The organism is Priestia sp. YIM B13489 (assembly GCF_042787645.1).
GTDB lineage: Bacteria > Bacillota > Bacilli > Bacillales > Bacillaceae_H > Priestia > Priestia megaterium.
Genome location: NZ_JBHZOQ010000053.1, coordinates 4,653,001 through 4,710,671, shown reverse-complemented (window position 1 = coordinate 4,710,671; position 57,671 = coordinate 4,653,001). Strand labels below are relative to the sequence as shown.

Below are 57,671 nucleotides of genomic sequence, written 5' to 3'. Positions count from 1 at the left end.
TTGCTGATAAATTACATGATTTACATCTCATTTACGGAGAATTAGAAAAACAGCTGATGACGAAATATGTAGATGGAGAAGACTATTTGAAGCTGCTGAGTGAAAAAGTAGCGTCTTCTGGCTATCTTGCTCAAGCAACGATTTATGTAGATGGATTTCATCACTATACTCCTCAAGAATTAACCGTATTAGTAGAGCTGATGAAAGTTTGTAGAGAAGTAAAAATAGCGGTGACTTCTGATTATTCATATCAAGATTTTATTCCAAATGACTTGCACTTGTTTCGATTAACGAGCGAAACGTACCAAGAAATAATGGGCCTGGCGGCTGAAAACGGTATAGAGATTCAAGAGCCAATCGTATTTAACGAACAAAAAAGGCATCAAAACAGTCCAGAGCTTGCCTATTTAGAACGATATTACGATGAACGGCCAACGCCGGAATTTCAGTCAGAGCCCGAGCACATTCAGCTGCTGCCGGCTGTTAGCCGAAGAGCAGAAGTTGAAGGGATTGCAAGAGAAGTGCTTTCACTTGTGCGCGATCGCGGCTATCGCTACCGTGATATTGCCTTGATTGTTAGAAATGCAGAAGACTACCATGACTTGCTTCAAACCATTTTTCAAGATTATGAAATTCCGTACTTTATTGACCAAAAGCGAGCGATGTTTCACCATCCACTCGTTGAATTTGTTCGCTCAGTCTTAGAGGTGGTAAGCGGGTCATGGCGGTATGAAACCATCTTTCGAGCAGTGAAAACAGATCTTTTATTTCCTTTGTCATCTGATGTGCACCAGCTTCGCGAAGAGATGGATGAATTAGAAAATTATGTACTTGCTTACGGTATTCAAGGATCTAAGTGGACGAGTAAGGAACCATTTACCTACAGAAAATATCGTTCACTTGAAGACATGAACCTTGGGAAAACGGACGAAGAGCTTGCTTTTGAGCAAAAAATAAATGAATTAAAAAATATGATTGTTCCTCCTATTTATTCGCTTCAGCAAAAAATAAAACAAGGGAAAATAGGAAAAGAAAAAGCAGAAGCGCTCTATCGTTTTTTAACGAATTTAGATATTCCACAAAAGATAGAAGCGCTGCGCAATCGATGTGAAGAAGAAGGAAAGCTTCAAGAAGCAAGAGAGCACGAGCAGGTATGGAAAGCAATTCTTCACTTATTTGATCAGTTTGTTGAAATGATGGGAGAAGAGAAAGTATCGATTTCTTTGTTTGCAGATCTATTTGAGACAGGGCTTGACAGCATGCAGTTTGCACTTGTTCCGCCTGCACTGGATCAAGTGGTTGTGGCAAGTTTTGAGCGTTCGCGTTTATCCGATATCAAAGCAAGCTTTGTGTTAGGTGTAAATGACGGTGTGATTCCAGCTAAACCAAAAAGCGATGGCCTGTTATCTGAGAAGGAGAGAGAGCAGCTGCTTGAATCAGGTTTATTACTTGCGCCAACCGGAAGACAAAAGCTGTTTGACGAACAATTTCTCATTTATTTAGCACTTTCCAGCTCTTCGGAAAAACTTTATGTTTCGTATCCTCTTGCCAATGAGGAAGGGAAGACCCTGCTGCCTTCCCTCGTTATTAATCGAGTAAAAGAGCTATTTCCGCTCCTGCAGGAAAAACTGTTAATGACGGAACCTACAGATTTAGAAGAAGAAAAGCAAGTTGATTATATTACAAATCCTTTAACGAGCATCGCGCATTTAGCCAGCCAGCTGCAAGGATGGAAACGCCATTATCCGATGAGTTCCGCTTGGTGGGATGTGTATAATTTTTATGTGGAAAATCCAGATTGGAACTCATACAGTGAGAAAGTACTAAGCAGCTTATTTTATCAAAATGAAGCAAAACGGTTAACAAAGAAAACGAGTCAGCGTCTTTATGGAAGGCATATTCAAGCAAGCGTATCGAGAATGGAAAAATTTGAAGCCTGTCCATATGCGCATTTTGCTTCTCACGGGCTCAAGCTTAAAGAACGAAAAGTTTTCAAATTGGCGGCTCCTGACATAGGCGAGTTATTTCACGCGGCGTTGAAAATGATTTCAGACGAACTTCGCGGCGGTCAAAAAGAATGGAAGAACTTAACGAGAAAAGACTGTCAGCAGCTTTCTACGGCTGCAGTGCATGAGCTTGCTCCGCGCTTGCAAAATGAGATTTTATTGAGCTCGAATCGCCACCACTATTTAACACATAAGCTGCAGCAAATTATTGAACGTGCGTCGCTTGTGTTAAGTGAGCACGCTAAGATGAGCGGCTTTGTTCCCGTTGGATTGGAGCTTGGATTTGGACCTAGTGCAGAGCTGCCTTCTATGCAGTTCACACTGCCAAATGGCCATACGATGGAACTCGTTGGCCGAATTGACAGGGTAGATAAAGCGGAAAGCTCAAAAGGACTTTTACTGCGTATTGTCGACTATAAATCAAGCGATAAAGCATTAAACTTAGTGGAAGTGTACTACGGTTTATCTCTTCAAATTTTAGCTTATTTAGACATAGTCGTGACGTATGCTGAACAGCTTCTTCATGATAATAGAGGAGCATTGCCTGCTGGCGTTCTTTATTTCCACGTTCATAATCCAATGATCAACAGTACTAAAGCATTACAGCCTGATCAAATTGAAGCTGAAATCTTCAAGAAGTTTAAAATGAAGGGACTGCTTGTAGGAGACGAGGAAGCAGTAAGGTTAATGGACGAAACGTTAGAATCAGGGCACTCACAGGTTATATCAGCTGGCATTAAAAAGACAGGGGGCTTTTATTCCAATTCTTCGGTTGCGAGCGAAGAAGATTTTACACATCTCCGTCAGTATGTGCGAGGTAAATTTGTGGAGGCAGGTACAGAGATTACAAATGGGAAAATTGATATTTCGCCTTATAAACTAAAAGATAAAACACCATGTGCGTTTTGTGAATACCGCTCAATTTGTCAGTTCGATGAATCAATGGAAAACAACGAATATCGTCAGCTTAGTACAGAGAGTCAAAGTGTTATTTTAGATAAAATTCGAGAGGAGGCCAAACGAGATGAGTGAAGATATACACGTAAAACCGGCCGACTCCCAGTGGACGGATGATCAGTGGAACGCCATTGTTTCATCCGGTCAAGATATATTAGTAGCCGCGGCGGCTGGCTCAGGAAAAACAGCGGTTTTAGTTGAACGTATTATTAAAAAGATTACGATGGGTGATGAGCCAATCGATGTTGATAGATTACTCGTTGCTACGTTCACAAATGCTTCTGCAGCCGAAATGCGAAATCGAATTGGAGAAGCATTGGAAAAAGAGTTAAAAAAGAATCCATCTTCTTTGCACTTGCGCAGACAGCTTAATTTATTAAACCGTGCGTCGATTTCTACACTCCATTCTTTTTGTTTAGAAGTCATTCGAACGTATTATTATTTGATTGATGTAGACCCTGGTTTTCGGATTGCAGATGATACGGAAGCCGATCTTCTGCGTGAAGAAGTATTAGAAGAATTGTTTGAAGAACAGTACAGTATTGAACAGAACGAGCGATTCTTTGATTTAATTGATCGTTATACAAGTGACAGAAATGACTTAGATATTCAGCTTATGGTAAGAAAGCTGTATGACTTTGCAAGATCTAACCCTGACCCAAACGGCTGGCTTGAAATGATCGTGAGTCAATATGATGTGACAGAAGACTCTTCTATTGATTCACTTCCGTTTCTATCTTTTCTTTTACAAGAAGTAACAACGCAGCTGATGGGCATTGAGTCGATTTTAAAACAGGGCTTAGAGTTAACAAAGCTGCCAGGAGGGCCTGCTCCTCGCGCCGTTAATGCAGAGGAAGACCTGGCTCAAATTCATCGGCTGATCAGTGCTTCTAAGCATTCTTTTGCTGATTTGCATGAGGAAATGCAGAATTTGAATTTTACTCGTTTAAAGCCATGTAAAGGAGAAGCATACGACTCGCAGCTTTTAGATGATTTCGGAGAGCTTCGCAAAAAAGCTAAAACAAGTCTTGAAAAACTTCATGCTGATTTGTTTTCTAGGCCTTTGCACGGCTACATGGCTGATTTTGAGAAAATGAAACCCGTTATTGAAACGCTAATCTTTTTAGTTCAGCGCTTCGGTGAACGATATGAACATATGAAAAAAGAGAAAGGGTTAGTGGACTTTTCTGATTTAGAGCATTATTGCCTGCAAATCTTGAGTGTAAAAGAAGATGGAGTGCTTAAGCCTTCGTCCATTGCCCAAAAATATCGTACTCAGTTTGAAGAGGTGCTTGTTGACGAATATCAAGATACAAATATGGTTCAAGAAACACTGATTAAATTAGTGACGAGAGATAGTGAAGAACAAGGGAATTTATTTATGGTTGGAGATGTAAAACAATCCATTTACCGCTTTCGTTTAGCGGAGCCATTTTTGTTTTTAACAAAGTACAAGCGCTTTACACAAGATGGTCGCCAGTTCGGAAAACGTATCGATTTGAATAAAAACTTCCGCAGTCGTTCTCAAGTGCTTGATGCTACAAACTTTATTTTTAATCAGCTGATGGATGAAGAAGTAGGAGAAATTGCATATGACGATGATGCTTCTTTAAAATTAGGAGCATCGTATCCAAAAGCGGAAGGAATGGAAACGGAGCTTCTGCTCATTGCAAAAGAAAATGTAGAAGAAGGAGGGGAAGAAGAATCGGATTCTTCTCTCGTCGCTTTTTCAGAAGCAGAGCTTGAAACGGCTCAGTTAGAGGCAAGAGCAATGGCGCGTAAAATCAAAGAACTCGTTCAAAACCGCTTTCAAATATATGATCGCAAGCTTGATATCATGAGAAATGTGACGTATCGTGACTTTGTTATTTTGCTTCGTTCTATGCCTTGGGCTGCGCAGATTATGGATGAATTTAAGCAAGAAGGCGTGCCCATTTATGCCGATTTATCGACAGGTTATTTTGATGCTACTGAAGTGATGATTATGATGTCTTTATTAAAAGTAGTAGATAACCCGCATCAAGACATTCCGTTAGCTTCTGTTCTTCGCTCACCGGTAGTAGGGCTTTCAGATGAAGAGTTAGCTACACTGAGAGCAGAGCAAAAGAAAGGAACGTATTACGATGCGTTAAAAACGTACTTAGCGGCTTCAGATGATGAAGAACTTCGCGATAAAGTAAAGTATTTCTATGAGCAGTTAAAAGCATGGAGAACACAAGCTAGACAAAGCTCTTTGTCAGAACTGGTATGGCAAATTTACCGCGATACGGGTTTCTTTGAATTTGTTGGCGGACTTCCTGGCGGGAAACAGCGTCAAGCCAATTTACGTGCTCTTTACGATCGCGCTCGCCAGTACGAGGCAACTTCATTTAGAGGTCTGTTTCGATTTTTACGTTTTATTGAACGCATGCAGGACCGAGGGAACGATTTAGGAGCTGCTCGAGCACTGGGAGAACAAGAAGATGTGGTGCGTTTGATGACGATCCACAGCAGTAAAGGTCTTGAGTTTCCTGTTGTTTTTGTAGCTGGTCTTGCTCGTCAGTTTAACTTAATGGACTTGAATAAAGCATATTTACTCGATAAAGAACTAGGTTTTGGATCTAAATATATTGATCCAAAACTGCGTATTACGTACCCTACTCTTCTTCAGCAGACCATGAAGAAAAAAATGAAAAAAGAAAGCATGGCAGAGGAAATGCGGGTATTATACGTAGCTTTGACGCGTGCGAAAGAAAAACTTATTTTAGTCGGAACAGTAAAAGATGCACCAGAAAAGCTCAGACAATGGAGCTCCGTTATGGCACATGAAGATTGGACGCTTCCAGCTCACGTGAGAAGAGATGCAAAATGTTATTTAGACTGGATTGGACCTTCTTTAATCCGTCACCAAAATGTTAGTCATATGGTTGAAGGAGAGGTCCAGCCGGCCAAGGTGATTCATCAGCATGCTTCAAGCTGGAAACTTTCAACGTTATTAGCAGATGATTTAGCCGAGCAGCCTCTTGAAGAGCAGCAGCATCATGAAGAGCTTTTAAACGCTCTTCAAAAGCATGAGCCAGTTTCAGAATCGAGCGATTATAAAGACGAAGTGTATAGACGCTTAAATTGGTCTTATGATTATCGTGTAGCTTCCGTTCATCGTTCGAAGCAATCTGTTTCTGAACTAAAAAGGCAGCAGCAGCTGACGGACGCAGGTGGAAGCGACGATCTCATTCGGGGATCTAAAGCACCTCTTGAAAATCGTCCGCTGTTTCTTCAAGAGAAATCTCTCACAGGAGCTGAAAGAGGAACAGCTACACATGCCGTTATGCAGCAGCTTCCATTAAATAAAGCTTATACCCTTGAAATGGTTCAAGACTTTATTCAATCAATGGTTACCAAAGAATTATTGACGCAAGAACAAGCGGATGCTGTTGATGCAAATGATGTAGCAGACTTTTTAGACAGTGACATTGCACAAGGTATTCGAACGGCTCGCACGCTTTATAGAGAGATGCCTTTTAGTTTAGGTGTCTCCGCTAAAGAAATCTATGATCATTGGGAGCAGGAAGACGAAACAATTTTAGTGCAAGGTATTATTGATTGTTTGTATGAAACGGAAGAAGGTCTCGTTTTACTTGATTTTAAAACCGATAACATTTCGGATCGTTTTCAAGGGGATTTTGAACGAGCAAAACCATTTCTAATTGACAGATACCGCATTCAGTTAGAGCTTTACGCAAAGGCCATTGAGCGGATTGTAAAACAACCTGTGCAGCATCGCTATCTGTACTTTTTAGATGGTGGACATGCTGTTGAAATATAAAAAAAGAAGAAGGCGATAGTCTTCTTCTTTTTCACCAATAAGGAGAGAGTAACATGCGTTTATTACATACAGCGGATTGGCATTTGGGGCGAACGTTAGAAGGTCGAAGCCGTCTAGCTGAGCAAGCACAGTTTTTAGATGAACTGGCAGACATTGTGGAAGAAGAAAAGATAGATGCTATTCTCATGGCGGGAGATGCCTTTGATACGGTTAACCCTCCAGCAGCGGCAGAGCAGCTTTTTTACGAAAGTATGTCTAGGTTGAGCAACAATGGAAAACGTCCGATTATTGTTATTGCAGGTAATCATGACAACCCAGATCGGCTGTCGGCGGCTTCTCCATTAGCTGTTCATCAAAATATTACGCTTCTTGGTTTGCCTACTACCGATGTAGAAAGCATTCACATTCCTACATCAGATGAAGTGTTAAAGGTTGCGGCTCTTCCTTACCCATCTGAATCAAGGTTAAAGGAACTGTTAGCAGAAGAAAATGATGAGCTGGCTCTTCGAAACTCATATGATGCCAGAGTAAAAGGTATTTTTGATAAAATGAGTGAGCAGTTCACAACAGATACCGTTAATATTGCCATGAGTCATATTTACGTAGCAGGGGGAAGTTCAACGGACTCAGAACGTCCAATTGAAGTAGGAGGAGCTTATACGGTGGCGGCAACTAGTTTACCTGCTAATGCTCAATATGTAGCTCTAGGACATTTGCATCGCCCGCAAATGATCAATCGCGCCAGCACCCTTGCAAGATATTCTGGGTCACCTCTTGCCTATAGCTTTTCAGAGTCAGGCTATGCAAAGTCTGTTACCATTTTAGACGCTCAGCCAGGAAAAGAGGTCGAAATGACCGAAATTCCATTATCCAGCGGAAAGCCTTTGACACGTTGGAAAGCAAAAAACGGACTGCTAGAAGTATATACGTGGCTTGATGAACAGAAAGATGCGCAGGCATGGGTTGATTTAGAAGTTCACGTAGAAGATGCACTTTCATTAGAAGAAATCCATCGTCTTCGCAAGCTTCATCCAGGCTTTATTCATATCCGTCCAGTATTCAAAGCAGAAGAACTAGCACTTGAAACACGTTCACAGCGAGAAGTGCCGATCGAAGAACTGTTTACAAAGTTCTACAGCAGGCAAACCGGCGGAGGGGCACCTGATGATGAATTAGTCAAACTGTTTTTAACCTTGATTAACGATGAAGAAGTATCGGGAAAGGAGGATGAAAAATGAAACCTATTAACTTGACCGTTTCGGGGCTTCACAGTTTTAGAGAAAAACAAACTGTCGACTTTGAAGCGCTGTGTTCAGGCGGTGTTTTCGGAATATTTGGTCCTACAGGAAGCGGGAAATCCTCCATTTTGGATGCCATTACACTAGCTTTATACGGAAAAGTAGAGCGTGCAGCAAATAATACACAAGGAATTTTAAATCACGGGGAAAATGAACTGAAAGTATCGTTTACGTTCGAGCTGGAAAACGCTAGTCATAAAAAACGCTATACTGTTGAACGAAGCTTCAAACGAACGGATGAACTGCGTGTGAAATCAGCTTCAAGTCGATTGATTGAAATCGAAGATGAAACGTACGTATTAGCAGATAAAACGAATGATGTAAATCAGCAGGTACAGGAACTTCTCGGTTTAACTATTGATGATTTTACAAGAGCTGTTGTATTACCACAGGGAAAGTTTGCAGAGTTTTTATCATTAAAAGGGACGGAGCGCCGTCAAATGCTGCAGCGTCTTTTTAATCTCGAGCAGTACGGAGATCAGCTTAGTAAGAAAATACGCTATCAAGTTCAGCAGCTAAAAACAGACCTAGATAAGATTACGGCAGAACAAACGGGATTAGGTGAAGCTTCAACAGAAAAAGTAGCGGAAGCCCAGCAGCTTGTAAGTGATAGCATTGTACTTTTGGAAAAACGAGAAAAAGAAGCGTCTGATTTGCAGGAAAGATACGATCAGCAGGCGTCTCTTTGGAAAGCGCAGCAGGAAAAAACAATGCTAGAAGAAAAACTAGTGCATGCTTCTAAGCAGGAAGAGGAGATTAAACAAAAGCAAGATGTGCTGACGAAAGCTCAGCAGGCAGAACGTCTTTTTCCCTATTTAGAAACATTTGAACAAGCTGAAAAACAGCAGAAGCTTTATGAAGATAAAGTAGAAAAATTAAAAGCACAAATTGTTCAAAAAAGTGAGGAATATAAGCGCTCAAATAACTTATATGAGCAGGCTCGCTTACAAAAAAATGAACAGCAGCCCAAATTGGTTGTTCAAAAAGAACAGCTTCAACAAGCTTCTGATCTTCAAAAACAAATTAAAGAAGGTCAGCAAGAAATAAAAGAAGCGGAAGTTTCTCTTCAGAAAAAGCAGCAGGCAATTCAAACGAAAAATGATGAATTAATGGAAGCGGATCAGCGGTATCAGCAAGGTTTGACTCTTCAAAAAGAGTTAAAGGAAACATTAACAAAAGTGGAGATTCAACCTGATTATCGGCAGGCTGTTCAGCAAGCATTTTACCGTTATCAAGTATGGAATAACGATAAAAAAAACCTAGATGAAGGTCAAAAAACGTATAAAGAAAAAGCCGAACAGCTTAAGCATTTGTACACACAAAAACAAACACACAAAGAGAGAGATCAGCAAACAATAGAACAAAGTAAAGGGTTATTTTCAGATATTCAAGGCTTGTATCACACTGTATGTGAGCGGGAAAAAGAGTTTCAGCAGCTTTTTCAACAAGCAGATCGTTTAATGAGCGATCTAAAAAGACGCAAAGAAAAAGAATGGTCACGCCGTCTGGCTCATCAATTAGCCGAGCAGCTGACCCAAGGAGAGCCTTGTCCGGTTTGTGGCTCTGAGCATCACCCTAACCCCGTGTTACACCAACAAGAAGGTGACGTCACAACTGAATCAGCGGATCAGTTCGAAGATCAAGTTAATCAGTTGCGTGAACAGCGATTTAGCTATTCGTCGCTCAAAATGCAGCTTGAACAGCTAGCTAAACCTCTTGTTGAAAAAATACCTGAGTTAGCTGAGTTTATGAATGAAGCTGGCGAAGTTCCTGCTTTAGGAGAAATGGATACAGATGCCTTTGGGCATTATGCTAAGAAAATAGAAGTTGAAATCAAATCTCTTGAGCAGGATTATTTGCAGGTAAGTGAAAAACAGCAAGCAATTCTTGGGCAGATACAAAAGGTCCAGCAAAGTCTTGAAAAGATTGAATTAGAGCTTGCTCATTATCAAAAAGAACAAGCTGAATTAGAAGGAAAGATAAATCAGCAAAAACAGGCGCTACAAGCAGGAAAAGAAGCTTTTCAACAAGACTATCCTTCCTTTGTATTTGAAGAGATGGAAAAAATTAATGAAAAGCTGACTGAAAGAGAAAAAGAAGAGCAGACAATAAAGGCTCGAATTGAAAAAAGCAGCGTATTTTTTGAAAATCAGCAAAAGAAAATCGAACGTCTAAAAGAAGAGAAATATGCGGGCGAAAAAGAATTTACAGAATTAAAAGCAATGCTGTCTCATAAACAATCTCTTGTTCACTCGCAAATTGAACGCTTGCGTACGCTTACAGATCAAGAAGATATTGAACAGACGCTGCAAAAAACAGTTCTTTTACTTGCGGAGTTAGAGACGAATGAACAGCAGGCATATCAACATTGGCAGACTGTTCAAAAAGCGTATCAAACGCTGCAAATGGATGAAAAAGCGGCGAGCGAGTCCCTAGAAACAGCTCATATCCAGTATAAAAAGGTAGCTGAAAAATGGGAAGAAGCGGTAGGGAATTCTTTATTCAGCGAAGGAAAAGAAGTTCAGCAAGCTTTGTTATCACATGATGAGATGAAATTGTTGGATGAAACTGTTCAGGCTTATTGGGACAATATAAAACAGATGAAGTCATCAATTGAACAGTTAAATATTCAGCTGAATCACCAGTCCATAGAAGAGCACCAATTTGAAGAAACTCAGCAGCTGCTTCATGATATAAAAGCGGCTGTGAAAGAAGCGGTTCAGCTCAAGGGAGCAGCTGAGCAAACGTTAAAAAGCGTCAAAGAACGGCATGAGCGATTTTTAGTGCTTGAACAGGACCGTGAAGAAAAACAAGCGTTATTTGAACAGTATCAAAAGCTTCAAACAGTATTTAAAGGAAATGCTTTCGTGGAATATATTGCTGAAGAACAGCTGATGTCCGTTAGCCGAGATGCTTCAGAGCGTCTGGGTATATTAACACGTCAGCGCTATGCGATTGAAGTTGATTCCCAAGGCGGCTTTATTATGAGAGATGATGCAAATGGAGGCGTAAAACGTCCGGTTTCAACTTTATCTGGTGGAGAGACGTTTTTAACTTCCCTGGCTTTGGCCCTTTCATTATCTGCACAAATTCAGCTAAGAGGAGAGTATCCGCTGCAGTTTTTCTTTTTAGATGAAGGATTTGGAACGCTTGATGGAGAGCTTCTTGATACCGTGGTAACAGCGCTTGAAAAACTTCAGTCCAATAATTTATCAATTGGAGTCATCAGTCACGTGCAAGAACTTCGTGCTCGCCTGCCAAAACGTTTGATTGTTGAGCCGTCCGAGCCTTCTGGCAAAGGAACTAGTGTAAGAGTAGAAACTTTATAGGGAAGGAAATCTATATGAAGAAAAAAGACAGGCGGATAGGAACATGCGAATTATGCGGAAGGCAGGATGTCTTGACGACCGTACATCATTTAACGCCAAAGGAAATGGGCGGAGCATTTGAACCAACAGCAAACTTATGTATTCCGTGTCATAAACAAATTCATGCGTTATACACAAATGATGAATTAGCCATTCGTCTTAATACGATTTCTTTATTACAAGCTGATTCTAAAATTAGCTCTTTTATTAAATGGATTCGTAAACAGCCTTCTTCTAAATTACCTAAAACCAAGAAATCAAACAGCCGAAAATCCAGGTGAATAAAAAACCCCTTATCCGCTTTAATAGCAAAGATAAGGGGTTTTTTTAAGCATTTGCTGCTATATTTTGATCGAATAAATCTGGATCTAACGTATTTGTTCCTGAAATGCCGTTATTAGTATTAACAAAGTTACCTGTATTTAAAGAACCAGAGCCTGACGCTGTTTTAGCGGCACTTTTTGGAGAAACATAAAACGTATCTCCAAACGTTACGACACCGCCTCCGACGCTCATGATACTAACGGGTCCAATTATTGCTGGCATGAGATTCACACCCTTTTTTCATGATATTAATTTAGTATATGAGCATCTTTTTAAAAGGTTCACTCACTGCTGCTAGCTTGTGAAGAAGCACTACTTGATGTTCCTGTTTCAGCTTCCTTTGAAGGTTCATCGTTGATCAGTTCCCGAATATGCTTAATGCGGGCTTCTGCATAAACATTGCACGTTGATCCAATATGAATAACTGATGAGAATGAGCACCCTTTTATATCAATTCTGTTAACGCGGATCAAAGGTATTTCATTCCATGTTTGAACGGGAATAGGTTCATAATCGCCATGAGGAATAGGCTCATTAAAGATAGCGTAATCATCAAAGTTTCCTTCTCGACCGTAGAAAAACGGATACTGTCTCCGATCGGCTAAAGCTTTATTAAGTAGATGAATTTCTGTTGAATCTCCAATTTGGCAAAAGGAGCTCGCCGACAAGGAATTAATTTCTATATAATTAACAGAAGATGTGCGTGAAAGCATACGTAAGCTCCTTTATGATAACGATAGTGGCACATAAGGTCCGATAATCAACGATTCAGCCGGCGTATCAAATGTTGAGGATAGAGAGATGTAATTGGCATCACCAATTAAAAAAAGAGAAGAAGAAGATACGCCTGTAATACTAACGTCTCCAACAAGCAATTCGCGGTTTACAACGTTAAAGTTCATGAAGGAGGTCCACCTTTCTTTAAAGATTCAGGTAAATACGTTAAAAATGCGTCAATTCCTTTTTTCATATCTTCATAAAGTTTACCGATAATTTGAGGTTTGATTTGTTCAAAATTTCGTTCCATTTCTTCCGGCTGAACTTGCTGTATATAAAAAGTAATCCGCTGCTGCAGCTGCTTTTTAATATCTTCTAAAATAAACTCGTAGTACGATTCATCAATCATCATCGAGCGCTCATCAAGCACATGTTGAACCATAGAAAATCCATATTGATTAAGTTCAGCTAAAATCGTTTCGTGGATATCAGAGACCCACTGTTTTTCTAGCTGGCGGTTCAACGGTTTTAAGCTAGGATTTTGCGGTCCAGGACCTCCGGGTTGTCCCGGCTGCTCACCTTGAGGCGGTTGCCCCTGTGGCTGAGCTCCTTGCGAAAACGTTACTTCTGGTTTCTCATTGATAATGATATCTTCTAAATTATCAGGTGTAAGAGGGTTTAATCCAATATTTAATGTTCCATCTAAAGAATCGATTTTTAACTGTTCAAATTTATATTCAATTTTATCAATTTTAATAGGTGGCTGTTCACCTAACTCTTTTATTTTTTTCTGAAGTTCTTGTACGTTTTTTTCAAGCTGAGCAATGCGTCCTTCTTGCTGCTGAATATACGAAGACATTTGCTGAACATACTGATGTACCTGCTGAATATAGTCCATGTTATCCACCTTCAATCACCTCAATTCCCTTATCTTCTGATAAAGAAAATAGTTATATATATACATATGGCGATGAAGGTTGTAACATGTCAGTCGTTGTCTCGAACTGGGGGAGTTAACGACTGTGAGAAAGGAGCTGGGGCAGTGCCCGCACCGGTTCCGGGAGTAAAGGCAGAAGGAGAAACAGATCCAAGAATGCCTTTTTTTGTTTCAGTAGGTGCAGCGCCTGTAAACCCTCCTGTATTAAAGAGATTTGAGTTCGGTTTAATAACACCTACGCTTCCAATTTGAAGTACTGAAGAGTTACTTACGGCACTGATTTTCATACTTTGAATACAGATACTTTGATTCACGTAAAAGTTCATAAGCATCCTCCTGTATGAGCTTCATTTCTATTATAGATTTCCAGCAACATTTTGGTCATTTACATCATTGTCTGACGTATTGGTTGAGCTCTGCTGATTCACAACATATAATCCGTCACCTGTATTAAACGAACCTGCGCCAGCAAATGTTTTAGCAGTGGAAATAGGGGCTATTGTATAAACATCTCCAATATGAAAGACGCTGGCTGAACCAACACTGTTAAGATTAACAACACCAACAATGGCAGGCATAGGCAAACACCCTTTTAATTTAGTCTAGTAACAGCATATGAAGCCTAGACAAAAAGGTGATTAATGCTTTTTCTTTATCTATATGCAGGGAGGAAGCAAAACATTAAAGAGAGGAATGGAAATAGTAAACATTGAAGAAAAACTTTTGCGTTCGATATAATGTGAAAGCAATAATGAAATAATGTAAGGTGTGAAAGAATGAAACGTTTCAAAATGAACGCAGCTGATAAAGAACAGCGCATTGAGGCAGCAGATGTATTAAAAGGAATCGCGCTTATTGGTATTTTGCTCATAAACATGCCGAATTTTTATTCACCTGCTTCCTATTACGACCATAATTTGTTGGACGGTTCAAGAATGAACTATGTTGCTAATGGATTAGTTGATGTAGTTGTAGGGCAGACATGCTACGCGCTGCTCGCTATTTTGTTTGGATTTGGTTTTATGAAAATGTTCCAGCGTACATACGAAAGGCAAGTAAGCTTTACTCCTTTTTATGTACGAAGAATCACGGCTTTGCTTCTCGTTGGGGCTATTCATACTTTATTTATTTGGCACGGTGATATGATTGTGATGTACAGCTTCTTTGCTTTGATCATGCTATTTTTTCAAGAAGCAAAGAAAGAAGTGATATTAGCGTGGGGAACCGGAATATTTAGCATTTATGCTGTGATTATGATTGTTATTTTAACAGTAGCGGCTTTGGTTAACGAAGGAGAGACAGCAGCGGGAATTCACCAGCCTATTATTGACCAAGCGCTTCAAGCATATGGACACGGAAGTTTTGCGTCAATCTTTCATCAGCGCTTGCTTGATTGGTACTACGCGTATAATTTAAATACGGTTCCTTTTCTGTTTTTATCGCTATTTCCACTGTTTTTATTAGGCGGTTTTATGGCAAAAAGCGAGTGGTTCGAAGAAATAGAAGAATATATAGTGGAGACAAAGTGGCTTTGTCTTATTTCATTCATCGTGTATGCAGCATCATCTGTATTGCCCTATGTTTTAGATCACAATGTAGCGACATCGTATATTCACGATACAATTGGAGGAACGGCAGGAGCAATTTTTATTGTAACGTTGGTCACATTAGCTATGCGAAGTGTATCTATTCAAAAAGTCATGCAGCCATTTGCCTTTTTGGGGAGAATGATTTTAACTAATTATATTGTCCAGTCCATTGTATGCACATTTCTTTTTTACTCATATGGGTTAGGATACTACGGACATATTTCAATTGTAGAAGGTTTGGCTATTGCGGGGATTATCATTTTTATTCAACTGCTGGGAAGCCGGATATGGATGAGCCTATTTTCAGATGGACCCCTTGAAAAACTCATTCGGTATGCTACTTATGGACGCGGTCGCTAAAAATCCTTTTTCTTCCTTATATTATTGGTGAAGGAAAGGTTTTCATGATATGATATTTTCAGAAAGGACGTGAGATGAATGGCTCCACTACATATTCATGTAACGCTTTGGACATTATTAATTATCTCGTTTGTGGTTTCGTTGATTTTACATCGAGCAGGTAAAGCTAAAGGTCAAAAAATTCTACATATGGTGGCGAGACTCCTATACTTATTAGTATTAGTATCAGGTCTGCATATGTTAGCAGCTTGGTACCATTTTCAAGGCGCAGCGCTCATTAAAGGAATTGCCGGAGTGTTAGTGCTTGTGGGAATGGAAATGGTACTTGTTCGTACTGAAAAAAGAAAGCGTACAGGCGTTGCTTGGGCAGTTCTTGTAATTGCGCTTATCTTAGTATTCTATTACGGATATGTCGTACTAGGATAAGAAAAAAGCTATCTTGGATAAGATAGCTTTTTTCTTTTGCTTTAATCTAAAAAAAGATTCATTGAACGTTCTCCATCATTAACGGTATATTCAAATCGATCTAGGTGATGCGTGCCTCGTTCGAATAAGTGCTGAACGGCACAAATTTTCTCCTCATTGTCATAAATGATAAAATTAGCACCTTTTGTATCACCGTCTGTCGGTAAAAAACATAATGTGTTGTGACAGTAAATACAATCATAAAGAGAGAATTTTAATGAATTTAAGTGCTGAGTGAATGATAAAAAGGTCTCTTTCGGTAGCGATTGAAGAAGCTGTTCGTATGCATAAGGTAGCTTTTTAGTCAGTCTTAGCTTATCCCCATTTCGCAATAAATACGTTCCATCGTGAAGCTTTATTTGACGGTCATCAACCATAATGGCTTTTTCCCAGCGTGTATCAATAAGAAGTTCTAATGTATCATCCATTACTTCATGGAGCATGGAAGCTTCGTCACTTTCATCTTCAAAGAAAATCCACTGTGAATCAACACATTCAACCGTACCAATCACGAAGGAACGCGGCTGATTGTTCAGAGCTTGTTGTTTAGAATAATGAGTCATAATCAAACCTCCGTGTGAAATTTATCCATATTTTTTTATTGCCTAAAAAAGCTCTCTTTATAACTCGAAAGTGAAAATAAAATATAAGGACAATTCAACTGTAACTATTGCGTGCATACAATGGCATTATTTCATTCATAAACAAGAGCGTGAAAGAAAGGATGATAAACGATGTGTGGTATAACGGGTTGGGTCGACTTAAAGCGATCGCTTTTAAATGAAACAGCAACAATAACAAAAATGGCTGACACTTTATCGAAAAGAGGTCCTGATGACACCAACGTATGGACACAGCAGCATGTTGCTTTTGGGCACAAACGCTTAGTTGTAGTAGATCCTCAAGGCGGAAGACAGCCCATGACAAGAGAAAAAAATGAACAGCTCTATACGCTTTGCTATAATGGAGAGCTTTACAACACGGAAGATATTCGGAAAGAATTACTAAAAAGAGGTTATCAATTTCAGGGACATTCAGATACGGAAGTACTTCTAACATCTTATATAGAATGGAAAGAATCATGCGTAGATCATTTTAACGGTATCTTTGCTTTTTCAATCTGGGATGAAGCCAATGAAAAGTTATTTATAGCACGCGACAGAATGGGAGTGAAGCCCTTATTCTATCGATCTTATGAAGGTGGAATTCAATTTGCATCGGAATTAAAAGCGATATTAGCTCATCCTGAGGTGAAAGCGGAAGTAGGATTAGATGGATTAGCAGAAGTGTTTGGCTTAGGACCTTCTCGTTCTCCCGGCCACGGCGTATTTAAAGAAATAAATGAATTGCGCCCGGCTCACGCGCTCACGCTTACTCGTAACGGGTTGAAAATTTGGCGATACTGGAACGTGAAAAGTGAGCAGCATACAGATGATTTAGGTGAAACTACAGAAAAAGTTAAATTTTTAGTGCAAGACGCGATTGTAAGACAGCTAGTGTCGGATGTCCCGGTTTGTACATTTTTATCAGGTGGAGTAGATTCAAGCGCCATTACAGCAATTGCTGCAAATGCGTTCAAAGAAAGCGGCAAGGGCTCTCTTCATACGTATTCTATCGATTATGAAGACAATGATAAATTTTTTAAAGCAAATGAGTTTCAGCCAAATTCTGATGGAACTTATATCAAGCTCATGTCGGATACGTTTCAAACAAATCATCACCGCTGCATTATTTCAACGGAGGACCTTGTGCAGCATTTAACAGAGGCTGTAGAGGTGAGAGACCTTCCTGGAATGGCTGATGTAGATTCATCGCTGCTTTGGTTTTGCCGTGAAATCAAACAAGATTTTGTCGTGAGCTTATCAGGAGAATGTGCGGATGAAATTTTTGGAGGATATCCGTGGTTTCACCGAAAACATGATTTGTCTTCGGATACCTTCCCGTGGATGCGTTCATTAGATGCTCGAATTGATTTGCTGCAAAGTTCATGGAGAAAGAAATTACAGTTAGAAGATTATGTGCGTGCAAGATATGAAGAAACATTAAAGGAAGTGCCTGAATTAGAGGGTGAATCGTTAGAAGATGCGCAGCGGAGAAAGCTGTTTTATTTAAATCAGATTTGGTTTATGACAACTTTATTAGATCGTAAAGATCGTATGAGCATGGGCGCGAGCTTAGAAGTACGGGTACCTTTTGCAGATCATCGCCTTGTGGAATATGCATGGAATATTCCGTGGGAGATGAAAATGACGGGCAATAAAGAGAAGGGGATTTTACGAAAAGCGCTTGAAGGAATTTTGCCTCATGACGTTCTTTATCGCAAGAAAAGCCCTTATCCTAAAACGCATAACCCAGCTTATACAAAAGCTGTAACTGTATGGCTTCAATCTCTTTTACAAGATAAACAGTCACCTCTTCATGAATTTTTTGATAAGCAACAGTTAAAGCATATTATTGATACAGGCGGAGAAGGATTTAAAGCACCGTGGTTTGGTCAATTAATGACAGGACCTCAGCTGCTAGCTCATCTAGCTCAAATTCACGTCTGGTTTACTCACAATAATATTCAAATTGTGGAATGACAGGACCCTCTCAGTACAGAGGGTTTTTTTTATGAAATAAAGTCATCTGTTTCTCTTTTTTGTACGTTTAACTAGAGAAGAAGACCGCAGTCTATTTTTGTATAACTTTACATAGATATAAAATAAAAGCTTGAAAGCACCGAATAAAGGGAAAGTGTACTGAAACCCTGGAAAAATGGTACAAACGTCATATTTTAATGGTTTAGTTATTGGTAATTTTATGATTCGAATAAAGACAAGCAGTTTATCGTTGTGTTTAATAATAAAGCTTTGTATAATGTTTGTATAACTATTGTATAGGATTAGGAGTGTATGTATGCAAAAAAACGTAATCGTGATTGGAGCAGGTCCAGGAGGACTAGCGGCAGCGATGCTGTTAGCAAGTCATGGCTATAAAGTAGATGTATATGAAAAGCAAGGATACGTGGGCGGGCGAAATTCAGCGATTAAAATGTCGGGTTATACGTTTGATATGGGTCCTACATTTTTGAGCATGCCACAGATTTTTGAAGAATTATTTCAAGCTGCTAATCGCAATGCGCATGATTATATGGACTTAAAACGTCTAAATCTCATGTATGAGCTTATTTTCGATGATGCGCAGATTCAGATGACGGATAACCATAAAAAGATGAAAGAAGAAATCGAACGTTTATACCCAGGAAACGGAGAAGGTTATGAGCGCTTTATGAAAGACACCGAAGCAAAGATGGCGGCTTTGCTGCCTTTATTGCAGGGCGAGATGGATCGTTTTCATCACTATTTAAAGCCTGAAGCAATTCGAGCACTGCCGCACTTATCCTTAGGTAAAACGCTCTATGATGTACTTGGCAAGTATTTCACTGATGAGAAATTGAAATTAGCTTTTACTTTTCAGTCGAAGTACTTGGGAATGTCCCCTTGGGAATGTCCAGGAGCCTTTTCTATTTTATCGTTTATGGAACATGCTTACGGTATCTTCCATCCAATAGGAGGAGTAAACCAACTATCTCAAGCAATGGCAAAAGTAGTGGAAGAACATCAAGGGCACATCCATTTAAACCAAGGTGTCCAAAAACTATGGGTTGAAAATAAGAGAGTAAAAGGAATTATTCTAGAAAATGGAGAGCGAATAGGTGCAGACGACGTCATTATCAATGGAGATTTTGCTCATGCGATGACGAATTTAATAGATGAAGGTACCCTTAAAAAATATGCAGTTAAAAAACTTGAAAAGAAAAAATACTCTTGTTCTACTTTCATGATTTATCTAGGCATAGACAAACAGTACAAAGATCTGCCTCATCACACGATTGTGTTCGCTGAAGATTATAAAAAAAATGTAGAAGAGATCACAAAAACGCTAGCTCTTTCAGAAGACCCTTCTATCTACATTCAAAACCCTGTGGTAACGGACCCAACTTTAGCGCCAGAAGGAAAGTCTGCTCTTTATATTTTAGCGCCGGTTCCAAATAATTTCAGCGGCGTAAACTGGGATGAAAAACAAAAAGATTTCCGGGATGCAGTATTAAGAATTGTAGAAAAGAAAACGGGCTTCAAAGATTTAGAGAGTCATATTGAAGTTGAAAAAATCATTTCACCAAAGCAGTGGGAAGAAGACGTGCTGGTCTATAAAGGAGCGACATTTAATCTTGGACATCAGCTCACTCAAATGATGGTGCTGCGTCCGCATAATAAATTTGAAGAATTAGAAAACTGCTGGCTAGTTGGAGGAGGAACTCATCCAGGAAGCGGTCTACCAACTATTCTGGAATCATCTCGCATTACGACAAAGCTCATCTTAAAAAGAGACGGACAATTACTGAATGAGCCGTTTAAAACCATGAAGGAAATGGAGAGTGCATTATGAGAACCGCAATTGTTGGAGGCGGCATAGGCGGTTTGATTACCGCTTTGTTATTAAGCAAACGAGGATTTTCTGTTGATATTTTCGAAAAAGAAAACAAGCTGGGCGGCCGGTTGGCGTTTGTAGAAAAAGATGGTTATAAAATTGATGAAGGTCCCACGATTGTCTTACTGCCTTTAATGCTTGAACGTATTTTAGATGAAGCAGGCATTTCTGCTTCTCAATATGAACTAATACGCTGTGATCCACTTTATGATATTCATTTTCCAGACGGTACGACCTATACAAAAAAAGCGACTGAAAAAGATCAGTTAGAGGAAATTAGCCGTTTGTTTCCAGGCGAAGAGCAAAACTACCGGCGTTTTATGACTGAATTAAAAAAGCGATTTGAATTAGGAAGTAAGGCATTTTTGGAAAAAGCATTTGTAAATAAACGAGATTTTTGGACATGGCAAAACATCAAGGCATTAAAAAAAATGAATGCAAATAAATCAATGAGAAAATTTGTTTCAACGTATTTCCATGATGAACGTCTAGTAGATGCCTATTCCCTGCAATCTCTCTATATTGGAGGAAATCCTTATTCGGCGCCAGCTATTTATTCCCTTGTTCCTTACAGTGAGCATGCTCATGGCATCTATTACGTAAAAGGCGGATACGCAAGTCTTGTGCCACTTCTTGAAAAGGCGCTGATAGAGCAAGGTGTAAACATTCATTTGAATAAGGCGGTTCAAGAGCTTTCTATATCAGGAGACAAAACGGAAGGGGTTATTGTTGACGAAAAACTTTATCCATTTGATCAAGTTGTTTTAAATGGCGACTTTCCTAATATGGCGAAAATTGCTCAAAAAAAAGAAAAGAAGTATGTGCCTTCGTCCAGCTGTCTGCTGCTTTATCTTGGTTTGAAGAGAAAATATGATCATCACAATGTGCATCAATACTTTATGGGCAATGATTTAGCTAAACATATGGAAGCAGTGTTTAAGCATAAAACGATTCCTGAAGATCCCGCTATTTATACATTTAATCCCTCTGTTATTGATCCATCGTTAGCCCCTGAAGGGAAAAGTGTGCTATATGCACTTATACCGGTTCCATCAGGCGGCCACATTGATTGGAGCAATCAGCAAGATTTTGTTGATGGAATCATTCGAACTTTAGAAGAAAAAGGGTTTGAAGAGCTTCGTAAAGAACTAGAATGGGTAAAAGTACGCACGCCAAATGATGCTCAAGCATTTGGACTTTACGAAGGAGGAAGCTTTGGTATTGCTCCTGAGCTGTTTCAATCAGGCGTATTCAGACCCCAGTACCAGCCGTACGAATATAAAAATGTTTTTGCAGTCGGAGCATCTATTCATCCAGGCGGAGGCGTGCCAATTGTTATGCAAGGAGCAAAAATGTTAGCTGATCATCTTATTGAACAATCATCTGTTCAAACGGTTGCAAAGCTTTCTTAAGATCTTGTAAGCCATAAGGAAATGATGGTTTATCCTTTAATAGAGAAAGGGGTCCTATATGATGAACATTTCGTTAGACAAAGCGTACAATCAGTGTGAAGAAATTATTAAAGAAAACTCAAAAACGTTTTACAAAGCTTTTTCCATGCTGCCGTCAAAACAAAGAAAGGCAGTATGGGCAGTATATGCATTTTGCCGTCAAGTCGATGATATTGTAGATGAAGGATGCAACCCTGAAATAGAGCTGCAGCAATTCGAATCAGAATTTGCTCGATTTAAAAATGGAGAACTATTAAACGAAAGCGCCATGTGGGTAGCTCTGCGCAATGTATTTGAACAATATGAGATGAGTGTTCAAGCGTTTGATGATATGATTACCGGCCAGAGAATGGATTTAGTAAAAAAAGAATACGATACGCTTGATGAAGTGAAAACATATTCTTATCATGTAGCGAGTACGGTAGGGTTAATGCTTTTACCGATTTTAGCTCCAACTACTCATAAAGAATTAGAAGAAGAAGCAGTTGCATTAGGCATTGCGATGCAGCTGACCAACATTTTAAGAGACGTTGGGGAAGACTTAGAGCGAGGGCGCATTTATTTACCGAAAGACCTTATGAGTTCTTACGGATATACGCGCATGCTATTAGAGAACCGGTGGGTCACTTCTGAATTTATAGAGATGTGGGAGCACCTGGCTAAAGAAGCGGAGATGTATTATATAAAAGGACTTCAGTCGATTCATAAATATCCGGTCGCTTCTCGTTTGCCTCTCACAGGAGCGGCGCATTTATACCGAGCGATTCTTGATAAAATTCGAAAAGAAAATTATGACGTATTTACAGAAAAGCACTTTGTCACAAGTCAAGTGAAAAAGAAAATTATGACATCTATTTCTACGGGGTAACGCAAAGGAATTACTTTTCCTTTGCGTTACTTTTTTTTGAAAAGATATGAAAGCGTTAACTATTATGTAAATAAGAAAAAAGTCTCAGCCAAGAAGAAATTGCTGGTTTAGATTTTGCTGAACACGGTTCATCCGCATACGAATTTCGTGAAAGTTTCGTAGCGACAGCAGATGGTAACCTTCATCCTGAATTTGGTGTTGGATTGATTGATCGATTAAATAAAGTTGGTAAAGTATCGGATAAACCTCATATCTCGAACGTAAATGAGACGGTATAGCAGCATATAGATGGAAAAAAGTGATTAAAAGTAAAAACTTTTAATCACTTTTTTTGTTTTTATCAACTTATTTAACAATAATGTAAGCGTTAACGTTATAATGGAAACAAAAGTGAGTTTGAAACAGTTCGTCTATAGGAGGGGAATAGATGAAATGGAAAAGGACAAGTATGCTGCTTATACTACTATTGCTTTTTGGAAGCAGTGCCTCAGCGCAAGATCATAAAGATATACGTGATGAGGTAATATACTCATTGATGATCAACCGTTTTTATAACGGAAGTGAACAGAATGATCGAAATGTTAACTATGAACGTTCAGATGCCTATTATGGAGGCGATTTACAGGGAATAGCACAAAAGTTAGACTATATTCAAGAGATGGGATTTACCGCTGTTTTATTAACTCCTTTTATGGAAAATGATGAGACAGGCTATCATGGATATGCGGTGACCAACCATTATAAAATAGACGATCATTTTGGAACGTTAAAAGACTTACAAAATCTTGTGAAGAAAGCACATGAGCGCAATATAAAAATTATGGTCGAATTTCCTTTGACAATCAGTAACAATCATCCCTGGGTAGCAGATAAAGAAAAACAAACATGGATAAGTAATAAATCCGGTACAGATAACGAAGTAATTAAAGCATTGCCTCACCTTAATTTAAACGAAAGCGCTGTGCAGAAATACCTTATTAAAAATGCTGCTTGGTGGGGCAAACAAGCAGATATTGACGGATATTACGTTAAAGATATCGATCAAGCCCCTTCTGCATTTATTTCATCCTTTTCTAAGACGCTAAAAAGCATGGATCCTTCTTTTCTATTAATAGGAGAAATAAACGGGGAACCATTTAAAAAAAATGAGCAGGCTGATTCGTTAGGAGTAGATTTGCTTGTAGATAGAACGCTAGCCGAAGCCACTGCTGCTACGTTTAGCGGTACTAATCGTCCGCAGAAAATGTTGTATGACAAGTGGGGAAAAGGAAGTAATCAGCCTTTAGCCAATTTTTTAGATGATGTTCATAGCACGCGTTTTACAGCACAAGCATTAAAGAGTGAAAATCATCCTGGAGCCCGAACAAAGCAAGGGCTTTCGTATCTTTATACTTCGCCGAGTGTACCAATCGTTTTTTATGGAACGGAAATTGCGCTGAATGGGGGAAAAGGAGCAGAAAATTATGGCATGATGAATTTTTTAGCTAATCCCGATATTATAGATCATTTAAAAAAACTGGCTGAACTTAGAGCAAAGTCGCCTTCTCTTCGAAAAGGAAGCTTTACCCTTGTGTCTGAGCAACAAGGTGTGGCTGTATACAAGAGAAGGTATAAGGACGAAACGACGTTTGTTGTGATTAATAATACAAAGGAAACGTCGGCCATTAATGTCCCGCTTAAAAAAGTTGGAAAAGAAAATGAACTAAGAGGGTTAATAACGGAAGGAATTATACGACCCGTTGACGATGTATACAACATTTCATTGGAGCCTGAGACCACAAATGTATATAAAGTAGTGAAAAAGTCAGGGGTTAATATTGGATATATCGCAGCGGTTGCTGCTGTTTATACGGGATTTGGCATTTTTTTGTACAAAGCATCTTCAAAAAGAAGAAAAGAAAAGAAAATTTCTCAATCTCGTAAAAAGGACAGCGCGTCGTAGTTGTCAAATTATATTGGATAAGTATTATAAGTATTAATGAAGAAAACATAATTAAGAGGTGGAATTATGGGTGTAACAATAAAAGATGTGGCAAATTTAGCAAATGTAGCCCCTTCGACGGTATCTCGCGTCATTGCAGACAGCTCAAGAATTAGTGAAAAAACAAAACAGCGCGTGCGATCGGCTATGAAAGAACTTGGTTATCACCCAAATATTATTGCGCGAAGTCTAGCAAATCAAACGACAGAGGCAGTCGGCCTAGTGATGCCGAGCTCAGCAGACAAGGTGTTTCAAAATCCGTTCTTTCCCGAAGTGCTAAGAGGAATCAGCACCGGAGCTCACGAAAACAAAAGAGCGATTTATATGTCCACTGGAGAAACAGAAGAAGAGATTTTTGCAGAAGTTGTTCAAATGGTACAGGGAAGACGAGTGGATGGATTAATTTTGCTGTACTCCAAAGTTGATGATCAAGTACTTTCTTATTTGCAAGAACAGAGCGTGCCGTTTGTAGTTATTGGAAAGCCGTTTAAACATAGTGAAAGCATCACGTTTGTTGATAATGATAATTTTAAAGCTGGAAAAGAAGCGACGGAATATTTAATTGAATCTGGACATGAGCGTATTGCTTTTATTGGCGGAAGTCTTGAATTAGTCGTTACCATTGACCGTTTAACAGGCTATGATAAAGCGATTCAAAAAGCAAACATTCCTTACCGGGACGAGTATGTAATTCATGAAGAATTTCTACAAAAGGGAGGAAAAGAAGCTGTTTGCGAACTTTTATCTCTAAAAGAACGTCCAACAGCTCTGGTAGTAGCAGACGATCTAATGGCATTAGGCGTTTTAAATACATTGGATGAAATGGGGATTTCGGTTCCTGAAGACATTTCGATTGTCAGTTTTAATAATGTTCTGATCGCCGAAATGGCTAGACCTGCTCTCACATCTATTGATATTAATATTTTTGAACTTGGTTATCAGGCTGTACGCTGCTTGATTAAGCAGATTGAAACGCCATATGCTGTTGCAGAACAAGTGCGCGTTCCCCACAAAATGATTGAAAGACAATCCTGTAAAACCATTCAAATGACGAAGAGATAACTTTATATACAAAGAGAAAAGAGGCTGGGACAAAAGTATTGTAGTTGAAGGAAGATCCGAACGAGTTTGATTCTTGATGGAGAATCAAACTTGTTCGGATTTTTTCGTTTTTAGATTGGATTGATTTTGGTATGTCTCAATATATTTTCTGTGCCAAAGATATTGGCGTTTAAAGTGCAAAAAAAATATACACGTGCCAATTATTTTTTTCTTTATCAAAAAGAAAGAATGATATAAGTGGTGAAAACCTTGATGACAAATAGGCTGTAAAGTTTTATTAAAAGTTGGCACGCTATTTGCATAACTATAAAGTAAACAAAGATTTGCATACTAGGAGGTATATATCATGGTAGTTTCTTATTCTCATGAACCATTTACAAATTTTAAGGACGAAAACAATAAAAAGGCATTTCAAGAAGCATTAACATATGTAAATACACAGCTTGGCAAAACGTACCCGCTTGTGATCGACGGTGAAAAAGTGGAAACTGAAGAAAAAATTACGTCTGTTAACCCAGCGAATATAAAAGAAGTGATTGGATATGTCTCTACAGTAAATAAAGACTTAGCAGAACAAGCGATGCAGTCAGCTTTAAAAGCTTTTGAAACGTGGAAAAAATGGAAAGTAGAACATCGCGCGGATATTCTTTTCCGTGCAGCGGCCATCATCCGTCGCAGAAAGCATGAATTTTCTAGTTATCTTGTAAAAGAAGCAGGAAAGCCTTGGAACGAAGCAGATGCTGATACAGCAGAAGCAATTGATTTTTTAGAGTACTATGCACGTCAAGTCCTGACGTTAAAAGATGGTTCTCCAGTACAGAGTCGAGACGGTGAGTATAATCAGTACAATTATATTCCACTTGGCGTAGGTATTATTATTTCACCCTTTAACTTCCCGTTAGCTATCATGGCTGGAACAGCAGTAGCAGCTATCGTAACAGGCAACACGATTTTATTAAAGCCAGCTGATGCCACTCCTGTAGTAGCAGCGAAATTTGTAGAAGTAATGGAAGAAGCAGGTTTACCGAAAGGCGTATTAAACTTTATTCCTGGTGCTACACCTGAAATCGGTGACTACTTAGTTGAACATCCAAAAACACGTTTTGTTTCATTTACCGGCTCGCGCGCAGTAGGTTGCCGCATTTACGAAAGAGCAGCAAAAGTACAGCCGGGCCAAAAATGGCTAAAACGCGTTATTGCTGAAATGGGCGGAAAAGATACGGTGGTTGTAGACAAAGATGCGGATCTTGATTTAGCTGCTTCTTCAATTGTATACTCTGCATTTGGTTTTGCAGGGCAAAAGTGCTCCGCTGGTTCTCGTGCTGTTGTGCATCAAGATGTGTATGATGAAGTGCTTGAAAAAGCAGTTGCGCTAACAAAAACATTAACCGTTGGAAACCCGGAAGAAGTTTCAACTTATATGGGACCTGTTATTCATGAGGCGTCGTATAACAAAGTATTATCGTATATTGAAATTGGAAAAGAAGAAGGACGGCTTGTTGCGGGAGGAGAAGCAGACAATTCAACTGGATACTTTATTCAGCCAACTATTTTTGCGGATGTAGATGAAAAAGCTCGTCTCATGCAAGAAGAAATTTTTGGTCCGGTAGTAGCATTCTCTAAAGCGCGAGATTTTGATCATATGATGGAGATTGCAAACAATACAGAATATGCATTAACAGGCGCTTTATTATCAAACAACCGCGAGCATATTGAGCGCGCTCGTGAAGAGTTCCATGTTGGAAATCTGTATTTTAACAGAGGATGTACAGGAGCGATTGTGGGTTACCAGCCTTTTGGCGGATTTAATATGTCAGGAACGGATTCAAAAGCAGGCGGACCGGATTATCTTGTTCTTCACATGCAAGCAAAAACAACATCTGAAACATTCTAATTAGAAAATAAGGAGGAGTAAATATGACAACTGAAACACAAAAAACGGTGAAAATCATTGAGCAAACAGAAAAATTTGGGGCACACAACTATCATCCGCTGCCGATTGTAATTGAAAAGGCAGAAGGCGTATGGGTACACGATCCAGAAAATAATAAATATATGGATATGCTAAGTGCTTATTCCGCTGTTAACCAAGGACATCGTCATCCAAAAATTATTGAAGCATTAAAACGTCAAGCTGATAAAGTAACGTTAACGTCACGAGCTTTTCATAATGATCAGCTTGGTCCATGGTATGAAAAGATTTGTAAATTAACAAATAAAAATATGGCTCTTCCAATGAATACGGGAGCAGAAGCGGTGGAAACAGCCATTAAAGCTGCACGCCGCTGGGCTTACGATGTGAAAGGCGTTGCTGAAAATCAAGCACAAATCATCGCATGTGTGGGCAACTTCCACGGTCGTACAATGACAGCTGTTTCCTTATCGTCTGAAGCAGAATATCAACGTGGTTTTGGACCGATGCTTCCAGGGCTTCAAACCATTACTTATGGTGATTTAGAAGCGTTAAAAGCTGCTATTACACCAAATACAGCCGCATTTTTAATTGAGCCAATTCAAGGTGAAGCAGGTATCGTTTTACCTCCAGAAGGCTTCTTAAAAGCTGCAGCTGATTTATGTAAAGAACATAATGTGCTATTTATTGCTGATGAAATACAAGTTGGCTTAGCGCGTACAGGCAAAATGTTTGCTTGTGATTGGGAAGGCGTAGAACCAGATATGCTGATTTTAGGTAAAGCGCTTGGAGGAGGAGTTTTCCCTATTTCTTGCGTAGTCGCTAATGAAGACATTTTAAGTGTCTTTAACCCTGGCTCTCATGGTTCAACATTTGGAGGAAACCCGCTTGCTTGCGCCGTATCATTAGCTGCTTTGGAAGTAATTGAAGATGAAGAACTTCCAGCGCGTTCATTAGAATTAGGTTCTTATTTCAAGCAGAAGCTCCAAAGCTTAAGCAATCCAGTTATTAAAGAAGTGCGCGGCCGAGGTCTATTCATTGGGGTAGAATTACACGAAGAAGCTCGTCCTTATTGTGAAAAATTAAAAGACCAAGGTTTGCTTTGTAAAGAAACGCACAGTACGGTTATTCGTTTTGCTCCGCCGCTAACGATTTCAAAAGAAGAGTTAGACTGGGCAATTGAACGAATTGAAAAAGTATTTGCTGAGTAATCGGTTTAAAATAAATAAAAATAGTACGATATGTATATATCGTACTATTTTTATTCATATGCAGCTAAATAACGTTTTTATTTGATAGGCAGGAGGAATAGAAGTGTATATCCAACTCTCACAGCTAAGCATGGAAGAGCAAGTTGAATGTTTAACAAAAGCGTTAGTGAAAATCAAAAGTATCAATGGGACAAGCGGCGAAGTAAAGATTGCTGATTTCATTAAAAACACGCTTCAAAGTTTTCCTTATTTCAAAGAAAATCCCCTCCACGTTTGGGAACAGAAAATTAATGGCGATACGCTAGGTAGAAAAAATGTATTTGCTTTTATTCAAGGCAGCAAAAAAAATGCTCAAACAATGATTTATCACGCTCACTTAGATACGGTTGGCATTGAAGATTTTGGTCCATTAAAAGACATAGCATTAGATCCAGAAGAACTTCAGCGCTATTTCTCTACGCATAACATTAATGAAGATGTACAGCGAGATGCTCGCTCAGGTGAATGGATGTTTGGAAGAGGAGCCGTTGATATGCAAAGTGGAATTGCTGTACATTTAGCCAATGTGCTGCATTTTACTAAGCATCTAAATAAACTAGAAGGAAACGTCCTTTTTATGGTCAACCCAGATGAGGAAAGTCAGCATGCTGGAATTATTTCTGCCGTTTCTGAACTGAACCGTTTGAAAAAAGAAAAAAATCTTTCATATGTAGCAGCGATTAATACCGACTTTATTACACCTCTTTACGATGGAGATTCCACGCGCTATATTTATACAGGAGCCGCTGGGAAACTGCTTCCATGTTTTTATATTTACGGAAGGGAGGTACACGTAGGAGATACGCTTGCTGGTATAGATCCTAATTTGATTGCATCTGAGATTACAGGAAGCATCCATAACAATATTAATCTAGCTGAAAATATTGAAGGAGAGCTGGTACTGCCACCTTCCTGTCTGTATCAACGAGATAATAAAGAGGCTTATAATGTGCAAACTGCTGTAAGCAGTCATTTGTATTTTAACTATTTCATCTATGAACGAACGGCAAAAGAAGTGATGAGTCAATTAATTGGATTATCAATCGAAGCATGTGAAAAAGTGGAGAAAAAACTTTCTGATTATTACGAACTTTTTGTTTGGAGAACGAATTTACCAAAGCGAAACTTGTCTTGGAAAGTGGATGTTGTGAGTTTGGAAGATTACCTGGAAGAATTGGATCAAAAAGGGATAAATGCTCAGGCTTGTATTGAACGAGCTTTCGAACAGTATGGGCATTTAGAACTTAGAACAAGGTGCTTTAAAGTAATTGAAGAACTTCAAAAGTTAGATCCGCATCAAAGTCCGCGCGTAATTGTCTTTTTTGCACCGCCTTACTTGCCTCATAATCACTTGAAGAAAGACGAAAGCAGAGATCAGCAGCTTCTTTATCCCTTGCAAGCAGCTGTGGAGAAGGTTGGAAAACAGACGGGAGAGACGTTTCAGTTTAAAAAATTTTTTCCCTACCTAGCGGATGGCAGCTTTTTATCTCTTCATGAGACAGATGAGGAAATCGATGCTTTTACACGTAACTTTCCGGGGTGGGGGATTGCAGGGGCGATTCCTTTCCGTGAAATTCGAGAGTTAAATATTCCGTCCATCAATATAGGAGTATATGGGAAAGACGGACATAAGTGGACAGAGCGAGTGTATAAGCCTTATTCGTTCGGAGTTCTTCCTAAGTTGATTCAAGAAACAACTGTTCAGATGCTAAAAAGTAGGCATGCTTGTACAAACCACATATAAGAAAATGAAGAACGGAGGTACCGATGAATAGACATACAGAACAAAACCAATTACAGAGAACAATGAAAAGCAGACATTTATTTATGATTGCGTTAGGAGGCGTGATTGGAACAGGCCTATTTTTAGGTTCGGGTTTTACTATTAGCCAGGCAGGGCCGGGAGGAGCCATTCTTGCATATGTAATAGGCGGCTTCCTCATGTACTTAGTTATGCTTTGTTTAGGAGAGCTAGCGGTAGCAATGCCGGTTTCAGGTTCCTTTCAAGAATACGCTACAAGGTTTTTAGGGCCTTCTACAGGCTTTATGATTGGATGGCTGTACTGGTTCAGCTGGGCAAATACGACGGGGCTTGAATTTACGTCAGCAGGAATTTTAATGCAGAGGTGGTTTCCTGATGTACCTATATGGTCATGGTGCTTGATTTTTGGCGTCATTACATTTTTAATTAACGCTCTTTCTGCTCGAAGCTATGCTGAAACTGAGTTTTGGTTTTCGAGTATTAAAGTTACGGCTATTATTCTATTTATTTTAATTGGAGGAGCTGCTGTTTTTGGTTTTATCGATTTCAAGGGAGGAGAACCCGCACCGTTTCTTTCACATTTCACCCAAGGCGCAGGTCTTTTTCCAAATGGAATACTGGCAGTTTTATTGACTTTAGTAACGGTTAACTTTTCGTTTCAAGGAACGGAGCTTGTCGGCATTGCAGCAGGAGAAAGTGAAAGTCCTGAGAAAACGTTGCCGAGATCTATTCGAAACGTCATTTGGAGAACGCTGTTTTTCTTTGTGTTAGCTATGTTTGTTTTAGTCTCTATTCTGCCATACAAAACAGCAGGCGTCATTGAAAGTCCGTTTGTTGCCGTATTAGATCAAATTGGCATTCCATACGCAGCGGATATCATGAACTTTGTCATTTTAACAGCCGTTCTATCAGTGGCGAACTCCGGCGTTTATGCTGCTTCTCGTATGCTTTGGTCACTGTCAAACAGCAATATGGGGCCAAAACCTTTGAAGAAATTATCTTCAAAAGGTGTTCCAATTAACGCATTAATTGTGACAATGATTATTTCAGGGTGCTCGTTGATTACAAGCGTCGTGGCTGCTGAAACCGTATATCTTTGGTTTATTTCGATTTCAGGAATGGTGACCATTATTGTTTGGATGTCCATTTGTGCCTCTCAATTTATGTTCCGCCGTCGTTTTTTAGCGGAAGGAGGAGACATAAAGGAATTGAAATTTAAAACGCCGCTTTATCCGTTCGTTCCTATTCTAGGTTTTTGTTTGTATGGACTTGTATTAATCAGCTTAATTTTTATTCCGGATCAACGAATTGGTCTTTACTGTGGTGTCCCTTTAATCATTGTGCTCTACGTGTATTATCACGTAGGAATCAAGAAAAATATTGATCAAAAACAATCGGATTCACCGGTTTATAAAGCAAAATAAAAAAGAAGTGCACTGTGCACTTCTTTTTTATTTAGAGCGGATGTTTAATCGTTTCATACGATACTGCAAGCTTTGTCTAGTCAGCCCTAGTATCTTAGCACTTTTTGAGATGTTGTGGCTGTGTTGTTCAAGCGTTTGTTTAATACATTCTGCTTCGAACGCTAACAGCTGTTCCTTTAAAGGAAGAGAAGGGTGAAAAGCGCTTGGATAAGAAGGTGCGTCACTGCTTGCTTTATTTTCAAAATGTTCATGCTGCTTTAGCTGGAACTTCGTTCTGTATTGGAAAGGAAGGTGAGAATAGTGAATAACATCTTCGTCCATTACTAAGTTCATTGCACCTTCAATAATGTGTTCTAATTCCCGTACGTTCCCTGGCCAGTCATAAGAGAGAAAAGAAGACATGACTTGGTGATCTACGGTTTTTACATTCATCTGAAATAAATCATTGTATTTTTTGATGAAAAACTTTGTTAATTCAATAATATCTTCTTTTCGTTCACGAAGAGGAGGAATAAAAAGCGTCACGACGCCAAGTCGATAATATAAGTCTTTGCGTAATCGGTTTTCTGCAATTGCATCGATTGGATCTTCATTCATGTTCGCGATCACTCGAACGTTAACCGGTTTGTCCACTGTATCCCCAATTCTTCGTACGGTTTTTTCCTGCAGCACTCGAAGAAGCTTAGCCTGAAGATTTGGGTTTAACGAGTTGATTTCATCTAGCAGTAATGTGCCTCCTTGCGCTTGTTCGAAAAGGCCAGGATTATCCATTGCACCTGTAAAAGCTCCGCGCTTCGTACCGAACAAAAGACTTTCAATTAAATTATCCGGTAGCGCAGCACAGTTTTGTGAAATAAAAGGAGCAGAAGAGCGGCTGCTGCCATTATGTATGCTTTGAGCAAACAGTTCTTTTCCCGTGCCTGTTTCTCCAATGATTAAGACATAAGAAGGAGTTCTAGTAGCGCGCTTGGCGTCTTCAATCACATCATGAACCGCTTGACTGTTTCCAATGATGCTATCAAACGTAAAGCGTGTGTTTCCTTTTTGCCTAATGTTTTGCCGGATTAGACGCTCTAGTTTCGTCACGTCCTGAGCAATTTCAACCGCTCCTTGAATGACCCCGTCTTTTAAAATAGGGAAGGTATTATTAATCGTCGTAATTTCTTGTCCTTGATTGTTGAAATACGTTTGCTTGACGTTAACCGTTTCTTTTCCTTTTTGCAGCGCCTGTACAAGCGTGCTTTGCTGATTTTCTTTGAACATAAACACATCTAACAAGTTTTTATGTAAAACGTCTTGTTCATCCATCAGCTCCATCTTTGTCATCTTTTCATTATAAATAATAGTTTTTCCTGTTTCATCGACCGCATGGATACCGGCATCGACTTTATTTAAAATGGTTTCGTATATATGTTTAAGAGTGCTTAATGTATCGGTCATTCAAATACTCTCCTTTAGCGGTGTTCATATCTCTATTTAAACAAAAATAGCTGAATTCTGATAGTGTTTCCACATAAAAATAAATGAATGACCGAAGAGAAATGTTATCCGTTTACAATAGATCCCCCATTAATGTGCAGAACTTGCCCGGACATATAAGAAGAATCAGAGCTTGCCAAGTATACATAGGCCGGTCCGAGCTCAGAAGGCTGTCCTGCCCGTTTCATAGGTGTATTAGACCCAAATGTCGCAACTTGCTGTTCGTCGAACGTAGACGGAATAAGAGGTGTCCAAATGGGTCCCGGAGCTACGCCGTTTACGCGAATGCCTTTTGTTGCGAGCGAAGCTGATAAAGAACGTGTAAAAGCAACGATAGCACCTTTGGTTGAAGAGTAATCAATCAGCTGATCATGCCCATGGTAAGCTGTCACAGACGTTGTATTAATAATAGCGCTTCCTTGTTTTAAATGAGGCAATGCAGCTTTGGTCAGATGAAAAATTGAAAAAATATTCGTTTGAAACGTACGAGTAAGCTGTTCAGTCGTAATATCCGTAATACTTTTTTGAGGATGCTGTTCAGCTGCATTATTGACTAAGATGTCTATTTTTCCGAAAGTCTGAATCGCCTTTGAGACGACTTCTTGACAAAAATGCTCATCTCCTATATCGCCAGCAAGCAATAAACAAGAAGCTTCCATTCGTTCAACTTGTTTTTTGGTTTCATTTGCATCATCGTGTTCATTAAGGTAGGTTATGACAACATTTGCGCCTTCTTTAGCGTAATGATAAGCGACAGAACGTCCGATACCGCTGTCTCCTCCGGTGATAACAGCTACTTTGTTCTGTAATTTTCCGCTTGCCTTATAGTCTGGAGCGATAGAGGTAGGGATTGGATGCATATCTTTCTCAATACCTGGCTGAGTTTGCTGATGCTGAGGAGGGAAGTTTTGTTTTTGATTTTGATTCATTGGTATACACTCCTTAATTAATATGAGTATGTAAGCGTATACTAGTATTTGTTAAGAAAGTGTATCTATGCATAGGAATAAGCCTGAACGAATAAAAAAAGGCTTTAAAAGAAAAAATGAATGCCGGAGCATCCATTTTTTTAGCGGTAATTAATAAATTGTACGTCAATAGGTAAATCAGCGCTGCGAATAGCTGAAATAATTTGCTGCAGGTCATCACGATTTTTACCGCTTACGCGAAGCTGATCATCTTGAATCTGGCTTTTTACTTTTAAACCGGTATTTTTAATAATTGTATTTAGCTTTTTAGCGTTGTCTTTGTCGATACCTTGAATTAGCTTGGCGCGTTGTCTAACCGTTCCTCCAGAGGCGTTCTCAATTTTTCCATATGAGATATTGCGTGTAGGTACGCCGCGTTTAATAAGCTTGGAGATCAGTACGTCTTTTAACTGTTCAAGCTTAAATTCATCATCAGAAATAAGAACAAGCTCTTCGTTTTCAAGCGAGATTTCGCTTTTACTACCTTTAAAATCGTAGCGGGTTTTAATTTCTTTTGTTGCCATGGTAATGCCGTTTGTTACTTCTGATAAATCGACTTGTGACACAATGTCAAATGAACTATCTTTAGCCATAATAACCTCCATATGTAAAGAGTTTGTTCTTTTATTATAAATAAAACACAAACTGTATACAACTGATATTGAATAGAGAGCCGGTAATTGATACAATACAAGTTATGCTTTTTGTTGTAAGCTATAGAAGCAGCTTTTTTAAACAATGCATGCATTTAAGTTGATTTGAAAGTTAAAATGCTGTTCGATGCAAAGTGAGAAGGTATGTGGTGACGGAATAGTCACTACTAATTTATATAAAGGATGGATAGAACGATGAATGTAGAAGCTGGGATGAAAGCGTATTTAACAGTAAACCGGGAAACGCCGATTGGTTATATGTTAGCAGAAGGTGAAGAAGAAATTTTGCTACATAAAAATGAAACAACAAGAGAACTTGCTGAAGGAGAAGAAGTAGAAGTTTTTCTATACCTTGATCAGCATGACCGTTTAACGGCAACGATGCACTTACCTCTTGTTGAAGAAGGTGTCTATGAGTGGGTCGAGGTCGTAGATGTTAATCCAGGTTTGGGCGTGTTTGTAAATATCGGCATGAACAAAGATATGTTAATTGGTTCAACAGACTTACCTGCCCTAGAAGATCTGTGGCCAGAAGTCGGAAACAAGGTTTACTGTACAATGAAGATTTCAAAGCGCGGTAAGATGTACGGAAAAATTGCTACAGACGATGTGATGAAAGCAATGGCATTAGATGCTCCGCCCGAACTTTTTAATCGTGAAGTGAGCGGATACATCTATCGCGTACTGCGCGTAGGTTCATTTATTATGACAGATGAAGGATATGTTGGATTTATTCATGAAAGCGAGAGACGCAAAGAACCAAAGCTTGGTACGTATGTAACAGGCCGCGTAATTAATGTAAAAGAAGACGGAACGCTAAACGTATCGCTTCTTCCGCGCAAGCAAGAAAGCATGGATGAAGATGCACAAGTACTATACGATTACATGGAAAGCCGCGGTGGCGTTATGCCATTTTGGGATAAAAGCTATCCGGAAGATATTCGCGAGCGCTTTAATATGAGTAAAGCTGCGTTCAAACGTGCGCTTGGTAAACTGATGAAAGAAGGAAAAGTTTATCAAGAAGAAGGATGGACATATTTTAAAAAAGAAGAAAACTAAAAGGAGAAGCCGCTGAAAATTCAGCGGCTTCTTTTTATAAGTGATCAGTTTTTTTAGAAAATGAATGTTTTCCAAGCTCACGGTTATGCTTAGCTTGCAGATTCTTTTCGTGAAGCTTTGCGTTATTATCTTTTGCTTTTTTATCGTTATCGCTCGTTTTTGGCATTGTGATACACCCCTTTTTGGTCGTATCTTTAGAATGCCCTGACCTCTTTAAATTATTCGATGGTTTCATTCAAAAAGAAGACTGCAATCGTCCCTGGGCCAGAGTGAGAACCTATGGCTGCACCAATAATATTAATAATAAAATGTTTGGTTCCAAAACGTTCTTGAATCATCTCTTTCAGCTGAAGAGCTGTTTCTAAATCATCTCCATGGCTAATTCCAATGGTTTGAGAAGAGAGGTTTTTTCCTCGCTCTTCCATGACATCAAGCATGCGCTTAAATACTTTTTTACGGCCGCGGATTTTTTCGATTGGAATCAATTTTCCATCTTCCACATGAAGCAGCGGCTTAATATTAAGCAGACCTCCTACAAAAGCAGAAGCTTTGCTCACGCGTCCTCCTTGAGCAAGAAAATCTAAGTCATTGACCGTAAAAATATGTTCCATATGCAGCGCGTATTGCTTTATTTTTTCTGTCATCTCTACTAGTGAGAGGTTCTGTTGTAGTAATTGTGCTGCATAATAAGTAACTACTCCCTGGCCAAGAGATGCACATTTCGTATCGATTATCTCTAATTGAAAATCGGGATACTTTTCTAGGAGTTCTTCTCGAATCATCATTGCTGTTTGATATGTACCGGATAATTCTGAAGAAAAAGCTAAATAAACGCACGAATCACCTGATTTAGCTATGTCTTCAAAGACTTCATACATAGTAGTTGGAGCCGCTTGAGATGTTTTTGGCATCTTGCCTTTACGGATGGCTTCGTAGACAGAAGCTGGCTCAATCGTTTGTAGATCTAAAAATTCTTGATTATCCAGGCTTACGCGAAGTGGTAAAAAGCCAACGTTATTTTCTTGAAAAAAGGATAAAGGCAAATCGCTTGCACTATCGGTTAAAAGTTTAATTGACATAAATGTCACCTTCCTAATTGCATTTATAAAATATTAAATGAATTTGATGTATAAACATTGAGAAGCGTTATATACGACATAGTATTAGTGTATAAGCACTTTGAGGAAAATACAATTTTTGAATAAGTTTTTTTAATTCTGCCAAATCGTACATACTATATGTACTAACTATTTTAAAGATGCTGACTTTATTCATTTTATAAATGGGTATAGGAGAGTAAAAAGTTTTAAAAAAGCGGAGGTCGGTCATTTGAATATGTGGCTTGAAACAAAAAAAGCGATAGTCGTCTTGGTAGGAGCATTATTGAATGCGCTTGCGCTCAACTTGTTTTTGATACCTGCTAATGTATATTCGAGCGGCTTTACAGGAGTAGCGCAGCTTGTTTCGAGTATCGTGACAGATTACACCCCTTTTACTATTTCCACTGGAGTGCTGCTGTTGTTGTTAAATATTCCTGTAACTATTTTAGGGTGGAAAAAAGTTGGGAAGTCATTTACTGTTTACAGCTTTATCAGCGTTGCTGCAACAACTTTGTTTCTTGGAATTATTCCTATTCAAGCACTTTCTAAAGACATCATCCTTAACGCAGTTTTTGGAGGCGTTATTTTAGCGGTAGGGGTAGGAATTACGTTGAAATTTGGAGCTTCAACTGGTGGGCTCGATATTATTGCCCTGATTTTATCTCGAGTAAAGGACCGACCAATTGGCACTTATATGTTCATATTAAACGCAATTATTATCGTGCTAGCAGGTCTTTTATATGGTGCTGAGAAGTCACTCTATACGCTTGTGACGCTTTATACAACTACTCGCGTCATTGATGTTATTCATACGCGTCATGTCAAACTCACAGCAATGATCGTAACGAAAAAAGGAGTGGAGCTAAGAAAGGCGATTCACGCCAAACTTGTGCGAGGGATTACGGCGGTACCGGCTAAAGGCGGCTTTACAAACGAAGATAAAGAAATGCTGATGATTGTTTTGACTAGATACGAATTATTTGACTTGGAGCGAGTGATTAAAGAGGTAGATCCTAAAGCATTTACCAATATCGTTCAGACAACGGGAATCTTTGGTTTGTTTCGTAAGGATTAAAAAAGGTCCAGGTATTCATTACCTGGACTCTTTTTTATTAATGTGTGCCTTTTAAGTCATTAGAAAGCTCTTGAAGCTGAGCTTGTTCTTCAGGAGAAGCATTTTGCTGCGCATGAGACAGCATATCAGCTGCAATGTTTTCATCAGAACCTGCAGACGTATGAGCCTGAGACGTTTGATGATTTTGACCAGCAGCTCCCAATGTATTCTGAAGCTGCTGAAGCTGAGCTTGTTCTTCAGGAGAAGCGCTTTGCTGTGCATGAGACAGCATATCAGCTGCTACGTTTTCACTAGACGTGTGAGCTTCACCATGAGCGTGAGACTGCCCGCCCTCTAAAGTGCTTTGAAGCTGTTCAAGCTGGCTCTTTTCTTCAGGAGAAGCATTTTGCTGTGCATGAGATAATATATCAGCTGCCACGCTTTCACTGGACGTGTGAGCTTTACCGTGAGCGTGAGATTGCCCGCCTTCTAAAGTGTTTTGAAGCTGTTCAAGCTGTGCCTTCTCTTCAGGAGAAGCATTCTGAACGATATGAGACAGCGTATCAGACGTAATGTCTGCGCTTTTCTCTTGTGAATGTGATTCTCCATCTGTATCATACGCTTGATGCAATGAGTTTTGGAATTGCTTCAGCTGCTCTTGCTCCTCAGGAGAAGCGTTAGAAGCAATACTATTTAATACGCCTTCTGAAATATCAAGCTCACCGTTGCCGTGCTTTTGACGGTGAAGCTGATCTTCTGAATGGCCGGATACTGCATTTCGAATCGCATCTTTTACTTGACCAAAAAGTGAATTTTTCATAAGTTATTGTCCTCCATGAGGAGTTTGGCGCTGCTGAGCTTGAAATGCTTCTGCCTCTGCCATAGTCATATGATAAGGAATTCGTTCATCATGTTTTTGAACTGCGTCTGCACCTTGTTTCACAAAACGTTTTGATCGATTGCCTCTGCCCATCATAAATTCCTCCTCGTAATATAAATAAAACCGACACCTTAAGAAGTGTCGGTTATAGTGTGTGCTAAATAAAAAAAATGATAGCGATAAAAATTTACCTTGCTTTTCAAAAAAAGCTAAGTTATAAATTTAACGTTTTTTCCAAATAATAAGCAATACCATCATTTTCATTCGATTTTGTTACTTCACGCGCTAGCTGTTTTAATTCGCTAATACCATTTTCCATGGCGATACCGTGTCCTGCAAATTTAATCATTTCAAAATCATTGTCTTCATCTCCAAACGCAATAATTCGTTCGCGTGGAATTTGATAATGATTAGCTACGCGCTCAAGACCTACAGCTTTATTAAGTCCTTTTTTTACAATTTCAACGACATGCCAAGGTGCTCCCCAGCGTCTATGTTCTAGTACTTCTGCATGAACATCTGAAAGGTGAGAGCGTATATCTTGTACATGTTCTTCATCTGCGTGAATTAAAATAGACGTTGGATCGTGCTGCAGCGTATGACGCAAATCACCCGTTTGTAATTTAGGATCCCCTAGGCTAAGTACATCCATTAATTTTCGATCTTCAAAATGAAGATACACATCATCTTGTACTTCTGCCATGATATTGTTGATGCGATAGTCTTGCATAGCTGTCACAATGTCATGGACAGTGCGGCGGTTTAAAGGTTCGTGATGCGTGCCGAAATCAGGCTGAAGGGGGTGATGGACAAGCGCTCCGTTAAAGTTTACGATAGGCGTGGATAAATCTAATTCGCTGTAATACATAGCACTGGAACGATAAGGTCTACCAGTTGCAATCATTACAATATGTCCTTCTTGTTTTACTTTTTCTAATACCCGTTTCGTTGTAGGTGAAATGGTTTTTTCATTCGTTAACAATGTTCCATCCAGATCTAAGGCGATTAAGTGTTGATCGTTTCTCATATAGGGCTCCTTTTAAATTGAAGTAGTTATACGATTATATTGAATTCTACTAATACTCATGCTTGTATTCCCATATTTTACACAACTTTTCCTTAGGAGCAAAGCAGAACGATTGACATGCAAAAGCTGTCTTGTTACGGTGTAAGACATAGTTATTGATTGCTTACGATAAATTGTTTAAGGGTATATTTAATACGTGAAGATAATTACGGAAGTAAAAGAAAGGAGAATGAATATGGATAAACAGTTAGAAGATAAAATCATGGAATCACTAGAAGAAGTAATTGATCCAGAGCTTGGCGTTGATATCGTAAATTTAGGCTTAGTGTACGGTGTAGAAATGGAAGAAAACAACACTGTTATCGTGACGATGACGTTAACTTCTATCGGCTGCCCGCTGGCTGGTGTGATTGGCGAACAAGTGAAAAAACAATTAATTTCGCTTGAAGAAGTAGAAAATGTAGAAGTGAATATCACATTTAATCCGCCATGGGATAAAGATCGCATGACGCGCTACGCTAAAATTGCATTAGGTGTTCAATAAGAAAAAAGCCATCAACGATGGCTTTTTTTCTTATTCAATTCTGCACAATTCCACAGGGCAGTCCTCACAGTCTATTTCTTTCTTTAAAAAAGAAAGCTTATGAATGATGATTTTTCCATCTGCCATTGAAATCACTTCGTTTTTTCGCAACTCAGCGAGCATGCGATTGACTACTTCTCGAGATGTCCCGCATAGATTGGCGATTTCTTGATTGGTTAACGTTACGTTTAATAAAATACCATTTGGCTTCATTACTCCAAAGCTATTAGACATGCGGATCAGAGTAGAATAAAGAGCACCTTTTTTTCCATTTAGAATTAAGTCTCTAAATTTTGTCTGCATTCGCTTAATTTGTAGTCCCATCCACTTCATGTACTCCATAGAAAGAGCAGGGTATTGTGCTAGTTCGTTTTCTAACAACCGTTTTTGAATACTGATTGCCGTACAAGGTTCAATAGCTTTTGCTTGAAGCATATGGGGAGTAGATCCGCAAAACAGCATGACTTCCCCGATTAAGTCTCCGGAACTCGCCAGCTGAAGCGTCAGCTCGCGTCCTTCCGGCGTCACTTTACCTACTTGCACGGCCCCTGACGTAATAAAAAATAAATGAGTTGAAGGTGAACCTTCTTGAAAGAGAAAGTCACCTTTTTTAAACGAAAGTTTATGATCAAAGTTCATAAAAAATTGCTGCAGCTCATTTGAAAAAGAATCCGTTGTGATGTTCATCATGTTATCACCTTTTAATTAAAATTTTTGCGACTGCTACTTATTAATCTATTAAGTTAGAACAGTCTGTATATGCTGTACGTCCACTGGCCGTATAAAAAATATCATACGGATGATTTTTATCGATATTCTTATTATACACAAAAACAACCAGTGTTTTCCAAAAATATCTGTGAACAATTTCTAAACAAAAATAGAAAGTTAGTTATAAAAATAAAAACTTATGAATAAATAAAAATGTTTAAAAATATAGAATAAAGTGTTGGATTTTTTAAATATTCATTTGATTTTATTTTTATACGGTATTATAATGATAAATAATTCAAATAGATACGTGGAAAAAGGAGTTTTAAAATGAAAGAATACAAGGTAGGAATTGTTGGAGCAACAGGGTATGGAGGAGTAGAACTGATTCGTTTGTTAGCGAATCACCCACATTTTTATGTTTATGCAGTTTATTCATCCTCTCAGGATGGGATGGAACTAGCAGAAGTTTATCCTCACCTTTCTAATACTGTATATACGCTGCAAGATATAAACCCTAAGAAGATGGCTGAAGAATTAGATTTAGTGTTTACAGCAACTCCGTCCGGTGTTTCTAGCAAACTTGTACCTCAATTAATAGAAGAAGGAATAAAAGTGGTAGATCTATCTGGAGATTTTAGATTAAAAACAGAAGCGCTTTATGAAAAATGGTACAAAAAGCCTGCTGCAGCTGAAGCATTTTTACAGCAGTCTGTGTATGGATTATCAGAATGGTTTGCAGACGAAGTCGAAAGCAGTACGTTCGTTGCGAACCCGGGTTGTTATCCAACAGCTACACTGCTTGGGCTAGCTCCCCTCGTTAGTAAACAAATGGTAAAATCAAACTCTATTATCATTGATGCAAAGTCCGGGATCTCAGGAGCAGGACGCGGTCTTTCGCAAATGGCTCATTATGCTGAAATCAATGAAAATATGAAAATATACAAAGTTAATCAACATCAGCATATCCCAGAAATCGAATCTATTTTAGAAAAGTGGGATGAAGAAATTGGCCACGTTACGTTCAATACGCACTTAGTTCCAATGACGCGAGGGATTATGAGTACAATATACGCTGAACTTTCTAAAGAAAGCTCAGTACAAGAGCTTCATCAGCTATATGTAGATACATATCAAAACTCCCCGTTCGTTCGCGTTCGAAAAGCTGGTGAATTTCCGTCTACTAAAGAAGTAAGTGCATCAAATTATTGCGATATCGGTGTTGCATTTGACGAACGAACAAAGCGTGTCACGATTGTTTCTGTCATTGATAACTTAGTTAAAGGGGCAGCCGGTCAGGCCATTCAAAATGCCAATATCATGATGGGGTTTGAACAGCAAGCGGGTATCGGGCTACTGCCTGTCTTCCCATAAAGACACAGCATCACTAATCACGATAAAAGCAGGAGGGAACGTATAGTGATTACGGTTAAACAAACGAAAGAAAAGATAAAGAAAATAGAGAACGGTACAATTGTAACGCCGCTAGGGTTTTCAGCAGATGGCGTTCACGCTGGTTTACGTTATGCTAAAAAAGATTTAGGAGTTATTGTAAGCGACGTGCCAGCTAATTGCGCGGCTGTTTACACGCTTAATACCTTTCAAGCAGCGCCTTTAGCTGTTACAAAAGAAAGTGTAGCGGTGGAGCAGAAGCTGCAAGCGATCGTTGTGAACAGCGCATGTGCAAATGCATGTACTGGAGAACAAGGATTAAAAGATGCATACCAAATGCGAAATACATGTGCAGAAAAGCTTAATATCCTACCTCATCATGTAGCGGTAGCTTCTACAGGCGTAATTGGAGAGCTTCTAGATATGAAAAAAATTGTTAAAGGTATTGGGTTATTAAGTCCTTCATCGAACAAAGAAAAAGCAGAAGAATTTCAAACGGCTATTTTAACAACAGATACAGTGATGAAGTCAGCTTGCTATGAAACAAAAATTGACGGCAAAGTAGTTACCATTGGAGGCACAGCGAAAGGATCAGGCATGATTCACCCAAATATGGCTACGATGCTTAGCTTTATCACAACAGATGCTAAGGTTGAAGCTTCAGTGCTACAAGATGCGCTAAGTTCTATTACAAATAAAAGCTTTAATCAAATTACAGTGGATGGTGATACGTCCACCAACGATATGGTTGTTGTTTTAGCAAATGGAAAAGCTGATCACCAGTCGCTTACACCAGATCATCCTGAATGGAATTCGTTTTATGAAGCACTGCGCTTGACGTGTGAAGATTTAGCCAAACAAATTGCACGCGACGGTGAAGGAGCAACAAAACTAATTGAAGTAAACGTATCTGGTGCTCATACAAACGAAGAAGCAAATGTGATTGCTAAACAAATTGTGGGCTCGAACCTAGTGAAAACGGCCATGTATGGAGCCGATGCTAATTGGGGACGAATTATTTGTTCAGTTGGATACAGCGGAGTAGCGCTTAATCCAGAAACAGTGAATGTTTCGTTAGGCAATATCCAGATGTTAGAAAACAGTCAGCCTGTTTCATTTAGTGAAGAAGAAGCAAAGGCTTATTTAGAAAATGATACGGTCGAAGTCTATGTGGACTTACAGCAGGGAAGTGGGATCGGCAAAGCGTGGGGCTGCGATTTGACTTACGATTATGTCAAAATCAATGCCAGTTATCGAACGTAAGGAGAGAGTGAAATGAGCAATGAAAAAATCGTCGTTGTAAAATGCGGAGGCAGCATTGTCAACCAGTTAACAAGCGCTTTTTTTGAAAGCATTCAGCAGCTAAAAGCAAATGGATATCAGATCATTGTTGTGCACGGAGGCGGACCTGATATTCAAGATACGCTTACCAAACTTCGCATTGAAACGGAATTTGTAGATGGGCTTCGAAAAACGTCCAAAGAAGCATTAGAAGTTGTGACGATGGTATTAGCAGGCAAGGTTAATAAGCAGCTTGTAAAAGATCTACAAAAAGCGAACTTAAAAGCGGTAGGACTATCAGGAATTGATGGATTATTGCTTAAAGCAGAGGCAATTGATGTGGAACGTCTAGGTTACGTTGGAGAAGTAAAAGGCGTAAACGATACATTATTAAAACAACTAACTGACAGTAAGTATATTCCAGTTGTTTCTTCCATTGGAGCAGATGAAGAAGGTAATAGCTATAATATTAATGCTGACGTGGCAGCCGGAGCCGTTGCACAAGCAGTAAATGCTGAAAAGCTGATGTTTGTAACGGATGTAAAAGGTGTGTTAAAGGATGGAGCATTGCTTCCTGAGCTTACAAAGTCAGAGATTGATGCACTTATTGAAGAAAAAGTAATTTATGGCGGAATGATTCCGAAAGTAACATCAGCGGTAAATGCGTTATCTCCTTTGCTTGAAGAAGTTCATATTATTAGCGGAACTGATGGATTTTTAGATAAGGAAGGGAATCTGATTGGTACAGCAATTAAATATAGTGGAAAAGGTGGAGAAGATAGCGATGAGTTCATTGTTTCCAACATATCAACGGTTTGATATCCATGTGGAAGAGGCGCAAGGAACAAAATTAATAGATAACAAAGGAAATGAGTATTTAGATTTTATTTCAGGTATCGCTGTTTGTAACGTAGGTCATCGTCATCCTGATGTTCAAAAAGCGGTCGAAGAGCAGTTAAATAAAGTGTGGCACGTGTCAAATTTATTTCATCAATCGATTCAAGAAGACGTAGCAGGTAAGCTTGTGGAACACTCAAACGGTGATGCAGTATTTTTCTGTAACAGCGGTGCAGAAGCCAACGAAGCGGCGATTAAATTAGCGCGCAAGTACACACAAAAACACAAAATTATTACGTTTACAAAATCATTTCATGGACGTACATTTGCTACAATGACAGCTACAGGGCAGGCAAAAATTCATGATGGCTTCGGTCCTCTTGTTAATGAGTTTGTTTACGTGCCATACAATGATGAAGAAGCATTAAAACAAGAAGTGGACGACAGCGTAGCAGCCATTATGGTTGAAGTCATTCAAGGAGAAGGCGGAGTGGTTCCAGGAACCGAAGCATTTTTATTAACCATTCAAGAGCTGTGTAAAAAGCACGAAGCACTGTTTATAGTCGATGAAGTGCAAACTGGAATCGGCAGAACAGGAAAACCATTTGCTTATCAGCATTTTAACGTTTCACCAGATATTATTACAGCAGCTAAAGGATTAGGAAGCGGAATGCCGGTTGGTGCGATGATTGGAAAAGGATATCTCAAAGAAGCATTTGGACCTGGTACTCACGGAACAACCTTTGGAGGAAACCCAATTGCATTAGCTTCAGCCAAAGCAACCTTAAACATTATTTTTAATGAAGCATTTTTGGCAGAGGTTACAGAAAAAAGCCTTTATTTTACCAATGCTTTGAAAAATAGCTTAGCAGCTTATTCATTTGTAACCGATGTTCGCGGAAAAGGTTTTATGATTGGAATTGAATGCGGGGAACATCAGTCAGCATTGCTTGCAGCTATGCGTGAAAAAGGATTGCTAGCACTGGGAGCAGGACCGCATGTAGTACGATTGCTGCCGCCTTTAACTGTAACAAAAAAAGAGTTGGACCAAGCGATTCATATCATTGAAGAAGCGTTTAGCCAAACAAAAATTACTTCATAATACAAATTTTTTTGAATATGTTTGTATAAAAATTCTGTTTTATAAATAATTATTCGAAGAGGGATGCACAATGAACGGATATTTACACTTAGCAAACGGCGATTCGTTCGCCGGACACATTGAACATACAGCAACGCACCAGGCAAAAGGAGAAATTGTTTTCTTTACTGGAATGACTGGTTATCAAGAAGTTGTGACTGATCCATCTTACAAAGATCAAATTATCGTCTTTACGTACCCTTTGATTGGGAACTATGGTATCAATGAAAAAGATTATGAAAGCAAAAAGCCTCACGTAGCAGGCGTTGTCGTATACGAATGTTCAGATGAAGGGTTCCATTACGAAGCGATGTACAGCTTTAAACAATATTTAAAGAAATGGAACATTCCGCTTATTACACATGTGGATACGAGAGCGGTCGTAAAACGAATTCGAAAAGAAGGTACGATGCAATCTGCCTTTTCGACATCTGCTGAATCGCCAGCATTTACTGCTGAATGCGATGGATATGTAGTAAAAGAAGTATCAACAAAAGAGCCTGTTACTTACGGAAACGGTGAAAAACACGTTGTATTAATGGACTTTGGGTATAAAAAATCAATTTTACAAGAGCTGTTAAATCGAGAGTGCAAAGTAACAGTTGTTCCTTATTCTACAAGCTCTTCAAAAGTAAAAGAGCTGCAGCCGGATGGCATTGTCTTATCAAACGGACCTGGAGATCCAACTCAAGTGAGCAGTCAGCTGGATGAATTAAAAGAAATTATTTCATCGTATCCAACTTTGGGAATTTGCTTTGGACATCAGTTAATTGGGCTCGCTTTTGGGGCGCAAACCAAAAAGCTGGCGTTCGGTCACCGAGGAGCTAATCAGCCTGTAATTGATTTAACGACTAACAAAGTGTGTATGACTTCTCAAAATCACAGCTATGTCGTAGACGAACAGACGATTACGTCTACGCCATTAAACGTTCGATTTAAAAATGTGAATGACGGATCGGTTGAAGGTTTAATGCATAAAGACCTTCCTGTTATGTCGGTTCAATATCATCCAGAAGCACACCCTGGACCAAGTGACAGCACGTATATCTTTGATGAATTTATGACGAAAGTACAGCAAGTAGGGAGCGGAAAAGTATATGCCTAAAGACCAAACGTTAAAAAAGATTTTAGTAATCGGATCAGGACCAATCGTAATCGGGCAAGCAGCAGAATTTGATTATTCAGGAACTCAGGCATGCTTGTCATTAAAAGAAGAAGGTTATGAAGTTATCTTAATCAATAATAATCCAGCTACAATTATGACGGACACTCACGTAGCAGATCGAATCTATTTTGAACCATTAACAGTAGACTGCGTAGAGAAAATTATTGCAAAAGAAAAGCCCGATGGTTTGTTAGCCACATTAGGCGGACAGACGGGTTTAAACTTAGCCCTTGAGCTTCATGAACAAAACATTTTGCCAAAATATGATGTGAAACTTTTAGGAACGCCGATTGAATCAATTAAAAAAGGTGAAAGCCGTGAAGAGTTCCGCGCATTGATGAATGAACTGAGTGAACCGGTGCCGGAAAGTGAAGTTGTTACAAAAGTAGAAGAAGCGTTAGCTTTTGCCAAGAAAATTGGTTTTCCTGTTATTGTACGTCCTGCTTATACGTTAGGCGGAACGGGCGGAGGAATTGCTCATTCTATGGAAGAGCTTGAAAAGCTTTCAGCGTCAGGTTTACGTGAAAGTGCTATTACTCAATGCTTAATTGAAAAAAGCATCGCTGGATTTAAAGAGGTTGAGTACGAGGTTATGCGCGACGTAAACAATACGTGCATCACCATTTGTAATATGGAAAACATTGATCCCGTAGGCGTTCATACTGGAGATTCGGTAGTCGTTGCTCCTTCTCAAACGTTAACAGACGTGGAATATCAAATGCTTCGCTCTGCTTCAGTTAAAATTATTTCATCGCTTGGCATTATTGGCGGTTGCAACATTCAGTTTGCGCTTGATCCAAAAAGCAAGCAGTACTATTTAATTGAAGTAAATCCGCGTGTGAGCCGTTCGTCTGCTCTTGCATCAAAAGCAACTGGCTATCCGATTGCTAAAATTGCTGCAAAGCTATCGGTAGGCTACACGCTTCATGAGTTATTAAATCCTGTGACGGGAGACACGTATGCAAGCTTTGAACCTGCTCTTGACTATGTAGTAGTGAAATTTCCAAGATGGCCGTTTGACAAGTTTTTCTACGCTGAAAGAACGCTTGGCACCCAAATGAAAGCAACTGGAGAAGTAATGGCTATTGACCGTAACTTTACACGTAGCTTCCAAAAGGCATTATCTTCTTTAGAAATTGACTTACAAGGATTAGAAGTAGAAGAACTGCAAGAACTTTCAACAGATGAATTAAAAAGCAAGCTGGGCGAACAAAGCGATGAGCGTATTTTTGTTATCCTTGAGCTTTTACGCCGAGGCACAACGCCTGAGTATATCCATGAAGTAACACAAATTGATTATTTCTATTTAACACACTTTGCACAGCTGATTAAAATGGAAGCCTCTTTAAAAGAAGTGCGTTTTGATTCGATTACAGCTGAACACTTTAAACAAGTAAAGGAGCATGGTTTTACAGATGCGTATCTAGCAAACGTATGGAATGTGCCGGAGCTTGACGTAAGAGCGAAACGTAAAGCACTACATATTACGCCAAGCTATAAAATGGTGGATACATGTGCAGCGGAATTTGAATCTTCAACGGCTTATTTCTACTCTAGTTACTACGGGGAAAGTGAGATTGAACCATCAACGAATAAAAAAGTTGCGATTATCGGTTCTGGACCAATTCGTATCGGGCAAGGAGTAGAGTTCGACTACAGCTCTGTACACGGTGTGCTAGCTCTTGAAAAAGAAGGATACGAAACGATTTTAATTAACAATAATCCAGAAACGGTAAGTACGGATTTTGAAGTAGCAGATCGCTTATATTTCGAACCTGTAACAGTAGAAGACGTATTAAATGTTCTTGATGCTGAAAATGTGACAGATGTAATTGTTCAATACGGAGGTCAAACGGCTATTTCGCTTGTTAAAGGTCTAGAAGAAGCTGGTGTTAATTTATTAGGTATTACAAATGATGTCATTGATGCGCTTGAAGATCGTGACCTGTTTTATAAGCTCTTAGACGACTGCGATATTCCTCATATTCCAGGTGAAATGGCGAAAGACGCGAAAGAACTTGTACAAAAAGCAAAAGATACGGGATTCCCATTACTCATTCGTCCTTCTTACGTGATTGGCGGAAAAGGAATGCTGACAATTCAAAACGAAACGGAGCTTCAGTCTTGTTTACCGGCTATTAAAGCGTCTCATTTCCCAATGCTTATTGATGCTTACTTCCCTGGAAAAGAAGCAGAAGTTGATGTGGTAGCAGACGGAAAAGATGTGTTGATTCCGACAATCGTTGAACATATTGAAAAAGCCGGCGTTCATTCAGGAGACAGCTATGCGCTTTTACCAGCAAAAACAGTAGAAGCAGCACATAAAGAAAAAATGGTGAGCTACGCTCAAAAAATTGTAAACAAACTTCAATATAAAGGGATTATGAATATCCAATATGTTATTTACAACGATGAAGTCTACATGCTGGAAGTTAATCCGCGTGCCAGCCGTACAGTCCCTGTAGTAAGCAAAGTGTGCAACACGCCGCTTGTTTCGCTATCAACTCAAATATTGCTTGGGAAATCATTGTCGGAAATTAGTGAAAAGCTAGGTTTATTGCCGGATCCAGCTTACACAACTATCAAGTTTCCAGTGTTTTCGACAAGTAAATTATCAGGAGTTGATCCACTTGTTGGACCGGAAATGAAGTCAACTGGTGAAGGAATTGCGATTTCTTCAACGATTGAAGAAGCAGCAAAAAAAGTATTCCATCAGTATGTGTTAAGTAAAAAAGGTGCTGCAGAAGTGTATATCAACGGAGAAGCGCAGGGCCTTGAAGAACTTGTGCAAAGCGCGGGCTTAACTCTTGTTAAAGATAAAGAAGTTAGTGAATGGGTGAAAACGAAAGAAGCTTTATTATATGTAAGTTTACAGCCTGAAGATAAAGAAAGCCGTATGTCAGCATTAAAACACGGTTTAATGGTTATGACGGAGGCAGAAACGGCTTCGCTATTTTTCCAATCGTTCCAAGTCGATGAATATCACGTTTCATCACTGCAAGAATGGTTTCAAAAAACTAAAAAGGAAGTGACAGTATCATGAGTACAGTATCGGTAAATACGAATTTAAAAGGAAAAGATTTGCTTACACTTAAAGATTTATCATCAGACGATATTATGTCACTTTTGGAAAGCGCCATTGAGCTGAAAGAAAAGCATAAAAATGGTGAAATCGTAACATCGTTAAAAGGAAAAACGCTGGGGCTCATTTTTGAAAAATCTTCAACAAGAACAAGAGTCTCATTTGAAGCGGGAATGATGCAGCTTGGAGGAAACGCCCTCTTTTTAAGCAGCCAAGATTTACAGATTGGACGCGGAGAAACGATTGCTGATACAGCACGCGTACTATCTGAATTCATCGATGCTATAATGATTCGTACGTTTGAACACAGCAAGATCGAAGAGCTTGCAGATTACGCATCCATTCCCGTTATTAATGGTTTGACAGATGATTATCATCCTTGTCAGGCTCTAGCTGATTTATTAACGATTTACGAGCACAAGAAATCATTTGAAGGGCTAAAAGTAGCTTATGTTGGAGACGGAAATAATGTAGCGCATTCGTTAATGATTGCCTGTGCAAAAATGGGAATAGATATTTCAATTGGATGCCCTGATGGATATGAGCCAAAAGAGTTTGTCACAGCTTATGTTCATGAAATAGCTGCTACAACAGGTGCGAAGGTTACGATTACAAAAGATCCTGTAGAAGCTGTGAAAAATGCCGATGCTATTTATGCAGACGTATGGACAAGTATGGGACAGGAAGAAGAAGCACAGCAGCGTTTGAAAATATTTGCTCCTTATCAAGTAAATGAAGAACTAGCTGCCTATGCTAAGTCAGACTATTTATTTCTCCACTGCTTGCCTGCGCATCGTGAAGAAGAAGTAACAGCAAGCATTATTGACGGACCAAATTCTGTTGTTTTTCAGCAGGCTGGAAATCGTATGCATGTACAAAAAGCTTTGCTGCAAGCCATTTTAGCTTAAGAGAAAAACCCTTTCTGAGAATATCAGAAGGGGTTTTTTGTTTAAAGGGAATTAATTGTGGGAACACCAACTGTATACTAAACAGAACGAAAGGTGATTTATGATGAAAGTATTAGTTGTTGGAGCAAACGGAACAACGGGAAAACAAGTGGTAGAAAAAGTTGCAAACAGCAAGCAGCACGAAGCTTATGCGATGATTCGCGACGAAAAGCAAGCAGGCGCGTTAAAGAAGCTGGGTGCCAACGTTGTGCTTGGTGACTTGGAGCAAGATGTTTCAGATGCTTTAAGAGGTATGGACGCTGTCATATTTGCAGCAGGTTCTGGAGGACATACGGGAGACGAAAAAACAATCGCTGTGGATCAAAACGGCGCTAAAAATATCATTGATGAAGCAAAAAATCAAGGTGTAAAGCGCTTTGTTATGTTAAGTTCAATGGGAACAGACGCGCCTGAACAAGGACCAGAAGGCTTACAGCTTTACCTGCGTGCAAAAGCGATAGCGGATGAATACTTAAAACAGTCTAATCTACAGTATACAATTGTACGACCAGGAACTTTATCGAATGATCAAGCTACTGGGAAAATTGATATCAATAATGATATTGAAGATAAATCTCAGACGATTCCCCGAGCAGATGTAGCAGCCGTACTTGTAGAATGTCTAAACGAAGAAGCTACGATAGGAAAAACGTTTGAAATGCTAGCTGGAGAAACTGAAATCGAACAAGCTATCAAATTTACTCATTAATATAAAAGGGCGGATCTAAAGGTCTGCTCTTTTTCTCTGCCTAATATGAAAACATCTCCATTATGAAACAGAAATCTTAAGGGAATAGTATAGGAGAACATTTCATTTCAGGAATGAGGAGGCAGGACAATGGGACAAAATCGTCATTTCACACCGGGTCAAAAAGCTCCTAATAACGGAGTGTATATTGAAATTGGTGAAACAGGAAGTAACGTAAATAATCCTCAAAAGGTTAAATTAAAAGCAGGAGAGCGTTTTCCAGAGACGGCCAACGATGATCGCCACTGGACGTACATGCGTAAGCCTTAAATAGTAAAAAATAAAGAAGCCATTCTAAATTGAATGGCTTTACTTGTTTTCCTATTGCTGGGTATAATGAAATAAAGGTCAATAAAGGTCAAATGTATCGAAGGAGGATGTTCAATGGATATAAATAAAATGACCCAAAAATTGCAAGAAGGCGTGATGGAAGCGCAGTCTGAAGCTATTAAACGAAATCAGCAGGAAGTAGATATTGTTCATTTGCTTTATACGCTCATTCATCAGCAAGATGGTATTGCTCCTCGCATATTAGATCATTTACATATCGATCATCAATCTTTTCAGCAGCAGGTAAATCAATTGCTTGCGAAAAAACCAGCCGTTACAGGAAGTGGTGCTGAAGCAGGGAAGGTTTATATTACGAATAAACTTCAGCAGCTGTTTGTTAAAGCTCAAGAAGAAGCATCTCGTTTGCAAGATGATTACGTTTCAGTTGAGCACATCTTTTTAGCATTAGCACAGGAACCGTCTTCTAGTGAATATGGCAAGTTATTTTCAAGTCACGGTATAACAAAAAAAGCTCTGCAAGATGTGCTTACCAGCCTTCGAGGAAATCAGCGAATTACAAGTCAAAATCCCGAAGTCACATATGAAGCGTTAGCTAAATATGGAAGAGACTTAGTAGCAGAAGTACGAGCAGGCAACATTGATCCAGTCATTGGACGAGACGGAGAAATTCGCCGCGTTATCCGCATTTTATCGCGAAAAACAAAAAACAATCCAGTTTTGATCGGAGAACCTGGCGTTGGTAAAACAGCGATTGTTGAAGGTCTAGCACAGCGTATTGTTCGCCGAGATGTGCCTGAAGGATTAAAAGATAAAACCATCTTTTCATTAGATATGGGAGCTTTAGTAGCAGGAGCGAAATTCAGGGGAGAATTTGAAGAGCGTTTAAAAGCTGTTCTTCAAGAAGTTAAGAAAAGCAACGGTCAAATTCTTTTATTCATTGACGAGCTTCATACAATCGTTGGAGCAGGCCGTACGGATGGAGCGATGGATGCAGGGAATATTTTAAAACCAATGCTTGCTAGAGGAGAACTTCACTGTATAGGAGCTACAACTCTTGATGAGTATCGTCAGTATATTGAAAAAGATCCAGCGCTTGAAAGACGCTTTCAACAGGTGCTGGTTGAAGAACCTTCAGTAGAAGATACAATCTCTATTTTACGTGGTTTAAAAGAACGATTTGAAATTCATCACGGGGTGAATATTCACGACCGAGCGATTGTTTCAGCAGCGGTTATGTCTGATCGTTATATCTCAGACCGCTTTTTACCTGATAAAGCAATTGATTTAATTGATGAAGCATGCGCAACTATTCGAACAGAAATTGATTCGATGCCATCAGAATTAGATGAAGTTACACGACGTGTCATGCAGCTTGAAATTGAAGAAGCGGCATTAAGTAAAGAAACAGATCAAGCAAGCATCACAAGGTTAGAGGCAATTCGAAAAGAAGTCTCTGATTTAAGAGAACGTGCAGATATAATGAAGCTGCAGTGGGAAAAAGAAAAGCAGTCGATTCAAACGGTGCAAGATGTCCGGGAGCAGCTTGAAAAAGCGAAGCGAGACCTAGAAGAAGCTGAAGGGAAATATGATTTAAATAAAGCAGCTGAACTTCGCCACGGACGCATTCCAGCTCTTGAAAAAGAACTAAAACAGCTGGAAGAAACAGCTGCTGAAAAAGCACAAGAAAACCGTTTGTTAAGAGAAGAAGTAACAGAAGAAGAAATTGCTGAAATTGTAGGAAGATGGACGGGAATTCCGGTATCAAAACTAGTTGAAGGGGAAAGAGAAAAGCTGTTGAAGCTTGAGTCAATTTTACAGCAGCGTGTGATTGGGCAAGATGAAGCTGTATCCTTAGTGACGGATGCTGTGATTCGCGCACGGGCAGGCATTAAAGACCCGAACCGTCCGATTGGGTCATTTATTTTCCTAGGACCTACCGGAGTAGGAAAAACGGAGCTAGCCAAAACGCTGGCACATTCTTTATTTGACAGTGAAGAACAAATGGTTCGTATTGATATGTCTGAGTACATGGAAAAGCATGCGGTCTCTAGGCTTATAGGAGCGCCTCCTGGCTATGTAGGATACGAAGAAGGCGGCCAGCTAACGGAAGCGGTGAGACGCAAGCCTTATTCAGTCGTTTTGTTAGATGAAATTGAAAAAGCCCATCCCGAAGTATTTAATGTGCTCCTTCAAATACTAGATGATGGAAGAGCAACAGATTCAAAAGGAAAAGTCATTGATTTTAAAAATACAGTTATTATTATGACGTCGAATATCGGTTCTCAATTTTTATTAGACGGTTTAACAAGTGAAGGCGAGATTACTGAAAAAGCCAGAGAGCAAGTGATGGCTCAATTAAGACAGCATTTTCGTCCAGAATTCTTAAATCGAGTAGACGACACGATTTTATTCAAACCGCTAACTGTTCATGAAGTAAAAGGGATTATTGATAAGCTATTGGTTCAGCTTGAAAAGCGTTTATCCGATCGTCATATTTCGTTAACGTTAACAGAAGAAGCAAAAAATTATATTGCAGCCTCCGGATTTGATCCGGTATACGGAGCTCGCCCTTTAAAAAGGTTTATTCAAAAATATATTGAAACAAAAATTGCCAGAGAATTAATTGCAGGGCAAATTGAAGATTATAGTCAAGTGACAGTTGATATAAAAGATGATAAGTTTGTTGTCAGCGTATAAGTTTCCTAAAAAGACCATTCATGATAAATTGAATGGTCTTTTTTTGCTATTAAAAGCAGCTCTTCTTTTAAAATAAATAAAAAGAAATGAAAGAAAATACGTGAGAGCTAAGCGTAAAAACTTATTCAGTTTTAGGTTGTAGAATATATCTAATTCATTTATGATAATACAAAATGGGCAAAGGAGCATGAATGAGCACATGAAGGACCGTATAGAGCTTATATATGACGAAGCATACGATTTTATAGATCAGGCATTAACTAAAATAAGAGCGCTGGATAAAAATGATCTTCAAGCTGAAAATGAAGAAGTGCAGGAAAAGGCAGAACGGACAGAGTTTGCACTTCAAGCTGCACGAGATATTTTAGAAAATATGATTATCCCGGGTAAAAAATTGACTTTTATTTACGAAAAAGGTTCTGTGGTAGTAGAAATTCCCGATAAAAAATAAAAACGACTTCCTTTTATGGAAGTCGTTTTTATTTTGGCAATGCAAAGTGCTCATCAATGGATGCATCACTTTTTCGATACTGCCCGGGTGTCATATTGGTTGTTTTGCGAAATACTTTTGTTAAATAATTGGCATTTGCATAACCGACGTTTTCAGCAATTTCTTCGATTGAGTACTTGGTTTGATGCAATAGCTCGGCCGCTTTTTGAATGCGAAGCTTCGTTAAATATTGAATCGGCGTAATCCCAGTTGTTTGTTTGAATAACCGGCTAAAATGATAGCGAGATAAATGAGCTGCATCTGCCATTTCATCCGGACCGATTTCTTCATGATAATGATTACGGGCAAATAAAATAGAGCTAATGATACTTTCAGGCCAATCTTCTGTAAAACTGTCCATGCTTTTAATATATTGGTACAGCTCCATTACAAAGCGGTAAGATAAGCTTGAGGCATGAAATGGATCTGCTATATGTTTTTCGCTTGCCCGCTTATATATTTGAGCAAGCAGCTGAACAGGTGCTGATTCAGGATGAAACCGTATTACAGGAGAGTGGGTTGACTGAATATAATCCCAGCATTTTTGTACTTCATCTCCGTATAATGTAAGAAAAATAAACTCCCAGTTTTCACTTTCCTTTGGTAAGTAATAGCGATAATTTCCAGGTATATTGACGATGAATGCTTTCCCAGCATCCACTTTATATTCTTGTCCATCTATTTCAATCATTCCGTACCCAGAAACCGTGTATTGAAAAATATATTTCCCTACGTCTTTTCGCTGATTTCCGCTCCAGTTATAAAGGGGAGAGAAAACTTCATCCCACCCAACAGACCATAGCTGCGCAACTTCATTTGTGCGGGATTCTAAAAACCTGTATGCGTACGTTGAATATTCTTGAGCTTGGAAATGTGAGAGCAAATTTTCACCTTCTTTTTGAAATAAAGTAGTACTTAATTCTTACTTTAACGTAATCGCTTTCATTTTTCTATAATTTTTTGAAAATATCGTGATTATTTTTAGGGAATGTCTCTAAATCTATTATTTTCTTATCATTTGCAAGTCAAGGCTCATATAAAGATAACACCTTTTTGGCGCAAGAGTAGTTCATCGTCAATTCAAAAGAATCATTTTTAAAGGGATAAGCAAAAAAGTACCGATTATCGATAGTAATTTTACCATTGAGGCAAGGAAAATTGGACTTTACAATGTACATATGAATCCGTTTCCAAAAAACTACTTAAAATAGGTGATAATAAATGCTGGGAAAATTAATCGAAGAGTTCAAACAAATATTTCATTCGTCAGAAGCTATTCGCTGCTTTTTTGCGCCAGGGCGTGTCAATTTAATTGGAGAACATACTGATTATAATGGAGGGCATGTTTTTCCTTGTTCATTGAGTATAGGAACGTATGCGGTAGTACAAAAACGTCATGATCAAAAAATACGTATGTACTCAAAAAACTTCTCTGAAGCAGGCGTTATTGAATCCTCTTTAGAGCAATTAACGTACAAAACCGAAGATGATTGGGCTAATTATCCAAAAGGAGTAATGGATACCTTTAAAAAGCACGGATATGACCTTCCTTTTGGATTTGATATCTTGTTTTTCGGCAACATTCCTAATGGAGCAGGACTTTCATCGTCGGCATCAATTGAGTTAGTCACATGCGTACTTTTAAATAAAATTCTTGAATTGAATATTGATATGATGGACCTTGTAAAAATGGCGCAGCAAGCTGAAAATGAATTTATCGGCGTAAGCTGCGGGATTATGGATCAGTTTGCAATTGGAATGGGAAAAGAAAATCAAGCCGTATTGTTAAACTGTCAAACTCTTGAATACCAGTATAGCCCGCTGCAGTTAACAGATGCTGTGCTCGTTATTTCTAACACAAATAAGCGAAGAGGGCTGGCAGATTCAAAATATAATGAGCGCCGCATGGAGTGTGAAAGAGCGCTGGCAGATTTACAAACGTCACTTTCCATTAATTCGCTTGGTGATTTAACCAAAGAACAATTTGAAAAGCATAAATTTTTGATACAAAACGAAGTAGATTGTAAGCGCGCTAAACATGCGGTATATGAAAATGAACGCACAAAAGAAGCGGTTG

Annotated in this window: 49 protein-coding genes (2 of these 49 only partly in view); 32 read left to right on the top strand and 17 right to left on the bottom strand. The window is 39.1% G+C overall.

Annotated features, from left to right (window positions below):
- The 5 genes in view from addB to ACFX4W_RS29955 are tightly spaced (at most 53 nt apart) and all read left to right on the top strand, a layout consistent with a single transcriptional unit that may run on beyond the window.
- Nucleotides 1-3,038 carry the 3' portion of a helicase-exonuclease AddAB subunit AddB gene (gene addB, locus ACFX4W_RS29975; RefSeq protein ID WP_043980876.1) on the top strand. 463 nt of this gene lie to the left of the window's left edge, so only the last 3,038 of its 3,501 coding nucleotides appear in the window; its start codon lies off the left edge, out of view; its stop codon occupies nt 3,036-3,038.
- Nucleotides 3,031-6,768, top strand: a complete 3,738-nt coding sequence (gene addA / locus ACFX4W_RS29970) for a helicase-exonuclease AddAB subunit AddA (protein ID WP_043980878.1) — start codon at nt 3,031-3,033, stop codon at nt 6,766-6,768. Before addB ends, addA begins: the two co-directional genes overlap by 8 nt.
- A gap of 53 nt (nt 6,769-6,821) precedes the next feature.
- The gene (locus ACFX4W_RS29965) at nt 6,822-8,006 is read left to right on the top strand and encodes an exonuclease SbcCD subunit D (protein ID WP_043980880.1); all 1,185 of its coding nucleotides are present in this window, start codon (nt 6,822-6,824) and stop codon (nt 8,004-8,006) included.
- Entirely contained in the window at nt 8,003-11,395 is a 3,393-nt protein-coding gene (locus ACFX4W_RS29960; protein WP_377560508.1) for an SbcC/MukB-like Walker B domain-containing protein, read from the top strand. The genes ACFX4W_RS29965 and ACFX4W_RS29960 overlap by 4 nt, the downstream gene beginning before the upstream one ends.
- Nucleotides 11,396-11,409: 14 nt before the next feature.
- On the top strand, nt 11,410-11,715 hold the full coding sequence (locus ACFX4W_RS29955) for an HNH endonuclease (RefSeq protein WP_033578017.1): 306 nt from the start codon (nt 11,410-11,412) through the stop codon (nt 11,713-11,715).
- Between the two features lie 46 nt (nt 11,716-11,761).
- Here ACFX4W_RS29955 and ACFX4W_RS29950 read toward each other — a convergent pair whose 3' ends face one another.
- The 6 genes from ACFX4W_RS29950 to ACFX4W_RS29925 all read right to left on the bottom strand — a co-directional run bounded on the left by ACFX4W_RS29950 (nt 11,762) and on the right by ACFX4W_RS29925 (nt 13,990).
- Nucleotides 11,762-11,980: a spore germination protein gene (locus ACFX4W_RS29950; RefSeq protein WP_025749935.1), complete on the bottom strand. Its 219-nt coding sequence runs from the start codon at nt 11,978-11,980 to the stop codon at nt 11,762-11,764.
- A gap of 59 nt (nt 11,981-12,039) precedes the next feature.
- The gene (locus ACFX4W_RS29945) at nt 12,040-12,471 is read right to left on the bottom strand and encodes a spore germination protein GerPE (RefSeq protein ID WP_028407429.1); all 432 of its coding nucleotides are present in this window, start codon (nt 12,469-12,471) and stop codon (nt 12,040-12,042) included.
- 12 nt (nt 12,472-12,483) lie between these two features.
- Nucleotides 12,484-12,660 carry a hypothetical protein gene (locus ACFX4W_RS29940; RefSeq protein WP_013055355.1) on the bottom strand — a complete coding sequence of 59 codons (177 nt, stop codon included), beginning with the start codon at nt 12,658-12,660 and terminating at the stop codon, nt 12,484-12,486.
- Nucleotides 12,657-13,373: a spore germination protein GerPC gene (gene gerPC / locus ACFX4W_RS29935; protein ID WP_043980887.1), complete on the bottom strand. Its 717-nt coding sequence runs from the start codon at nt 13,371-13,373 to the stop codon at nt 12,657-12,659. The genes ACFX4W_RS29940 and gerPC overlap by 4 nt, the downstream gene beginning before the upstream one ends.
- An 89-nt stretch (nt 13,374-13,462) precedes the next feature.
- Complete coding sequence (locus ACFX4W_RS29930) at nt 13,463-13,738, bottom strand: spore germination protein GerPB (RefSeq protein WP_237074501.1); 276 nt, start codon at nt 13,736-13,738, stop codon at nt 13,463-13,465.
- A 30-nt stretch (nt 13,739-13,768) separates the two neighbouring features.
- The gene (locus ACFX4W_RS29925; protein WP_013055358.1) at nt 13,769-13,990 is read right to left on the bottom strand and encodes a spore germination protein; all 222 of its coding nucleotides are present in this window, start codon (nt 13,988-13,990) and stop codon (nt 13,769-13,771) included.
- 198 nt (nt 13,991-14,188) lie between these two features.
- Between ACFX4W_RS29925 and ACFX4W_RS29920 the strand changes: the two genes are divergently transcribed.
- Nucleotides 14,189-15,361 carry a DUF418 domain-containing protein gene (locus tag ACFX4W_RS29920; RefSeq protein WP_043980891.1) on the top strand — a complete coding sequence of 391 codons (1,173 nt, stop codon included), beginning with the start codon at nt 14,189-14,191 and terminating at the stop codon, nt 15,359-15,361.
- A gap of 78 nt (nt 15,362-15,439) precedes the next feature.
- Nucleotides 15,440-15,787: a DUF1516 family protein gene (locus ACFX4W_RS29915; RefSeq protein WP_013055360.1), complete on the top strand. Its 348-nt coding sequence runs from the start codon at nt 15,440-15,442 to the stop codon at nt 15,785-15,787.
- Nucleotides 15,788-15,828: 41 nt separating this feature from the next.
- Here ACFX4W_RS29915 and ACFX4W_RS29910 read toward each other — a convergent pair whose 3' ends face one another.
- Nucleotides 15,829-16,389 carry a DUF2777 domain-containing protein gene (locus ACFX4W_RS29910; protein ID WP_016763009.1) on the bottom strand — a complete coding sequence of 187 codons (561 nt, stop codon included), beginning with the start codon at nt 16,387-16,389 and terminating at the stop codon, nt 15,829-15,831.
- Nucleotides 16,390-16,560: 171 nt separating this feature from the next.
- Here ACFX4W_RS29910 and asnB point away from each other — a divergent pair, with 171 nt between their 5' ends.
- The 10 genes from asnB to ACFX4W_RS29860 all read left to right on the top strand — a co-directional run bounded on the left by asnB (nt 16,561) and on the right by ACFX4W_RS29860 (nt 32,009).
- Nucleotides 16,561-18,408 carry an asparagine synthase (glutamine-hydrolyzing) gene (gene asnB, locus ACFX4W_RS29905; protein WP_025749930.1) on the top strand — a complete coding sequence of 616 codons (1,848 nt, stop codon included), beginning with the start codon at nt 16,561-16,563 and terminating at the stop codon, nt 18,406-18,408.
- 316 nt (nt 18,409-18,724) lie between these two features.
- Nucleotides 18,725-20,257, top strand: a complete 1,533-nt coding sequence (locus ACFX4W_RS29900) for a phytoene desaturase family protein (protein WP_043980535.1) — start codon at nt 18,725-18,727, stop codon at nt 20,255-20,257.
- On the top strand, nt 20,254-21,711 hold the full coding sequence (locus ACFX4W_RS29895; protein ID WP_043980533.1) for a phytoene desaturase family protein: 1,458 nt from the start codon (nt 20,254-20,256) through the stop codon (nt 21,709-21,711). Before ACFX4W_RS29900 ends, ACFX4W_RS29895 begins: the two co-directional genes overlap by 4 nt.
- Before the next feature lie 58 nt (nt 21,712-21,769).
- The gene (locus tag ACFX4W_RS29890) at nt 21,770-22,618 is read left to right on the top strand and encodes a phytoene/squalene synthase family protein (RefSeq protein ID WP_043980531.1); all 849 of its coding nucleotides are present in this window, start codon (nt 21,770-21,772) and stop codon (nt 22,616-22,618) included.
- A 427-nt stretch (nt 22,619-23,045) separates the two neighbouring features.
- Nucleotides 23,046-24,560, top strand: coding sequence for an alpha-amylase family glycosyl hydrolase (locus tag ACFX4W_RS29885; RefSeq protein WP_165575573.1), 1,515 nt, complete (start codon nt 23,046-23,048; stop codon nt 24,558-24,560).
- A 66-nt stretch (nt 24,561-24,626) separates the two neighbouring features.
- A complete protein-coding gene (locus tag ACFX4W_RS29880; protein ID WP_043980528.1) occupies nt 24,627-25,661 on the top strand; it encodes a LacI family DNA-binding transcriptional regulator in 1,035 nt (344 codons plus the stop codon).
- Between the two features lie 346 nt (nt 25,662-26,007).
- Nucleotides 26,008-27,555: an L-glutamate gamma-semialdehyde dehydrogenase gene (pruA, locus tag ACFX4W_RS29875; RefSeq protein WP_014461625.1), complete on the top strand. Its 1,548-nt coding sequence runs from the start codon at nt 26,008-26,010 to the stop codon at nt 27,553-27,555.
- Nucleotides 27,556-27,578: 23 nt separating this feature from the next.
- Nucleotides 27,579-28,784: an ornithine--oxo-acid transaminase gene (locus ACFX4W_RS29870; RefSeq protein WP_043980526.1), complete on the top strand. Its 1,206-nt coding sequence runs from the start codon at nt 27,579-27,581 to the stop codon at nt 28,782-28,784.
- Nucleotides 28,785-28,887: 103 nt separating this feature from the next.
- Complete coding sequence (locus ACFX4W_RS29865; RefSeq protein ID WP_043980525.1) at nt 28,888-30,567, top strand: M20/M25/M40 family metallo-hydrolase; 1,680 nt, start codon at nt 28,888-28,890, stop codon at nt 30,565-30,567.
- A 23-nt stretch (nt 30,568-30,590) separates the two neighbouring features.
- Nucleotides 30,591-32,009, top strand: a complete 1,419-nt coding sequence (locus ACFX4W_RS29860) for an amino acid permease (protein WP_043980524.1) — start codon at nt 30,591-30,593, stop codon at nt 32,007-32,009.
- Between the two features lie 27 nt (nt 32,010-32,036).
- Here ACFX4W_RS29860 and ACFX4W_RS29855 read toward each other — a convergent pair whose 3' ends face one another.
- The 3 genes from ACFX4W_RS29855 to ACFX4W_RS29845 all read right to left on the bottom strand — a co-directional run bounded on the left by ACFX4W_RS29855 (nt 32,037) and on the right by ACFX4W_RS29845 (nt 35,049).
- Nucleotides 32,037-33,449 (bottom strand): sigma-54 interaction domain-containing protein, encoded by a 1,413-nt coding sequence (locus ACFX4W_RS29855; protein ID WP_028407442.1) that lies wholly within the window; start codon nt 33,447-33,449, stop codon nt 32,037-32,039.
- A gap of 104 nt (nt 33,450-33,553) precedes the next feature.
- Nucleotides 33,554-34,417, bottom strand: coding sequence for an SDR family oxidoreductase (locus ACFX4W_RS29850; protein WP_016763019.1), 864 nt, complete (start codon nt 34,415-34,417; stop codon nt 33,554-33,556).
- A 140-nt stretch (nt 34,418-34,557) separates the two neighbouring features.
- Complete coding sequence (locus tag ACFX4W_RS29845; protein ID WP_013055376.1) at nt 34,558-35,049, bottom strand: YajQ family cyclic di-GMP-binding protein; 492 nt, start codon at nt 35,047-35,049, stop codon at nt 34,558-34,560.
- Nucleotides 35,050-35,304: 255 nt separating this feature from the next.
- On the opposite strand from ACFX4W_RS29845, the gene ACFX4W_RS29840 reads away from it, so the two are divergent.
- Complete coding sequence (locus ACFX4W_RS29840; RefSeq protein WP_013055377.1) at nt 35,305-36,168, top strand: CvfB family protein; 864 nt, start codon at nt 35,305-35,307, stop codon at nt 36,166-36,168.
- Between the two features lie 34 nt (nt 36,169-36,202).
- On the opposite strand, the gene ACFX4W_RS29835 is transcribed toward ACFX4W_RS29840, so the two are convergent.
- The gene (locus ACFX4W_RS29835) at nt 36,203-36,334 is read right to left on the bottom strand and encodes a DUF3941 domain-containing protein (protein ID WP_013055378.1); all 132 of its coding nucleotides are present in this window, start codon (nt 36,332-36,334) and stop codon (nt 36,203-36,205) included.
- Nucleotides 36,335-36,386: 52 nt separating this feature from the next.
- On the bottom strand, nt 36,387-37,247 hold the full coding sequence (locus ACFX4W_RS29830; RefSeq protein ID WP_043980523.1) for a DegV family protein: 861 nt from the start codon (nt 37,245-37,247) through the stop codon (nt 36,387-36,389).
- A gap of 256 nt (nt 37,248-37,503) precedes the next feature.
- On the opposite strand from ACFX4W_RS29830, the gene ACFX4W_RS29825 reads away from it, so the two are divergent.
- Nucleotides 37,504-38,343 (top strand): YitT family protein, encoded by an 840-nt coding sequence (locus ACFX4W_RS29825; protein WP_025749916.1) that lies wholly within the window; start codon nt 37,504-37,506, stop codon nt 38,341-38,343.
- A gap of 37 nt (nt 38,344-38,380) precedes the next feature.
- Here ACFX4W_RS29825 and ACFX4W_RS29820 read toward each other — a convergent pair whose 3' ends face one another.
- The 3 genes from ACFX4W_RS29820 to ACFX4W_RS29810 all read right to left on the bottom strand — a co-directional run bounded on the left by ACFX4W_RS29820 (nt 38,381) and on the right by ACFX4W_RS29810 (nt 40,229).
- Nucleotides 38,381-39,142, bottom strand: coding sequence for a DUF3813 family protein (locus ACFX4W_RS29820; RefSeq protein ID WP_043980522.1), 762 nt, complete (start codon nt 39,140-39,142; stop codon nt 38,381-38,383).
- A 3-nt stretch (nt 39,143-39,145) separates the two neighbouring features.
- Nucleotides 39,146-39,295, bottom strand: a complete 150-nt coding sequence (locus ACFX4W_RS29815; protein WP_013081728.1) for a hypothetical protein — start codon at nt 39,293-39,295, stop codon at nt 39,146-39,148.
- Between the two features lie 121 nt (nt 39,296-39,416).
- Nucleotides 39,417-40,229, bottom strand: a complete 813-nt coding sequence (locus tag ACFX4W_RS29810) for a Cof-type HAD-IIB family hydrolase (protein ID WP_043980521.1) — start codon at nt 40,227-40,229, stop codon at nt 39,417-39,419.
- Between the two features lie 235 nt (nt 40,230-40,464).
- On the opposite strand from ACFX4W_RS29810, the gene ACFX4W_RS29805 reads away from it, so the two are divergent.
- Nucleotides 40,465-40,773, top strand: a complete 309-nt coding sequence (locus ACFX4W_RS29805; protein ID WP_013055384.1) for a metal-sulfur cluster assembly factor — start codon at nt 40,465-40,467, stop codon at nt 40,771-40,773.
- 30 nt (nt 40,774-40,803) lie between these two features.
- On the opposite strand, the gene ACFX4W_RS29800 is transcribed toward ACFX4W_RS29805, so the two are convergent.
- Complete coding sequence (locus tag ACFX4W_RS29800; RefSeq protein WP_043980520.1) at nt 40,804-41,502, bottom strand: Crp/Fnr family transcriptional regulator; 699 nt, start codon at nt 41,500-41,502, stop codon at nt 40,804-40,806.
- Between the two features lie 351 nt (nt 41,503-41,853).
- On the opposite strand from ACFX4W_RS29800, the gene argC reads away from it, so the two are divergent.
- The 11 genes from argC to ACFX4W_RS29745 all read left to right on the top strand — a co-directional run bounded on the left by argC (nt 41,854) and on the right by ACFX4W_RS29745 (nt 55,555).
- Nucleotides 41,854-42,897, top strand: a complete 1,044-nt coding sequence (gene argC / locus ACFX4W_RS29795) for an N-acetyl-gamma-glutamyl-phosphate reductase (RefSeq protein WP_043980519.1) — start codon at nt 41,854-41,856, stop codon at nt 42,895-42,897.
- 45 nt (nt 42,898-42,942) lie between these two features.
- Nucleotides 42,943-44,178 (top strand): bifunctional ornithine acetyltransferase/N-acetylglutamate synthase, encoded by a 1,236-nt coding sequence (gene argJ, locus ACFX4W_RS29790; protein WP_043980517.1) that lies wholly within the window; start codon nt 42,943-42,945, stop codon nt 44,176-44,178.
- 12 nt (nt 44,179-44,190) lie between these two features.
- Nucleotides 44,191-45,015, top strand: a complete 825-nt coding sequence (gene argB / locus ACFX4W_RS29785; protein WP_377560500.1) for an acetylglutamate kinase — start codon at nt 44,191-44,193, stop codon at nt 45,013-45,015.
- The gene (locus ACFX4W_RS29780) at nt 44,981-46,135 is read left to right on the top strand and encodes an acetylornithine transaminase (RefSeq protein WP_043980513.1); all 1,155 of its coding nucleotides are present in this window, start codon (nt 44,981-44,983) and stop codon (nt 46,133-46,135) included. The genes argB and ACFX4W_RS29780 overlap by 35 nt, the downstream gene beginning before the upstream one ends.
- A gap of 70 nt (nt 46,136-46,205) precedes the next feature.
- Nucleotides 46,206-47,279: a carbamoyl phosphate synthase small subunit gene (locus tag ACFX4W_RS29775; protein ID WP_043980511.1), complete on the top strand. Its 1,074-nt coding sequence runs from the start codon at nt 46,206-46,208 to the stop codon at nt 47,277-47,279.
- Entirely contained in the window at nt 47,272-50,382 is a 3,111-nt protein-coding gene (locus tag ACFX4W_RS29770) for a carbamoyl-phosphate synthase (glutamine-hydrolyzing) large subunit (protein WP_043980502.1), read from the top strand. Before ACFX4W_RS29775 ends, ACFX4W_RS29770 begins: the two co-directional genes overlap by 8 nt.
- Nucleotides 50,379-51,329: an ornithine carbamoyltransferase gene (argF, locus tag ACFX4W_RS29765; RefSeq protein WP_043980500.1), complete on the top strand. Its 951-nt coding sequence runs from the start codon at nt 50,379-50,381 to the stop codon at nt 51,327-51,329. Before ACFX4W_RS29770 ends, argF begins: the two co-directional genes overlap by 4 nt.
- Before the next feature lie 103 nt (nt 51,330-51,432).
- Entirely contained in the window at nt 51,433-52,077 is a 645-nt protein-coding gene (locus ACFX4W_RS29760) for an SDR family oxidoreductase (protein WP_043980498.1), read from the top strand.
- A gap of 129 nt (nt 52,078-52,206) precedes the next feature.
- Nucleotides 52,207-52,386 (top strand): YjzC family protein, encoded by a 180-nt coding sequence (locus ACFX4W_RS29755; RefSeq protein ID WP_013055394.1) that lies wholly within the window; start codon nt 52,207-52,209, stop codon nt 52,384-52,386.
- A 114-nt stretch (nt 52,387-52,500) separates the two neighbouring features.
- Nucleotides 52,501-55,104: an ATP-dependent chaperone ClpB gene (gene clpB, locus ACFX4W_RS29750; protein WP_162213618.1), complete on the top strand. Its 2,604-nt coding sequence runs from the start codon at nt 52,501-52,503 to the stop codon at nt 55,102-55,104.
- Nucleotides 55,105-55,303: 199 nt separating this feature from the next.
- Nucleotides 55,304-55,555 (top strand): hypothetical protein, encoded by a 252-nt coding sequence (locus ACFX4W_RS29745; protein WP_014461601.1) that lies wholly within the window; start codon nt 55,304-55,306, stop codon nt 55,553-55,555.
- Between the two features lie 28 nt (nt 55,556-55,583).
- Here the strand turns inward: ACFX4W_RS29745 and ACFX4W_RS29740 are convergent, their stop codons facing one another.
- Nucleotides 55,584-56,477 (bottom strand): helix-turn-helix domain-containing protein, encoded by an 894-nt coding sequence (locus tag ACFX4W_RS29740; protein ID WP_013081740.1) that lies wholly within the window; start codon nt 56,475-56,477, stop codon nt 55,584-55,586.
- Nucleotides 56,478-56,815: 338 nt separating this feature from the next.
- On the opposite strand from ACFX4W_RS29740, the gene ACFX4W_RS29735 reads away from it, so the two are divergent.
- Nucleotides 56,816-57,671: the 5' portion of a galactokinase gene (locus ACFX4W_RS29735; protein ID WP_043980494.1), read on the top strand. Its footprint extends 323 nt past the window's final position; the window shows 856 of its 1,179 coding nt (coding positions 1-856); it begins with the start codon at nt 56,816-56,818; its stop codon lies beyond the right edge, outside the window.

Coding starts and splice junctions, on each gene's coding strand:
- ACFX4W_RS29890 (WP_043980531.1), top strand. CDS start 21,770: ATGATGAACATTTCGTTAGACAAAGCGTACAATCAGTGTGAAGAAATT.
- ACFX4W_RS29820 (WP_043980522.1), bottom strand. CDS start 39,142: ATGAAAAATTCACTTTTTGGTCAAGTAAAAGATGCGATTCGAAATGCA.
- ACFX4W_RS29800 (WP_043980520.1), bottom strand. CDS start 41,502: ATGATGAACATCACAACGGATTCTTTTTCAAATGAGCTGCAGCAATTT.
- ACFX4W_RS29855 (WP_028407442.1), bottom strand. CDS start 33,449: ATGACCGATACATTAAGCACTCTTAAACATATATACGAAACCATTTTA.
- clpB (WP_162213618.1), top strand. CDS start 52,501: ATGGATATAAATAAAATGACCCAAAAATTGCAAGAAGGCGTGATGGAA.
- ACFX4W_RS29940 (WP_013055355.1), bottom strand. CDS start 12,660: ATGAACTTTAACGTTGTAAACCGCGAATTGCTTGTTGGAGACGTTAGT.
- argB (WP_377560500.1), top strand. CDS start 44,191: ATGAGCAATGAAAAAATCGTCGTTGTAAAATGCGGAGGCAGCATTGTC.
- ACFX4W_RS29845 (WP_013055376.1), bottom strand. CDS start 35,049: ATGGCTAAAGATAGTTCATTTGACATTGTGTCACAAGTCGATTTATCA.
- ACFX4W_RS29950 (WP_025749935.1), bottom strand. CDS start 11,980: ATGCCAGCAATAATTGGACCCGTTAGTATCATGAGCGTCGGAGGCGGT.
- ACFX4W_RS29945 (WP_028407429.1), bottom strand. CDS start 12,471: ATGCTTTCACGCACATCTTCTGTTAATTATATAGAAATTAATTCCTTG.
- ACFX4W_RS29955 (WP_033578017.1), top strand. CDS start 11,410: ATGAAGAAAAAAGACAGGCGGATAGGAACATGCGAATTATGCGGAAGG.
- ACFX4W_RS29780 (WP_043980513.1), top strand. CDS start 44,981: ATGAGTTCATTGTTTCCAACATATCAACGGTTTGATATCCATGTGGAA.
- ACFX4W_RS29925 (WP_013055358.1), bottom strand. CDS start 13,990: ATGCCTGCCATTGTTGGTGTTGTTAATCTTAACAGTGTTGGTTCAGCC.
- ACFX4W_RS29960 (WP_377560508.1), top strand. CDS start 8,003: ATGAAACCTATTAACTTGACCGTTTCGGGGCTTCACAGTTTTAGAGAA.
- ACFX4W_RS29850 (WP_016763019.1), bottom strand. CDS start 34,417: ATGAATCAAAATCAAAAACAAAACTTCCCTCCTCAGCATCAGCAAACT.
- ACFX4W_RS29915 (WP_013055360.1), top strand. CDS start 15,440: ATGGCTCCACTACATATTCATGTAACGCTTTGGACATTATTAATTATC.
- ACFX4W_RS29930 (WP_237074501.1), bottom strand. CDS start 13,738: ATGAACTTTTACGTGAATCAAAGTATCTGTATTCAAAGTATGAAAATC.
- asnB (WP_025749930.1), top strand. CDS start 16,561: ATGTGTGGTATAACGGGTTGGGTCGACTTAAAGCGATCGCTTTTAAAT.
- ACFX4W_RS29810 (WP_043980521.1), bottom strand. CDS start 40,229: ATGAGAAACGATCAACACTTAATCGCCTTAGATCTGGATGGAACATTG.
- ACFX4W_RS29965 (WP_043980880.1), top strand. CDS start 6,822: ATGCGTTTATTACATACAGCGGATTGGCATTTGGGGCGAACGTTAGAA.
- ACFX4W_RS29825 (WP_025749916.1), top strand. CDS start 37,504: ATGTGGCTTGAAACAAAAAAAGCGATAGTCGTCTTGGTAGGAGCATTA.
- ACFX4W_RS29770 (WP_043980502.1), top strand. CDS start 47,272: ATGCCTAAAGACCAAACGTTAAAAAAGATTTTAGTAATCGGATCAGGA.
- argF (WP_043980500.1), top strand. CDS start 50,379: ATGAGTACAGTATCGGTAAATACGAATTTAAAAGGAAAAGATTTGCTT.
- ACFX4W_RS29860 (WP_043980524.1), top strand. CDS start 30,591: ATGAATAGACATACAGAACAAAACCAATTACAGAGAACAATGAAAAGC.
- ACFX4W_RS29775 (WP_043980511.1), top strand. CDS start 46,206: ATGAACGGATATTTACACTTAGCAAACGGCGATTCGTTCGCCGGACAC.
- ACFX4W_RS29910 (WP_016763009.1), bottom strand. CDS start 16,389: ATGACTCATTATTCTAAACAACAAGCTCTGAACAATCAGCCGCGTTCC.
- ACFX4W_RS29815 (WP_013081728.1), bottom strand. CDS start 39,295: ATGGGCAGAGGCAATCGATCAAAACGTTTTGTGAAACAAGGTGCAGAC.
- addA (WP_043980878.1), top strand. CDS start 3,031: ATGAGTGAAGATATACACGTAAAACCGGCCGACTCCCAGTGGACGGAT.
- ACFX4W_RS29840 (WP_013055377.1), top strand. CDS start 35,305: ATGAATGTAGAAGCTGGGATGAAAGCGTATTTAACAGTAAACCGGGAA.
- ACFX4W_RS29835 (WP_013055378.1), bottom strand. CDS start 36,334: ATGCCAAAAACGAGCGATAACGATAAAAAAGCAAAAGATAATAACGCA.
- ACFX4W_RS29805 (WP_013055384.1), top strand. CDS start 40,465: ATGGATAAACAGTTAGAAGATAAAATCATGGAATCACTAGAAGAAGTA.
- ACFX4W_RS29895 (WP_043980533.1), top strand. CDS start 20,254: ATGAGAACCGCAATTGTTGGAGGCGGCATAGGCGGTTTGATTACCGCT.
- ACFX4W_RS29870 (WP_043980526.1), top strand. CDS start 27,579: ATGACAACTGAAACACAAAAAACGGTGAAAATCATTGAGCAAACAGAA.
- gerPC (WP_043980887.1), bottom strand. CDS start 13,373: ATGGACTATATTCAGCAGGTACATCAGTATGTTCAGCAAATGTCTTCG.
- ACFX4W_RS29755 (WP_013055394.1), top strand. CDS start 52,207: ATGGGACAAAATCGTCATTTCACACCGGGTCAAAAAGCTCCTAATAAC.
- argC (WP_043980519.1), top strand. CDS start 41,854: ATGAAAGAATACAAGGTAGGAATTGTTGGAGCAACAGGGTATGGAGGA.
- ACFX4W_RS29880 (WP_043980528.1), top strand. CDS start 24,627: ATGGGTGTAACAATAAAAGATGTGGCAAATTTAGCAAATGTAGCCCCT.
- ACFX4W_RS29885 (WP_165575573.1), top strand. CDS start 23,046: ATGAAATGGAAAAGGACAAGTATGCTGCTTATACTACTATTGCTTTTT.
- ACFX4W_RS29900 (WP_043980535.1), top strand. CDS start 18,725: ATGCAAAAAAACGTAATCGTGATTGGAGCAGGTCCAGGAGGACTAGCG.
- pruA (WP_014461625.1), top strand. CDS start 26,008: ATGGTAGTTTCTTATTCTCATGAACCATTTACAAATTTTAAGGACGAA.
- ACFX4W_RS29760 (WP_043980498.1), top strand. CDS start 51,433: ATGAAAGTATTAGTTGTTGGAGCAAACGGAACAACGGGAAAACAAGTG.
- ACFX4W_RS29830 (WP_043980523.1), bottom strand. CDS start 37,247: ATGTCAATTAAACTTTTAACCGATAGTGCAAGCGATTTGCCTTTATCC.
- ACFX4W_RS29920 (WP_043980891.1), top strand. CDS start 14,189: ATGAAACGTTTCAAAATGAACGCAGCTGATAAAGAACAGCGCATTGAG.
- ACFX4W_RS29745 (WP_014461601.1), top strand. CDS start 55,304: ATGAAGGACCGTATAGAGCTTATATATGACGAAGCATACGATTTTATA.